The organism is Pseudomonas inefficax, from assembly GCF_900277125.1.
GTDB lineage: Bacteria > Pseudomonadota > Gammaproteobacteria > Pseudomonadales > Pseudomonadaceae > Aquipseudomonas > Aquipseudomonas inefficax.
In genome coordinates, this window is record NZ_OPYN01000232.1 from 1 (window position 1) to 56,709 (window position 56,709).

Here is a 56,709-nt window from a genome sequence, read left to right on the forward strand (position 1 = left end):
TGGTTGTCGCGCAGGCGGAAGCGGCCACTACCGGCTTTGGCGATCAACGCACACAGTGGTGGCAAGAACAGCGCGATCAGGATGCACCACAGGGCAACAGTCATGGACAGGACTCCTTGTTCAGTCTTCGGGTCAAAGCTTCATTACCAGCATGCCGGCCAACACCAGCCCGCAAGCTAGGAGTCTCGGCCCGCCAAAAGGTTCTTTCAGGTAGCGCATGCCCAGCAGCACCACCAGGATCACGCTCAACTCGCGCAACGCCGCCGCTTCGGCCACCGACCCCAGGTGCATGGCCCACAGCACCAGCGCGTAACTGAGCAATACACACAGCCCCACTGCCAGCCCCAGGCGCCACTGCAGGCGCCAGAACAATACGAACGGCGCACGCCGCGCCACGCTGGCCAGCAGCGGGAAGGGCCAGGCACTGAGCAAAGTCAGCCACACCAGGTAGTCCCAAGGCTTGCCCCACAGGCGCACGGCCTGGCCGTCGAACCAGGTGTAGCAGCCAATACACAGGCCGATCAGGGCAACAACCGGCAGCATCGACCAGGGCAGCCGGTCCCCGCCACCGCCCTGCCACAGCAGGCAGGCCATGCCACAGGGGATCAGCAGGATGCCGATGATCTGCTGCTGGCTCAGCGATTCCCCGGCAAACGCCAGGGTCAGGCCCAGCACCACCAGCGGTGATAGCCCGCGCATCAGAGGATAGACCAGGCCCAGGTCACCCACGCGATACGCCTGGATCAACAGAAAGCGGTACAGCTGCTCGGCCAGCGCCGAGGCCAGCAACCACGGCCATATGCTGGCTGGCGGCAGCTCGACGAAGGGCACTGCCAGCACCGCGAAGGCCAGCGCCACCGTGTCCATGCTGGCAATCACCAGCAAGCGTTCGCCGCTGAATTTGATCAGGGTATTCCAGGTCGCATGCAGCAGGGCAGCGACCAGCACCAGGGATGTTGCCAACACGCCTTGTTGTCCTTATGGCTGTTTCTGGCTGGGACTATATAGCGTTCGGGGGCCGCTGTGCGGCCCAATCGCCGGCAAGCCAGCTCCCACCTCGACCGCGTTGCTTTCAAGGCTGATGCAGTACCTGTGGGAGCTGGCTTGCCGGCGATTGGGCTGCGCAGCAGCCCCCTTACATGGGAACGATTGGAACGAATCCGGTCAAACCTTGTGTCCCGAACCCCGCGCCAGGTCATCAAAGAACTGCCCGAGCCATTCGGGTTACGACTTGGAAGCCACTCTTACAGGATTCGGGATGCTTGAACTAGTTGCCGCGTTTATCTGCCTTACCACCCTCCTCACCTATGTAAATTACCGTTTCATCGGCCTGCCCCCCGCCATTGGCGTGATGGTAACGGCGCTGCTGTTTTCCCTGATGCTGCAGGGCCTGAGCCTGATCGGCTTCCCTGGCCTGGAAGCGCGCGTCGAAGGGCTGATGAACCAGATCGACTTCAACGACTTGCTGATGCACTGGATGCTGGCATTCCTGCTGTTCGCCGGCGCCTTGCACGTCAACCTCTCCGACCTGCGCAGCTACCGCTGGCCGATCGGCCTGCTGGCCACCGTCGGTGTGCTGATCGCCACGGTCGTCATCGGCTACCTGTCGCACTGGGTGTTCGCCCTGTTCGGCTGGCAGGTACCGCTGATCTATTGCCTGCTGTTCGGTGCGCTGATCTCGCCCACCGACCCGATTGCCGTACTGGGCGCGCTGCGTACCGCGAATGCCTCCAAACCCTTGAAAACCACCATCGTCGGCGAGTCGCTGTTCAATGACGGCACCGCCGTGGTGGTGTTCACCGTGTTGCTGGGCATCATCCAGCTGGGCGAAACGCCAAGCATGGCCGATACGGCCGTTCTGTTCGCCCGCGAGGCCATCGGCGGCGTAGTGTTCGGCGGGCTGATCGGCTACGCCACCTACCGCATGATCAAGAGTGTCGAGCAATACCAGGTGGAAGTGATGCTGACCCTGGCGCTGGTCATCGGCGGCTCGGCGATGTGCTACGAGCTGCACGTTTCGGCGCCGATCGCCATGGTGGTGGCCGGGCTGATCATCGGCAATCTGGGGCGCAACCTGGCGATGAACGACATGACCCGTCGCTACATGGATGGTTTCTGGGAACTGATCGACGACATGCTCAACGCCCTGCTGTTCGCGTTGATCGGCCTGGAACTGTTGCTGCTGCCATTCAACTGGATGCACCTGGCGGCCGGCAGCGTGCTGGCGCTGGCGGTGCTGCTGTCGCGGCTGCTGACGGTGGCCCCGGCGATCGTGCTGCTGCGACGCTGGCGCCCGGTGCCAAAAGGCACGGTGCGTGTGCTGACCTGGGGCGGCCTGCGCGGTGGGGTGTCGGTGGCCCTGGCGCTGTCGCTGCCATTGGGCGCGGAACGTGACCTGCTGCTGTCGATTACCTACATCGTGGTGCTGTCGTCGATCCTGGTGCAGGGGTTGAGCATCGGGCGGGTGGTGCGCAAGGTCAGCGCCCAGCCTTGAGAATGCAGGGGCCGCTTTGCGACCCATCGCGACACAAGGCCGCTCCTACAGGAGATTGCATTCCCCTGTAGGAGCGGCCTTGTGTCGCGATGGGCTGCAAAGCAGCCCCAGAATGTTCATTCCACTGCCGAATCGGGGAACTGGTCCTGAATGTACTTGATCTCGGTCCGCCCGTGGGGCGCCGGCAGGCCGTCTTCGCCAAGGTTGACGAAGACCATCTTGTCGACCGTGAGGATGGCCTTGCGGGTGATCTTGTTGCGCACTTCGCACTTGAGGGTGATCGAGGTGCGGCCAAACTCGGTGGCGGTGATACCCAGCTCGATGATGTCGCCTTGGCGCGAGGCACTGACGAAGTTGATTTCCGATATGTACTTGGTCACCACGCGCTGGTTGCCCAGCTGGACGATGGCGTAGATCGCTGCCTCTTCGTCGATCCAGCGCAGCAGGCTGCCACCGAACAAAGTGCCGTTTGGGTTGAGGTCTTCGGGTTTAACCCACTTGCGGGTATGAAAGTTCATCTGTACTCCTGACCTGCTTGGCTAACGTACAGCAATGATGGCAGAGCGGCCGCTGTCGCTCCATTGAACATCGACTATCGTCGCGATTAATCGACAGAAAACCTTGGGCAAGCCGCCGGGCGCGGCTATAATCTTCGCCGCTTCACATGGCCGCCCACAGCGGCGCCATGCCCGCCACCCATCCGAGGGGCGCTGCAGCAGGCTAGGCCTGTCAGGCTCGGATGGGGCGTTGCTCGCTCTCGCGGGCGCTTAACGCACAACGGCGCCCATTCGCACACTACGAATGGAGGCTCTCATGAGCGCTGCAAACATGCCTGCTGGTTTTACCGATTACAAAGTCGCCGACATCTCCCTGGCCGCCTGGGGTCGTCGCGAAACCATCATCGCCGAATCGGAAATGCCTGCACTGATGGGCCTGCGTCGCAAGTACCTGGCCGAGCAACCGCTCAAGGGTGCGAAGATCCTGGGCTGCATCCACATGACCATCCAGACCGCCGTGCTGATCGAAACCCTGGTCGCCCTGGGTGCCGAAGTGCGCTGGTCGTCCTGCAACATCTTTTCCACCCAGGACCAGGCCGCCGCGTCCATCGCCGCCGCCGGTATCCCGGTGTTCGCCTGGAAAGGTGAAACCGAGCAGGAGTACGAGTGGTGCCTGGAGCAGACCATCCTCAAGGATGGCCAGCCATGGGACGCCAACATGGTCCTCGACGACGGTGGCGACCTGACCGAGCTGCTGCACAAGAAATACCCGCAAGTGCTGGAGCGCGTGCACGGTGTGACCGAAGAGACCACCACCGGCGTGCACCGCCTGCTGGACATGCTGGCCAAGGGCGAGCTGAAAGTCCCGGCGATCAACGTCAACGACTCGGTTACCAAGAGCAAGAACGACAACAAGTACGGCTGCCGTCACAGCCTTAACGACGCCATCAAGCGTGGTACCGACCACCTGCTGTCGGGCAAGCAGGCCCTGGTGATCGGCTACGGTGATGTGGGCAAGGGCTCGGCCCAGTCGCTGCGTCAGGAAGGCATGATCGTCAAGGTCACCGAAGTCGACCCGATCTGCGCCATGCAGGCCTGCATGGACGGTTTCGAAGTGGTTTCGCCGTTCATCGACGGTATCAACAACGGCACCGAAGCCAGCATCGACAAGGCCCTGCTGGGCAAGATCGACCTGATCGTGACCACCACCGGTAACGTCAACGTCTGCGACGCCAACATGCTCAAGGCGCTGAAGAAGCGTGCCGTAGTGTGCAACATCGGCCACTTCGACAACGAGATCGACACCGCCTTCATGCGCAAGAACTGGGCCTGGGAAGAGGTCAAGCCGCAGGTGCACAAGATCCACCGCACCGGCGCTGGCAGCTTCGACCCGCAGAACGACGACTACCTGATCCTGCTGGCCGAAGGCCGCCTGGTCAACCTGGGTAACGCCACCGGCCACCCAAGCCGCATCATGGACGGTTCGTTCGCCAACCAGGTACTGGCGCAGATCTTCCTGTTCGAGCAGAAGTTCGCCGACCTGTCGGCCGAGAAGAAGGCCGAGCGCCTGACTGTTGAAGTACTGCCGAAGAAGCTCGACGAAGAAGTGGCCCTGGAAATGGTCCGCGGCTTCGGCGGCGTGGTCACCCAGCTGACCAAGCAGCAGGCCGACTACATTGGTGTGACCGTCGAAGGCCCGTTCAAGCCGCACGCCTACCGCTACTAAGCGGCAAGCTTGAAGGCTCAAGCGGCAATCAAAGGCAGACCGTGCCATTGCCGCTTGCAGCTCAAGCATCAAGGATCTTGAACGATGCCCAAGCCAGGCCGGCCATGACCGGTCTGGCTTTTACTTGCAGCCTGCCGCTTGAAGCTTGCTGCTAGAGGAACGCCTGATGTCCCAGGAACGCCGTTACAGTTTCGAGTTCTTCCCGACCAAGACCGATGCCGGTCACGAAAAGCTGATGGGCGTGGCCCGCCAGCTTGCCGCATACAACCCGGACTTCTTCTCCTGCACCTACGGTGCCGGTGGTTCGACCCGCGACCGCACGCTGAACACCGTGCTGCAGCTGGAAAGCGAAGTGAAGGTGCCTGCCGCGCCGCACCTTTCGTGCGTTGGCGACACCAAGGCCGAACTGCGTGCCCTGCTGGCCGAATACAAGGCTGCTGGTATCAAGCGCATCGTTGCCCTGCGTGGTGACCTGCCGTCAGGCATGGGCATGGCCAGTGGCGAACTGCGCTACGCCAGCGACCTGGTCGAATTCATCCGCCAGGAAACCGCCGATCATTTCCACCTGGAAGTGGCCGCCTACCCGGAAATGCACCCCCAGGCCCGCAACTTCGAGGCTGACCTGGCCAACTTCGTGCACAAGGTCAAGGCCGGTGCCGATAGCGCCATTACCCAGTACTTCTTCAACGCCGACAGCTACTTCTACTTCGTCGAGCGCGCGCAGAAGCTGGGCGTGGACATCCCGGTGGTGCCTGGCATCATGCCGATCACCAACTACAGCAAGCTGGCACGCTTCTCCGATGCCTGTGGCGCCGAGATCCCGCGCTGGATCCGCAAGCAGCTGGAAGCCTATGCCGACGACACCGCCAGCATCCAGGCGTTCGGCGAAGAAGTGATCACCCGCATGTGCGAACAGCTGCTGCAAGGCGGCGCACCGGGCCTGCACTTCTATACCTTGAACCAGGCCGAGCCGAGCCTGGCGATCTGGAACAACCTGAAGCTGCCGCGCTGAAATTTTTTGCAAAATCTGTTTAAGATTTGATTAAGGCTTTGGTCATAGACTAAAGCCTTATTCATTTTCCGGTTAAACAGGTCTTGCCTGCCATGCAGCACCCCCAGCCATCGCGTCCACAGCTCGTCTACCTGGCTTTTGGCCCGGCAACCTACCATCAGGAAGCCTGCTTCAGCATCGTCAGCGCCCTCGCCCATCTGGGTACGGCAGCAGGCGAAGCCATGGACATCCAGGTCTACACCGACAACCCGCAACCTTATGCCGGCCTGCCGGTCACCGTACACCAGCTGGACGAAGCCACGCGCCAGGCATGGAACGCCCCTCACGGTTACCACTTCCGCAGCAAGCATGTGCTGTTGCGTCAGGTGCTGCAGCAATACCCGCTGGCAGTGCTGATCGACACCGACACCTTCTTCCGCAAGTCGCCGCTGGAGCTGTTTGCCCGGGTAGCCCCCGGCCGCCTGCTGTGCAATGCCATCGGTGCGCGCTATGGCAGCAACCAGAAGTGCCTGCTGTACAAGAACCTGCTGGCCATTCTCGAGTCCAGGGGCCTGGCCGATTGCCAGATGCCACTGGTCAACTCCGGGGTGATCGGCCTCAACGCCGAAGACGCCGGCACCCTGGACCGCTCCATCGCCATGATGGACGAATTCCACCCCCTGGCTCGCGAGGCCTATACCCTCGAGGAGTTCTGCCTGGCGGTGGCGGCCTACCGCACGCTGGAGCTGGCCGAATGCACAGATGTCATCCATCACTACTGGAGCCGCAAGGCGCAGTTTCGCGCCAAGATCCAGGCCTGGCTGCGCAAGCATGGCCATGACCCGCTGAGCCACGCGGCGCTGGCCGACGTGTCCCTGGTCAATGACCAGCTGCCACGGCCGCCGGCCCTGCAACGCCTGGGTTACAAGGCGCTGAGCATGACCCTGCCCAGCCATGAGCGCCAATTCGCCCGCGAGCTGCTGTATGGCTGCTACCCCTACCCCAATGAGTTCGACCGCGCCTGCGCGCCAGCCTGGTGGGACAAGGCCCTGGAAAACCTCAATGCCCGCCATGGCCACATGGAGCCCGAGCAACTGCGCCAGTGCCTGCGCCACCCTGGGATGCGCCTGTCACTGGGCGAACGGCGCAAGGATATCGAGGCGCATCTGCTGAGGTCCTCCCACACTTGATGGAACAGTGGCGGCCTCTTCGCGGGTGAACCCGCTCCCACAACTACAGCACGAGCCTGCAAGCCAGCAGAGATCCTGTGGGAGCGGGTTCACCCGCGAAGAGGCCGGCACAGGAGACCATCACGCCCGCTGGCCTTGGACAGGCCGAGCGCGTAATCTCCGGCCATGCCACCCGTCGCCCGTCTGTTCTGGATCCTGTTTCTCGCCTGCCTGAGCCCGCTGGCCCTGGGCGAGCGGCTGCGCCTGGTGACCGACGACTGGGCACCCTATGTGTACCAGCACGACGGCCAGCCGCGCGGCATCGACTACGAAGTCACCACCCGCGTGTTCGAACGCCTTGGCGTCGAAGTGCAGTGGGAATTCCTGCCATGGAAGCGCTGCCTGGCAATGATCGAGCAGGGCCAGGCCGACGGCATCATGGACATCTTCCAGACCGAGTCGCGCCGGCCCTACCTGGTATACGCCCCCGAACCCATGTCGGAAGTGGAGTTCGTCCTGTTCCAGGCCAGCGCACGTCGCCATGCCGTCAAGGCTCTGGATGACCTTGCCGGCCTCACTGTCGGCACCTCGCCCGGCTACGCCTATGGTGCTACGTTCAACGAGGCCATACATTTCAGGCGCGAAGCCGCGCCTACCCACGAAGCCAACTTCGGCAAGCTGATGCTGGGCCGCATCGACCTGGCAATTACCGACCGCAGGGTCGGCCATTACCTGCTGCGCCATCTGGGCCTGCAACAGCAGGTCGAGGAGCTGCCACTCGTTATCAGCCGTCAGCCGCAATACCTGGGGCTGGTGCGCAAGCCGGGGCGGGAGGCACTGGCCCAGGCCTTCGCCATGGAACTGCAGCGCTTCAAGCGGGAACCGGCTTATGCAGCTATAAGTAACCGCTACACAGACGACATCGGAAACATTCTCAACGCCGTTGAGCAGCAGGAAAGCAGCACAGCGCGATAGCTCTGTTATACTCGGGCCTTCCCGCCCGGCTCACGCCCGGACGCTCGGCCTCGCAACAGGCATCCCGATCGGCATCGACGCGCCTTCGCGTCCACCCTCCGCTACCCGGATGTGCAGTGAAAGCCCAGCTGGACCGGACGCGATCGCATCCCACCGATGCCCGTCGCGCCAGGCAGAACATCCCAAACGGGCCCAGCCCACACGAGAACAGGATTGCCCATGTCCTTTGCTTCCCTCGGTCTCTCCGAGGCTCTTGTCCGCGCTATCGAGGCTGCGGGCTATACCCAGCCGACCCCCGTGCAACAGCGGGCGATTCCCGCCGTGTTGCAAGGCCGCGACCTGATGGTCGCCGCACAGACAGGTACTGGTAAAACCGGCGGTTTCGCCCTGCCGATCCTCGAGCGCCTGTTCCCGGCCGGCCACCCCGACAAGTCGCAGCGCCACGGCCCGCGCCAACCTCGCGTGCTGGTCCTGACCCCGACCCGCGAACTGGCAGCCCAGGTGCATGACAGCTTCAAGGTCTATGCCCGTGACCTTCCACTGGTCAGCGCCTGCATTTTCGGCGGCGTCGGCATGAACCCGCAGATCCAGGCCATTGCCAAGGGTGTGGACGTGCTGGTCGCCTGCCCCGGCCGCCTGCTAGACCTGGCCGGCCAAGGCAAGGTTGACCTGGCCCACGTGGAAATCCTGGTGCTGGACGAAGCCGACCGCATGCTCGACATGGGCTTCATCCATGACGTCAAGAAGGTCCTCGCCCGCCTGCCGGCCAAGCGCCAGAACCTGTTGTTCTCGGCCACCTTCTCCAAGGACATCACCGACCTCGCCGACAAGCTCCTGCACAACCCGGAGCGTATCGAGGTGACCCCGCCGAACACTACCGTCGAGCGTATCGAACAGCGCGTCTACCGCCTGCCGGCCAGCCACAAGCGCGCACTGCTGGCGCACCTGATCACCCAGGGCGCCTGGGAACAGGTGCTGGTGTTCACCCGCACCAAGCACGGCGCCAACCGCCTGGCCGAATACCTGGAAAAGCACGGCCTGACCGCCGCCGCGATCCACGGCAACAAGAGCCAGAACGCCCGCACCAAGGCGCTGGCCGACTTCAAGGCCAACAGCGTTCGCGTGCTGGTCGCCACCGACATCGCCGCCCGTGGGCTGGACATCGACCAGTTGCCGCACGTGGTCAACTTCGAGCTGCCGAATGTCGAGGAAGACTACGTCCACCGCATTGGCCGTACCGGCCGTGCCGGTCGTTCGGGCGAGGCCATTTCCATGGTTGCGCCGGATGAAGAGAAGCTGCTCAAGAGCATCGAGCGGGTAACCAGGCAGAAGATCCCGGACGGCGACCTGATGGGCTTCGACGCCAGCCAGGTAGAAGCCGAAAAGCCTGAAGTGCGCGAACGCCAGCAGAATAACGGCCGTGGTGGTCGCAACCAGCAGGCCCGTGGCGAAGGCGGCAAAGACGCCAACGGCGGCCGCAAGGACAAGGGCAAGGATAAAGGCAAGGCCAAGCAACAGGCTGCGGACAAGCCGGCCGACAAGGAAAAGAGCGGCGACAAGCAACAGCAGCAACGCAAGCCGCGTGACAAGAAGCCGCGCCAGCAGCAACAGCAAGCCAGCAACAGCAGCGTGCCGAAAGCGCCTGTCGACCGTGATCCGGAAGAATTCCTGGACGACGATATCGACAACTTCGGCAACCGTGCCGACTATGTCAGCCCGTACCAGGGCAAGAACCAGGGCCGCAATCGCCGCCCGGGTGGCAATGCCGGCCAAGGTCAGGGCCAGGGTAATGGCCAGCGCAGCAACGCCGGTGGCCAAGCTCGCAATAGCGGCCAGCCGCGCAGCGGCGGTGGCGGTGGCGGCGAGAAACGTCCACCCCGCGCCAACAACGGTGGCGGTGCCCGCCGTGAAGGTGGCGGCCGTGGCCGCCCGGCCCGTGACGATGCTGCCCGGCAAGAGCCGGCCGTGCGCAACCCGCGCCAGCCGGAAAAACAGCCCGTAATCATCCGCAAGGAGTCCAAGCTCGACCGTTACCCGACGCCCGAGCAGTTGGATGACCTGCCAAGCCGCCCGCGCGGTGAGCGCCCGGCGCTACTGACCCGCAAGGGCTGACAAAAAGTATGAGGGGGCCGCTTTGCGGCCCTTTCGCGACACAAGGCCGCTCCCACAGGTATTGCGCTGCAAGTGAAATCTGCGCAATACCTGTGGGAGCGGCCTTGTGTCGCGAAAGGGCTGCGAAGCAGCCCCCTCGGTATTTCAGCTAAAGCAAATTACTTCTGCTTTACACCTTCAACACTGATATCCAGGTCCAGGGTCTGCGAAGTAGCGCCCGGGCCCTTGATGCCGAAGTCGTTCAGGTTCAGCGTGGTGGTTGCGTTGAAACCAGCGCGCTCACCGCCCCATGGGTCCTTGCCTTCACCGTTGAAGGTAGCCTTGAAGGTAACCGGCTTGGTCACACCGTGCATGGTCAGGTCGCCAGTCACGTCAGCGGTCTTGTCGCCAGTCGACTTGACGCTGGTGGAGACGAACTTGGCTTCCGGGTACTTCTTCACATCGAGGAAGTCGGCGCTGGCAATGTGCTTGTCACGCTCGGCGTGGTTCGACCACAGGCTGGCGGTTTTCAGGTCGACGCTGATCTTGCTGGCCTCAGGCTTGGCACTGTCCCAGGTGAAGTTGCCGTCGAAGTCCTTGAAGGTACCGTGAATGAAGCTGTAGCCCAGGTGGCTGATCTTCCAGTCAACGAACGCGTGCTGGCCTTCCTTGTCGATCTTGTACTCGGCAGCCATGGCCTGGCCAGCGGAGAGCAGAGCGGTACCGAGCGCCAGAGCGGCAAAAGTCTTTTTCAACATCCTTACTTCCTTCCTATGCAATTGAGGTTGAGAGTCAAGCTTTGCGGCCCAGCATGCGGGTCAGGGTCGCGTCACGGTCGATGAAATGGTGCTTGAGCGCTGCCAGGCCATGCAGCACGGCAAAAATCACCAAGCCCCATGCCAGCCAGAGATGAATCACGCCAGCAAGGTCTGCCTGGTCGGGCAGGTCGCTGACCAGTGCTGGCACTTCGAACAGGCCGAACACCGGAATGCCGACACCGTCGGCGGTGGAAATCAGGTAACCGGCGATCATTACCGCGAACAGCCCCACGTACAGGGCCAGGTGGCCCAACTTGGCTGCCAGGCGGGTGAATGCGCCGTGGTTGGCCGGTGCCGGTGGCGGCGGGCTGATGAAGCGCCAGACCACCCGCAGCAGCATCACCGCCAGCAGCACCAGGCCGATGCTCTTGTGCAGGTCCGGGCCGGCCTTGCGCCAAGGGCTGTAATAGTCGAGACCGACCATCCACAGGCCCAGGCCGAACAGGCCGAAGACTGCCAGAGCCACGCCCCAGTGCAGGACGATGCTGACCACGCCGTAGCGAGAAGGTGAATTGCGCAGTTGCATGTTGACGTGTTTCCCCGTGAAAGCTGTGCACAGACTAACGCGTAACGTATCGAAGAAAAGCGGAAAAAATTGCTTTGGATTATCGAGAAATCCGATATGTATTCTGTAACCTTGCCATTAAGGAAACATTAACGATAGACGGAGCGTTCGCGGTTGCCAGTGCCGGCCCTTTCGCGGGTAAACCCGCTCCCACAGGTCCGGCACAGGCATCAGGAACTGCGCCGACCCTGTGGGAGCGGGTTTACCCGCGAAAGGGCCGGCACTGTTAATAAATCAACCGGCCTTGGCTTGGGTATTGGCTACAGCTTTCTTGGCCGGTTCGGACTTGGCAGTCGCTTTCTTGGCCTCGGCAGGCTTGTGGGCCGGTTTGTGCGCCGGTGCATGCTTGCCAGATGCAGCCTTGGTCGCAGCAGGCTTGGCCGCCGCTTCCTTGACCACTGGTGCTGGCGCAACCGGGGCCGGCGCTGCTTGTGGCGCTGGCGCAGGTGCCGGCGCCACTTCTTCAGCCTTGGCGATCGGCTCGGCCTTCACCTCAGGCTTGTCCGCCCCGCCAAACAGGCGCTTGAAGAAGCCCGGCTTGTCCTGCCTGGCCTCCTCGTCCTTTTTCGGCTCGGCCTTGGCAGGGGCCTTGTCAGCCTTGTCGCCCTTGTCGTCAGAGCCGCCAAACATATTGGAGAAGAACCCACCCTTGCTCTCCTTGGCCGCCACGGCACCTGCAGCTGCTGCTGCCGCCACCGGTGCCGCCTTGGCCGGGTCGAACGACTTGCCGGCCAGCAAGTCCTGTACCTGGCTGGCCGCGCGCTGGCCGCTGCGCAGGGCGCCTTCCAGGGTGCCTGGGTAGAGGGCGTCGGTATGCTCACCGGCAAAGCTGATGCGCTGCACCGGGCGCTCCCACAGGCGCCAGTACTTGCTGATCTGGCCCGGGCCATAGGCCAGGTAGGCGCCGCCGGTACCGGCGTCGGTGCTGTAGCGCTTGACCTCGTAGCCGGTGAACGAGCCACGCGCCTGCGGGTAGAACGCATGCAGGCGAATCAGCACCTGGTCGACCATTTGCTTGTCGCCGAACGCCTGCAGCAGACGGGCGTTGTCACCCGACAGGTTGATCACCACGTTGGCGCCACCCTTGAGCGCAGGCTCGATCCACAGCATGCCCAAACCAGCGTTACTGAAGATTTCGCCCGACATGCGCGCACGGCTTTCCCACACCGGCTTCTTGAACTTGAGCATCAGCTGGTCGCGCCAGCCATAGTTGGTGCCTTTCAACGCCGCCAGGTGCTGGCTGTCCAGGCCCGGAGTCATCTGGATCTTGGCCAGGGCACGCAGAGGGACGGCCATGACCAGGTAATCCGCCTGATAGCCGACGCTGCCAACCTTGACCGTGACACCGTCCTTGTCCTGGACGATGGAGGTAACCGGCGAACTGGTCTTGATTGTCTTCAGTTGCTTGACGAATGCCTGGGCCAGTACCGGGCTGCCGCCGGGCAGGCGCGCGGCACGCAGGTCACGGTCGCTGACGCCGCGATATACGCGGTTCTGCTGGGCAAAGTACAACAGCGACAGACGCGATGGCTCATCGTAGCGGGTACGGATCTGCTGGTTGACCAGCTGACGGGCGGTGGACGGCAGTTGCAGCTTGTCCAGCCAGGTGGAGACGTTGATCTGGTCGAGGGCGAACAGCGTGCTGTTGGCTTGCGGGTTCAGCGGGTCGTCGATCGAACGGGCCAGGTCATCGAGGGTTTTCTCGTAACGCTTGAGCGCCTCGGCGGTGGCCGGCTGCTTGGTGGCCAGGTCGGTGGCACTGAAATATTCGCCGTCGATCAGGTAACCGGGGGTACGGACGAACTCCGGTGCCGGCAGTGTTTCAAGTTTGAAACGGTCGAGGTATTGGTTGAGCACCGGCTGCGCCTTCGCGTTGCCGATCCACTCGCTGGTGGCCAGGCCCGAGCGCCCGCCCATGCCTGGCTTGGCTTCCAGCAGCGTCACCTGCCAGCCTTTGCTCTGCAGCTCGTAGGCGGCCGTCAGGCCCGCCAGGCCGCCACCCACGACGATCGCCGAAGGTGTCTTGTCCTTTGCCAGCGCGGCGCCGCTGGACACACCAATCAATACCAACGCGCACAGGCGCACCCAAGCAGCAGCCATGTCGGCGAACTCCGAGTCAGGGGGTTACAGAAACGGGGAGAGGCAGGAATGCCCCGGGAGAGATGCGTTAAGAATACGTCAGGTCCGCCGACCCTGCCAGCGCAGTGACATCAAGTCCTTTTCGCCACTGACATTTTTACCTGCGGCGAATTCGAACGGTGGCAAGCGAAGCTGGCAACCCGATGAACAGCGGCGGTTGTCCTGCCCTGCGGCATTGCTTAGGCTTACGCGGTCGAACCAAGCCGCAAAGCCAGGAGAAGTGCCCATGGGCCTCAATGATCAGTGGATGCAACGCGACCTCAAGGTCCTGTGGCACCCCTGCACCCAGATGAAAGACCACGAGCAGCTGCCGCTGATCCCGATCAGGCGCGGCGAAGGCGTGTGGCTGGAAGACTTCGAAGGCAAGCGCTACCTGGATGCGGTGAGCAGCTGGTGGGTCAACGTGTTTGGCCACGCCAACCCGCGCATCAACCAGCGCATCAAGGACCAGGTCGACCAGCTGGAGCACGTGATCCTGGCCGGTTTCAGCCACCAGCCGGTGATCGAGCTGTCCGAACGTCTTGTAGCCATGACCCCCGCCGGCCTCGACAGGGTGTTCTATGCCGACAACGGTTCGTCGTGCATCGAAGTGGCGCTGAAGATGAGCTTCCACTACTGGCAGAACGTCGGCAAGCCAGGCAAGAAGCGCTTCGTCACCCTGACCAATAGCTACCACGGCGAAACCATCGCCGCCATGTCGGTCGGCGATGTGCCGCTGTTTACCGAAACCTACAAGGCACTGCTGCTCGACACCCTCAAGGTGCCCAGCCCCGACTGCTACCTGCGGCCCGAAGGCATGAGCTGGGAAGAGCACTCGCGCAACATGTTCCAGGCCATGGAGCAGACACTGGCCGAGCACCACGCCTCGATCAGTGCGGTGATCGTCGAGCCGCTGATCCAGGGGGCGGGCGGCATGCGCATGTACCATCCGGTGTACCTCAAGCTGCTGCGCGAGGCCTGCGACCGCTACGACGTGCACCTGATCCACGACGAGATCGCCGTGGGCTTCGGCCGCACCGGCACCATGTTCGCCTGCGAACAGGCCGGCATCCGCCCCGACTTCCTGTGCCTGTCCAAGGCCCTGACCGGCGGTTACCTGCCACTGGCCGCCTGCCTGACCACCGACAAGGTGTACCAGGCGTTCTACGACGACTACCCGACCCTGCGCGCGTTCCTCCACTCGCACAGCTACACCGGCAACCCGCTGGCCTGCGCCGCGGCGCTGGCAACCCTGGATATCTTCGAGCAGGACAACGTGATCGAGGCCAACAAGGCCCTGGCCACCCGCATGGCCACCGCCACCGCGCACCTGGCCGACCACGCGCATGTGGCCGAGATTCGCCAGACCGGCATGGCCCTGGCTATCGAGATGGTCCAGGACAAGGCCGGCAAGGTCGCCTACCCGTGGCAGGAGCGCCGTGGTCTGAAAGTGTTCGAGCATGCCCTGACTCGTGGCGCCCTGTTGCGGCCGCTGGGCAGCGTGGTGTACTTCCTGCCGCCTTATGTGATTACGCCAGAGCAGATCGACTTTTTGGCAGAAGTGGCCAGCGAAGGCATCGACATCGCCACCCGCGATAGCGTCAGCGTGGCCGTACCGGCCAACTTCCACCCCGACTTCCGTGACCCGGGCTAAGCCCGAAAGCCCGCCGCGTACTCTGTGGGAGCGGGTTCACCCGCGAATGCAATAGTGGAGTCACCGCCGCATTCGCGGGTGAACCCGCTCCCACAGGGACCACCTTCTCCCTTTAGCTTGAGCTCAACCATGAGACTGTCCCGCTTCTTCATCGACGCCCCCCTGAGCCTTGGCGAGCACGACCTGCCCGAAGCCCAGGCCCACTACATCGGCCGCGTACTGCGCATGGCCCCTGGCGATGCCGTGCAGCTGTTCGACGGCAGCGGCCAGGAATACCGCGGCCAGTTGCTCGAAGTGGGCAAGAAAACCGTCCGCGTCAACCTCGACCAGGCCCTCGCCGGCCAAGCCGACTCACCACTGCACGTGCACCTCGGCCAAGGCCTGTCCCGTGGTGAGCGCATGGACTGGGCGATCCAGAAAGCCACCGAGCTGGGCGCCAACGAAATCACCCCGATCGTCAGCGAACGCTGCGAAGTGCGGCTCAAGGACGAACGCGCCGACAAACGCCTGGTCCACTGGCGCCAGGTGGCCATCAGTGCCTGCGAACAATGCGGCCGCTCGACCTTGCCGGTCATCCACCCACCAGTGACCCTGGCCGAATGGCTGAAATGCGCCAAGGCCGACCTGAAACTGGTCCTGCACCCAGTGGCCGAACCGCTCACCAGCCATGCCAAGCCTGCCACCCTGGCCTTCCTGATCGGCCCCGAAGGCGGCCTGAGCGAAGCGGAGGTCGACCAGGCCAAGGCTGCCGGTTTTCACGCAGCACGCCTGGGCCCACGCGTGCTGCGCACCGAAACCGCACCGGTGGTGGCATTGTCGGTGGCACAGCAACTGTGGGGCGACTTTTAACTAGCGCACGTAGAACGACACCGCCACGAAGTGCATGAGGCTGCCTGCGATCACGAACAGGTGCCAGATGCCATGCCAGTGGCGGAAGCGGCTGTCGAAGGCGAAGAAGATGATACCGACGGTGTAGAACACCCCGCCGGCAGCCAGCCAGGCAAAGCCGGCGCTGCCGAGCGAGTGCAGCAATGGCTTGACCGCCACCAGCACGATCCAGCCCATCACTGCATAGATGATGATCGACAGGATGCGCGCCTCGGAGCGCGGCTTGATCTCCTGCAGCATGCCGATCACCGCCAGCCCCCAGACCACCCCGAACAGGCTCCAGCCCCAGGGCCCGCGCAGGCTGACCAGGCAGAACGGCGTGTAGCTGCCAGCGATCAGCAGGTAGATCGACAGGTGATCGAGCTTGCGCATGATCACCTTCGCCCGCCCGCGAGTGCTGTGGTACAGGGTAGAAATGCTGTACAGCAACAGCAAGGTGCTGCCGTAGATGGAGAAACTGACGATCTTCCAAGGGTCGCCCTGCAGGCCCGCGACCACGATCAGCCAGATGGCACCGATACAGGCCAGGACGGCACCGACCAGGTGGGTCCAGGCATTGAAGCGTTCACCGTAGTACATGCAAACACAGACCTCCTGAGGTGGGCTGGGTTCCTGATGTGATGCTGATGGCCTCGCTCTTTGTGGGAGCGGCCTTGTGTCGCGAAAGGGCTGCGGAGCAGCCCCAGCAATCAGGGCTGTGACAATGAGATCCTGGGGCCGCTTCGCGCCCCTTTCGCGACACAAGGCCGCTCCCACAACCAAACGATCAAGCCCTATGGCTTACATCCTACCCAAGCTCAGGTTGCAATTGCGCGTCACGCACCAGCCGCTCCAGCCCCACCAGGTCGGGCACCCGTGCCACCTGTTCACCCACCTGCACCGCCGCCAGCTCCAGGCGCCCCAGCGCCACATCCACGTAGTTCAGCTGGCTGTCGAGCTTGCACGAGCGCGGTATGTCCTGCAGCAACAACGCCAGGTAACGCAGCCCGGTATCACCCAAGGCATTGAGCACCACCACGCGAGCCCGCTCGCCGCAGGGTGTTTCTCCGCCACATGCGGCTTCGAAACCGATCAGCGGCAGGCGCTGTTGGCGCCAGTCGATCCAGCCCAGGTGCCAGGCCGGCTCGCCGCGCTGGCACACCAGGTTGCGCTGGCCACTCAGTTCAGCCACCGCCACGTTGGGCAACACCAGGGTACGGTCGCCCAACGGCAGCAAAAGCCCGGTCAGGCTGCTGCGCTGGCCAGCGATCAATTCAAGCATGGGTCTGGCTCCAATGAGCAATGCTCTGCAACAGGATCGACTCCTGGTACGGCTTGCCCAGGTATTCGTTGACGCCGATGGCCATGGCACGGTCGCGGTGCTTCTGCCCGGTGCGCGAGGTGATCATGATGATCGGCAGGTCTTTCAGCCGCTCGTCACGACGGATGCGTGTGGCCACCTCGAAGCCGTCCATGCGTGGCATCTCGATATCCAGCAACAACACGTCGGGGCGATGTTCTTCCAGCAGGGCCATGGCATCGACCCCGTCCTTGGCCGTCAGCACGCTCATGCCATGGCGTTCCAGCAGGCGGCTGGTGACTTTGCGCACGGTCACCGAATCATCCACCACCATTACCAGCAACGACCGCCGTGGCGCCGGGCCGAACACCTGGCGCCGGGCCGCGTCGCCGCCCGGCAGGCGCGCCAGGCGCCGCTGCTGGCCACGCAACTGGCCCAGCAGGTCGAGAATCAGCACCACCCGGCCATCGCCCAGCAACGTCGCCCCCGACAAACCTGCAACCGCGGCAAACTGCGGCCCCAGGCTTTTCACCACGATCTCGCGGCTGGGCGACAGGCTGTCGGCCTGGATGGCGAACGACTGCTCCTGGGAATGCACCAGCAGCACCGGCAGCGGAACGCTCTGCCCGAGCAATGCCGGGCGCGGCATACCCTGCAGCAGCTCACCCAGGTAGCGCAGCTCGTATTCGTGGCCAGCATACACATACCGCGGGGCGTCCAGCTGGTAGCACGCCGCCAGCTCGGCCGGCGGCACGCGGACGATACCCTCGATGGTGTTCAGCGGAATGGCGTACTGCTCTTCGCCCAGGTGCACCATCAGCGCACGGTTGACCGACACGGTGAACGGCAGGCGGATCAGGAAGCGCGCGCCCTTGCCTTGGGCCGACTCGATACTCATCGAGCCGCCCAGCTGCTTGACCTCCTCGTGTACCACATCCATGCCCAGGCCGCGCCCGGAAATCTGGGTGATCTTCTCGGCCGTGGAAAAGCCCGGGCGCAGGATGAACTGGAGGATCTCGTGATCGCTCAATTGCGCCTGCGGGTCCAGCAGGCCGCGCTTTATGGCCTTGCGGCGCACCGCTTCCAGTGGCACGCCGGCACCGTCGTCGGTCATTTCAATAACGATGTCGGCGCCTTCGTGCAACAGATTCAGGTGAATGGTGCCCTGCTCCGGCTTGCCGGCGGCCAGGCGCATTTCGCGGCTTTCCAGGCCATGGTCAACAGCGTTGCGCAGCATGTGCTCCAGCGGCGCCACCATACGTTCGAGCACGCTACGGTCCAGTTCGCCCTCGGCATTGCCGACCACCAGCTCCACCTGCTTGCCCAGCTCGCTGGCCACCTGCCGCACCACCCGCTGCAAGCGCGGTACCAGGCGCTCGAAGGGCACCATCAGGGTAGCGGTCAGGCCTTCCTGCAACTGGCTGTTCACCCGCGCCTGCTGCTGCAGCAGGCTGTAGGCCTCCTGGGCCCGCTGTGCCAGGGTTTCCTTGAGGTCGAGCAAGTCCGAGGCGGACTCGAACAGGGCCCGCGACAGCTGCTGCAGCTGCGAGTGGCGGTCCATTTCCAGCGGGTCGAAGTCGTCATAGGCATCGCCTTCGAACTGCTGTCGGCTGGAGATCCGCCCTTGGGTCTCGATGTCCAGGCGCAGCAACTGGTCGCGCATGCGCTCGAGGGTGGTTTCCATCTCGTTGAGGGTGAACTGCGCATCGTTGACCTGCTGCTCGATGCGCCCACGGATGACCGAGTGCTCACCGGCCAGGTTGCCCAGGTCGTCGAGCAACTCGGCATCGACCTTGACCATGTCGCCTGGCGCCCGCTCGGGAGCTGCCGCAGGCGCCTCACTGGTCGCGGCCTCGACCGGCCCCTGGCCGGCGGCGCTGTCGGCCAGGGCCGAGAAGCTGAAGTTGCGGATGTAGTCGATCAGCGCGGTGGCGGCATGCAGCGGTTGCCGCAGACGCACGGCATCGAGCATGTGCGCCAGGCGGTCATGGCAGTTCTGCAGCAAGGCGAACAGTGGTGCGCTCGGCGGCATACGGCCAGCGGCCAGCAGCTCGTAGAGGAACTCCAGTTCGTGGGCCAGGTCGCCGATCGGCGCAATTTCGACCATGCGCGCCACGCCCTTGAGGGTGTGCAGGTCGCGCATCAGGTTGTCCACCTCGACGCTGCTGCGCGGGTCGGCCTGCCAGCGCGCCAGGGCTGCGGCGGCACTCTCGACGATGTCCGAGCTTTCTTCGAGGAAGACGTCCAGCAGCTCTTCGCCCGGGCTTTCCGGCTCTTCGATCAGCGGTTCGGCCACAGGCGGAAGCAAAGGGTTGTGCGCCTGCCCCAGGCCAAGGGTATCGGCCAGGTCCATGTCCGGGTGCAGCGGCGTGACGGTGTCGATGCCCACCAGGCCAGTGGCCTCCGGTGCCAGGGCCTGACCTAGCAGGTTGCGCAGGCTGTCGACCAGCTCTGCCCTGGGCGGGATGTCCTGCCCAGCCGCCACTTCGTCGAGCATGTCGAGCAGGGCCTCATGGGCCCGCTGCACATGGGCGAAGAACCGTGCATCAGCGGGCAGACTGCCCTCCTCAACGGCGCCGTACAGGTCGAGCAAAGCCTCGCACACATCATCCATTTGCCACAGGTCGGCCAGGTGTGCGGCGTGGCCCAGGGATGTCAGTTCGTCGAGCAGGGTTTCCAGCGCATCGCGCTGGCCGGGCTGCTCCTGCCAGCGTGACAGCAACGACTCGGCTTCCAGCAGGATATCCATGGCCTGGGCCAGGAAACTGGCAGTCAATTGCGGGTCGCGCTTGCTACGCCGCGCATGCTGCGGGTCGCCATGCAAGCTGGCCAGGTGCCCGTCCACCGCCTGGCCGACCTGCTCGATCAGCTCTGCGGCGCCGGGGATGGCCGCCAGCGGTGTGCTGTCGAGTTGCGCCAGGCCCAAATGGAACAGCGAGCGCGCAGCTTCCAGCCATTCGATCTCGGCCATTTGCAGGGGCAGTTGGTGGCCCTTGTATTCACGTGCCAGGCGGTCGAAGGCGGTGGCCAGTTCGGCGACTGGCATCACCCCGGCCATGGCGGCACTGCCCTTGAGCGTGTGAAGGGCGCGCTGCAGGCCATCGCTGACCTGCGTATCGTGGCCGTCGGCGCCCTGCAGAAAAGCATCCAGGCTGGCCAGGTGGCCCTGCGCCTCGCTGCGAAAAATATCCAGCAATTGCGGGTCGAGGCCGTCGATGTCAGCCGCCACCGGGGCATCATTTTCGGCCAGGGCATGCAGGTGCCCGGCCAGTTGCTCGATTTCCGTCAGTTGCGGCAACTGGCCTGCGGCAAAATCGGCCAGCAGGTCGGGCAGGTGAACGAAGACCTGCTGCAGGGCCACTACGCCTTCCGGGCTGAGCACGCTGCGGCCCTCGAGTACCCGGTTCAACAGGTGCTCGGCGCCCCAGGCCAGCTCGGCCACCGCCTCGGCATGTACCATGCGCCCGCTGCCCTTGAGCGTATGCAAGGCGCGGCGCACTTCTGCCAGTGCCTCGCGCTGCTGGTTGTCGGCACGCCAGCGCAACCAATGGCGCTCGATTTCCGGCAGCAGTTCACCAGCCTCGTCGAGAAACACTTCACGCAGCTCGTCGTCGATGCCATCAGCGCTGCCATCGTGGCCTGCGGTGGCCTCGACCAGCGCGCAGTGCACACCCAGCGTCGCCAGGCTGGTACGCGCCATTTCGATGAAGGGCTGGCCATCCGCCAGTGGGTCCGCCACCCGCCATTGCAAGTAGCATTCGGCAGCGCTCAGGGCCTCGGCCAGGTGCGTCAGCTCGTCGGCTGGCGGTTCTACATCCAGATGTTGCAGCCAGCGCTGCACATAGCTGGCGCAACCGGCAAACAGCTCGGCCACCGCCGGTAGCATCAACATCGCCAGCGCACCGCGAATCTGCTGCAACAGCCCGGGCAAAGGCTGCAGGCGTTGCCGCGGCCAGTTGGACTCCAGGCAATCACCAATCAGGTCCTTGGCCTGCTGCAGCACGTTCAGCGATTCGTTCAACACCAGTTGGCGGATCTCGGCCAGGTCCGAGCCCGGCAGGCCGCCCTGGCCGTTTTCCTCCAGCGGGCCGACCATGCCATTGAGCGTGGCCTCCACATACAGCAGGGCCCCTGCTACATCCATCAACACCGCGTCGTCCACCGCCCGCTCGCCCTGGGCCAGAGCCTGCAGCGCCAGCACCTGGTCGATGATCACCCGGCGTGGCTGCTGGAAGCCCAGCACTGCCAGGGTGTCGGCCACGTGGCGCAAGGGTGCCAGCAGGGCATCGAGCTGCTCGCTGTGCTGGCGATCGCCGCGCACGAACTGGTCCAGGCGCTCCTTGATGCGCACCAGGTCGTCGCACAGCGCAGTCACCACCGAGCGCAGGGCATCGCGTCCGGGCCCTGCCTGCAGTTGCTCGCGCCAGTTGCCCAGCGACAGGTCGAGGTTGGCCAGGTCGTCGGCACCGGCAAAGCGTTGGGTGGCGCCGCTGATCAGGCTGGCCTGCGCCAGTGGCTCCTCGCCACGGCAAGCCCGCAGCTGGTTGAGCAGCGGCAGCATCACCAATGGCAGGTCGTGGCGGGCGCCGCGCAGGCGCTCCAGATACGACGGCAGTTGCTCCAGGCCGCGGAACAATGCGCCCAGGCAATCACCGCGGGGGCTGACCTGGCCATCGGCCAGGGCCTTGGCGAATAGCTCCAGTTCTTCGGCCAGGCGCGTGGCCCCGCGCAGTTCGAGCATGCGCAGGCAGCCGTGCACCTGGTGCAGGTTGTCGACCACGAATGCCAGCATCGACAGGTCGCCGGGCTCGCCGGCAAAGCGCTCCAGCGCCTGGCGCGCCTGGCCCAGGCAGTCGAGGATGGCGGCCTTGGTCCAGGCCAGCGCCACCGTGTCGTGGCGCTCGGGGCTTACAGCTGCTACAGCCATGGGCACTCCTAGGCGCGGCTTCTCAGTAGAGCTCATCAGCCGGGCTCTTCACTTGGGCTCTGCTGGTGGCGGCAGGGTGAACCCGGACACCGAACGGCGCATCTCGCTGGCCATGCGCGCCAGGTGGCGGATGCTGTCGGCAGTGGCGCTGGAGCCGGCGGAGGTCTGCGCGGTAATCTGCTGGATGACCGCCATGGTGTGGGAGATCTGCCCGGCAGACGAAGTCTGCAGTTGGGCGGCATCGGAGATGCTGTGGATAAGGTCGGCGAGGTTCTGCGATACGCCTTCGATCTCGGCCAGCGCCACCCCGGCATCCTGGGCCAGGCGGGCACCGCGTACTACCTCGGCGGTGGTCTGCTCCATGGAGATCACCGCCTCGTTGGTGTCGGCCTGGATGGTGCGCACCAGCGCCTCGATCTGCCGGGTGGCCGACGACGAACGTTCGGCCAGGCGCTGCACTTCGTCGGCGACCACGGCGAACCCACGGCCGGCCTCGCCAGCCAGCGAAGCCTGAATCGCCGCGTTGAGGGCCAGGATGTTGGTCTGGTCGGCAATGTCGTCGATCAGGCTGACGATATCGCCGATTTCCTGGGACGATTCACCGAGGCGCTTGATCCGTTTGGCAGTATCCTGGATCTGCTCGCGAATGTTGTCCATGCCGTTGATGGTGTTGTGCACCACCTCGTTGCCCTTGTTGGCGATTGCCACAGAGCGCTCGGCCACCTTGGCAGACTCATAGGCATGCGCTGAAACCCGGTCGATCGATTCGACCATGTCGCCGACCGCCTCGGATGCCTCGCTGATCTGTTCGGCCTGGTGCTCGGAGGCCTTCGCCAGCTGGCGTGCGGTGTTCTGTGTGTCCTGCACGGCAGCAGCGACCTGTACGGCGCTGTGGTTGATGGTGGCGACCAGGTCGCGCAACTGGTCCACGGAATAGTTGATCGAATCGGCAATGGCGCCGGTGAAGTCCTCGGTCACCGATACGGTCACGGTCAGGTCGCCGTCAGCCAGCTCTTCGATTTCGTCGAGCAGGCGCATGATCGCCTGCTGGTTGCGTTCGTTCTTTTCCGCCGTCTCGCGCAGCTGGCGGTTGGTGGTGCGTACCATGACCAGGCCGATGAGGATGATCGAAGCCAGCGCCAGAAGGCCCAGGGCATAACCGCCGACGGTGTCGAGCGTGCGCCCGCCGGCCAGGTTCTCGAAACCGTTGGCCAGGTGCGAGGCCTCATCGAGCAGGGTTTGCGACAGGCTGAAGATGTTGCCTGCTGCCTCCCGCACGCGGAACAGCTCTGGCGATGTTTCGAGGATTTCATCCACCGAGCCTGCAACGAACTGGAACAGCTCGGCAATTTCAGCCAGGCGCGCGCGGGCATCGGCGTCCTCTACGCGGGTCACCTGGATCGCCGCGTTGCCACTGAGCATGCCCTCGAGTACCTGGCCGAAGCGCCCGGCATCGCGGCCAAAGGCGTCGGCTGCCTGGGCCGCGGCATCGTCACCGGCCAGCACTGTGTTGACCGAGCCGAGAATGCGTTCGGCCAGCAGCAGCTGGCGCTGGGCTACCGCCACCTGGTTGGCCGGGGCACCGCTCTGCAGCAGGATCTCGACCACTTTCTCGTATTCCACCTGCAACTGCGGCACGGTCTCGGCCAGGGTCGCCGCCACCTGGTGCAGCGACAGCACGGTCTGCTCGCTGGCCAGGATGGTGTCGGTGTTCTTGCGCAGGTTTTCCCAGTCGCGGCGTACCGCTTCCATCTCGTCACGCACCGTGGGCGGCGCAGGTGGCAGGCCGGTGGACTTGTCACCTTCACGCAAGTAGCCCCAGCGCCGTTCGAAATCGTTGCGCGCGTCCGATAGCAGCTTGAAGGCCAGGGCCTTGCCGGTGGCGGCTTCGGTGGCGTTCTTGGCGATGCGCTGCGACAGCACCCGCAGTTCACCGGCGTGGCCGATGTACTGCTTGTCGTAGTTGGACTGGGTGTTCAGGTAGGCAAAGTTGGCGAACAGCAGGATGATCGACAGGATCAGGATCAGGAACAGCACGGTGATCTGCGCGATGCTGCGGGTACGTGGGGTCACGCTGGTGACGGGGGTGGCAGGCTTGTTCACGTTCGCAGGTCCTATAACGCCACATCGAGAAAGCCCGGCGCCTGGGCCAGGGCGAAGGGGCTAAAGATCGCCCAGTTGCGTTCACGCGGGAAGTGCCCCTGCACGAAGGGGGCAGCGGCGCGGATCAGAGGTTGTGGTGGCGACAGTTGCAGGCTGTCCAGGGCAAAGTGCTGCAGGCCCAGCACCTCGTCCACCAGCAGGCCGACGAACAGGTCCTCGCGGTCCAGCACCAGCACCCGCCGCTGCTTGCCAGGGGCGGCATGGCCCAGGCCGAAGAAGCTGCTCAGGTCCATCACCGGCAACAACCGGCCGCGCAGATTGGCTACCCCGCACACCCATGGCTGCACGCCGGGGACGCGGCTGCTGCGCGGTTCGCGCAGCACCTCGGCCACCTCGCCCATGGGCGCGACGAACCATTGCCCGGCAATGCGAAAGCCGATGCCGCTCCACTGTTGCAGGCGGATATCCTGCGGCGGCTGGTCGGCGACCAGCAGGCGGCAGCGCCGGTCGATGTCCAGCAACAACTCGAAGGCGGTCAGCGACGCGCCCTGCGGGCGGGTGGTCAAGCCCCAAGCACCTCTTTGAGCTTGGCGATCAGCGCGTCCTCTTCCACCGGTTTGGTCAGGAAGTCACGAGCGCCCTGGCGCGTGGCCCAGATACGGTCGGTTTCCTGGTCCTTGGTGGTGACCACGATCACTGGGATGGCGCTGGTTTCCGGGTCCTTGCTGAGCTGGCGGGTGGCCTGGAAGCCGTTCATGCCAGGCATGACGATATCCATCAGCACCGCGTCGGGCTTGTCCTGCCGGGCCAGGGCCACGCCATCGGCACCGTTGCTGGCCTTGAGCACCTGGTAGCCGTGCTTTTCCAGCCATTCGGTCAATCGGTACATCTCTGTCGGCGAGTCGTCGACAATCAGAACTCGGGCCATGCTGGTTCCCCATCAGGAAAGAAAGACCGTGCCATGGCGGGGCGCGGTCAGGGTGCGTGTTGTTGGGCTGCGGCAAAACCGGGCACGTGGGCGCGGATCGCGTCGAGCAGTTCTTCCTTGCTGAACGGTTTGGTCAGGAACTGGTCGGAACCGACCACCCGGCCGCGGGCCTTGTCGAACAGGCCGTCACGGGACGACAGCAGAATGACCGGGGTGTCCTTGAAGGCACTGTTGTGCTTGATCACCGCGCAGGTCTGGTAGCCGTCCAGGCGCGGCATCAGCACATCGACGAAGATGATGCTGGGCTGGTGGTCGACGATCTTGGCCAGGGCATCGAAGCCATCGCTGGCGGTGATCACCTCGCAGCCCGCTTCACCGAGCAACATCTGCGCGGTGCGGCGGATCGTGCGCGAATCGTCGATCACCATCACCTTCAGGGGTTGTTCCATCTCTTGGGCTACCATTTGCCGAAATTCTGGGGGCCGCTGCGCGCCCCTTTCGCGACACAAGGCCGCTCCCACAAAGATCGCGCGCCCCTCAGGGCCTGTCGTGCAGCCTCGTGACTGGCATTTTTAGCACACTCCGGGTGGCCGTTCCATCTGCGGCGCCCCTTGACCGGCGGCGTTCACGGCGCCACCCTGAGCCACTTTTCTTTCGATCCATCGCGGCCACCCGCCGCCAAGAGGAACCACCCCATGAGCGTTCGCCTCGGCATTGTCATGGACCCCATCGCGTCCATCTCCTACAAGAAGGACAGCTCGCTGGCCATGCTGCTGGCCGCCCAGGCACGCGGCTGGAGCCTGTTCTACATGGAGCAGCGCGATATGTACCTGGGCGCCGGCCAGGCCCGTGCGCAGATGCGCCCGCTGAAAGTGTTCGCCGACCCGGTCCGCTGGTTCGAGCTGGGCGAGGAGCAGGACAGCGCGCTGGCCGAGCTGGATGTGGTCCTGATGCGCAAGGACCCGCCCTTCGACATGGAGTTCGTCTACAGCACCTACCTGCTGGAGCAGGCCGAACGCGAAGGCGTGCTGGTGGTCAACCGCCCCCAGAGCCTGCGCGACTGCAACGAAAAACTGTTCGCCACCCAATTCCCGCAGTGCATGGCGCCGACCCTGGTCAGCCGCCGTGTCGACATCCTGCGCGAGTTCGCCAACAGCCGTGGTGACGTAATCCTCAAGCCGCTGGACGGCATGGGCGGCGCCTCGGTGTTCCGCCACCGCAAGGACGACCCGAACCTGTCGGTGATCCTGGAAACCCTGACTCAGCATGGCAACCAGCAGATCATGGCGCAGGAATACCTGCCGCAGATCGTCGACGGCGACAAGCGCATCCTGATGATCGACGGCGAACCGGTGGACTTTTGCCTGGCGCGTATCCCGGCCAGCGGCGAGACCCGTGGCAACCTGGCCGCCGGCGGCCGTGGCGAAGCACGCCCGCTGACCGACCGCGACCGCTGGATCGCCGCCCAGGTCGGCCCGACCCTGCGCGAGAAGGGCCTGATGTTCGTGGGTCTTGACGTGATCGGCGACTACCTCACCGAAATCAACGTCACCAGCCCCACCTGCATCCGCGAGATCGATGCCGCCTACAACACCGACATCGGCGGGCAATTGATGGATGCCATTGATCGCCAGCTGAAGGCGCGCTGACCGCCGACGCACGGCTACAACCCAGAGTGGGGTATGATGCGGGTCCTTTTGGCCTGGCCTGCTACCCCGCCCTGCGGTTGCTGGAAACCCGATGACGCTGCCCGCTGACATCCCCGCCGACCTGCTGCCTCCCCGTGTTCGCCCGGTGGACCGGCTCGGCTTTACCCTGTTCCTGGCTGCCCTGGTGCACCTGGCGCTGATCCTCGGTGTCGGCTTCAGCGTGGTCAAGCCTGCCGAAATCCGCCACACCATGGACATCACCCTGGCCACCTTCAAGAGCGAGAAGGCGCCGGAGAAGGCCGACTTCCAGGCCCAGGACAACCAGCAGGGCAGCGGCACCCTGGACAAGAAAGCGGTGCCCAAGACCACCGAACTGGCACCGTTCCAGGACAGCAAGATCAACAAGATCACCCCGCCACCCGCGGCCAGGCCCGAGGTAACACCGCCGCCTACGCCCGAGAAGTCGGCAGTGGTGACCAAGGCGCCCAAGCCGCAGAAAGTCGAGCCCAAGCCGAAGGAAAGCAAGCCGCAGCCCAAGCCGGCAGCCCCGGCACCAGACTTCGACAGCTCGCAGTTGTCCAGCCAGATCGCCAGCCTGGAGGCGGAGCTGTCCAACGAGCAGCAGATGTACGCCAAACGCCCGCGCATCCACCGGCTCAACGCCGCCTCGACCATGCGCGACAAGGGTGCCTGGTACAAGGAAGAGTGGCGCAAGAAGGTCGAGCGGGTGGGCAACCTGAACTACCCCGACGAAGCGCGTCGGCAGCAGATCTACGGCAACTTGCGCATGATGGTGTCGATCAACCGCGATGGTTCGCTGTATGAGGTGCTGGTACTGGAGTCGTCCGGGCAGCCGGTGCTGGACCAGGCGGCGCAGCGCATCGTCCGGCTGGCGGCGCCGTTTGCGCCGTTTACCGGGGATTTGGCCGAGTTTGACCGGCTGGAGATCATCCGCACCTGGCGCTTTGCCCGTGGGGACCGTTTGTCCAGTAACTGACCTGCGGTAATACGCGGTCCCTGTGGGAGCGGGTTTACCCGCGAAAGCGTCCGACTGAGCGACATCATTGCCTGATCTGGCGCATTCGCGGGTAAACCCGCTCCCACAGGGAACGCGCAAGCCTCGTTACGCACCTTGTCAGCCTCGCCACCTGGCGCCACACTATCCCCATGAAAACCCTCACGCCGAGCTACCTCAAGCATCAGTTCCTGATCGCCATGCCGCACATGGCCGATCCGAACTTCGCCCAGACCCTCACGTACATCGTCGAGCACAACGCCCATGGCGCCATGGGCCTGGTGGTAAACCGGCCGCAGGAGCTGAACCTGGCCGACATCCTTGAGCAGCTGCGCCCGGACGAAATGCCACCGGCCAGCACCTTGCAGGTGCCGATCTACCAAGGTGGCCCGGTACAGACCGACCGTGGCTTCGTGCTGCACAGCAGCGAGTGCAGCTTCCAGGCCACCGTGGCGCTGGAAGGGCTGTCGCTGACCACGTCGCAGGATATTCTGTTGGCCATCGCCGCCGGAGTCGGCCCGAAACAGAGCCTGATCACCCTGGGCTATGCCGGCTGGGAAGCGGGACAACTGGAAGAGGAACTGGCCGACAACGCCTGGCTCAACTGCCCGTTCGACCCGGAAATCATCTTCGGCAAGGCCAGCGACCTGCGCCTGGAAGCCGCTGCCGCCAGCCTGGGCATCAACCTGAACCTGCTGACCAGCCAGGCGGGCCACGCCTGATGGCTGAATTGCACCCTGAACTACGCCTGCTGCTGGGCTTCGACTACGGCAGCAAACAGATTGGTGTGGCCGTCGGCCAGGTGGTCACCGGCCAGGCCCGCGAGCTGTGCACCCTGAAGGCCCAGAACGGCGCGCCGGACTGGGCCCAGGTGGAAAAGCTGATTGCCGAATGGAAGCCCGACGCCATCGTCGTGGGCCTGCCGCTCAACATGGACGGCACCCCCAGCGAAATGAGCGCCCGCGCGGAAAAGTTCGCCCGCCGCCTGAACGGCCGCTTCAACCTGCCTGTGCACACTCACGACGAACGCCTGACCACCTTCGAGGCCAAGGGTGAGCGCATGGCCCGTGGCGGCCAGCGCGGCAGCTACCGCGACAACCCGGTCGATGCCATCGCCGCCGCCCTGTTGCTGCAAGGCTGGCTGGAGGCCAATACCTGATCATCTTTGCCGCCGGGCGCGCCCGGCGCACCCTTCCGAGGAGCCCGCAATGAGCCTACCCAATCCCGCCGAGCTGATCCGGCAGATGGCTGACGACCTACGCGCCCACCTGGCCCGCCGGGCAATTACCGAGCCGCGCTACATCGGTATCCGCACCGGCGGCGTCTGGGTTGCCCAGGCCCTGCAGGAAGCCATGGGCGACACCAGCCCCATGGGCACCCTGGACGTCTCGTTCTACCGCGACGACTTCAGCCAGAACGGCCTGCACCCGCAAGTGCGCCCGTCCGAGCTGCCGTTCGAGGTCGAGGGCCAGCACCTGGTGCTGGTGGATGACGTGCTGATGAGCGGCCGCACGGTGCGTGCCGCGCTCAACGAACTGTTCGATTATGGCCGCCCGGCCAGCGTCACCCTGGTCTGCCTGCTGGACCTGGTTGCCGGCGAACTGCCAATCCGCCCGAATGTACTCGGCGCCACCCTGTCGCTGGCCGCCCATGAACGGGTAAAATTGACCGGACCCGCACCGCTCGCCCTCGAGCGCCAGGACCTCGCCTCCGCTTCCGCCCTTTAAGAGTCCCCCGCGATGACGCCAATCGACGCCAAGCGCCCGCTGCAGCTCAATGATCAGGGCCAGCTGCGCCACTTCCTCTCGCTCGACGGTTTGCCCCGCGAACTGCTCACCGAGATCCTCGACACCGCCGACTCCTTCCTGGAAGTCGGTGCCCGGGCCGTGAAGAAAGTCCCGTTGCTGCGCGGCAAGACCGTGTGCAACGTGTTCTTCGAGAACTCCACCCGCACCCGTACCACCTTCGAACTGGCGGCCCAGCGCCTGTCGGCCGACGTGATCAGCCTGAACGTGTCGACCTCCTCGACCAGCAAGGGCGAAACCCTGTTCGACACCCTGCGCAACCTCGAAGCCATGGCCGCCGACATGTTCGTGGTGCGCCACTCCGACTCCGGTGCCGCGCACTTCATCGCCGAACACGTGTGCCCGGAAGTAGCCGTGATCAACGGCGGTGACGGCCGCCATGCGCACCCGACCCAGGGTATGCTCGACATGCTGACCATCCGCCGCCACAAGGGCAGCTTCGAGAACCTGTCGGTGGCCATCGTCGGCGACATCCTGCACTCGCGCGTGGCGCGTTCCGACATGCTGGCGCTCAAAGCGCTGGGTTGCCCGGACATCCGCGTGATCGGCCCGAAAACCCTGATTCCGATCGGTATCGAGCAGTACGGCGTGAAGGTGTACACCGACCTCGCCGAAGGCCTCAAGGACGTCGATGTGGTGATCATGCTGCGCCTGCAGCGCGAGCGCATGGCCGGTGGCCTGCTGCCCAGCGAAGGCGAGTTCTACCGCCTGTTCGGCCTGACCACCGCGCGTCTGGCCGGTGCCAAGCCCGACGCCATCGTCATGCACCCGGGCCCGATCAACCGTGGCGTGGAAATCGAGTCGGCGGTGGCCGACGGCAAGCACTCGGTGATTCTCAACCAGGTCACCTACGGCATCGCCGTGCGCATGGCCGTGCTGTCCATGGCCATGAGCGGGCAGAACGCGCAACGTCAATTCGACCAGGAGAACGCCCAGTGACCATCAGTATTCTCGGCGCCCGGGTCATCGATCCCAACAGCGGCCTGGACCAGGTCACCGACCTGCACCTGGACGGCGGCCGCATCGCCGCCATCGGCGCCGCCCCGGCCGGGTTCAGCGCCAGCCGCACGATCCAGGCTGATGGCCTGGTCGCCGCGCCCGGCCTGGTAGACCTCGGCGTGTCGCTGCGCGAGCCGGGCTACAGCCGCAAAGGCAACATCGCCAGCGAAACCCGCGCCGCCGTCGCCGGCGGCGTCACCAGCCTGTGCTGCCCGCCGCAGACCAAGCCGGTGCTGGACACCTCGGCCGTGGCCGAATTGATCCTCGACCGCGCCCGCGAGGCTGCCAACAGCAAGGTCTACCCGATCGGCGCCCTGACCAAGGGCCTGGAAGGCGAGCAACTGGCCGAGCTGGTGGCCCTGCGCGACACCGGTTGCGTGGCCTTCGGCAATGGCCTGAAGGAAATCCCCAACAACCGTACCCTGGCCCGCGCCCTGGAGTACGCCGCCACCTTCGACCTGACCGTGGTGTTCCACTCCCAGGACCGCGACCTGGCCCAAGGTGGCCTGGCCCATGAAGGTGCCATGGCCAGCTTCCTCGGCCTGCCGGGCATTCCGGAAACCGCCGAGACCGTGGCCCTGGCGCGCAACCTGCTGCTGGTGGAACAGACCGGCGTGCGTGCGCACTTTACCCAGATTACCAGCGCCCGTGGCGCGCGGCTGATCGCCCAGGCCCAGGCCCTGGGCCTGCCGGTAACCGCCGATGTGGCGCTGTACCAGCTGATTCTCACCGACGAATCGCTGCGCGAGTTCTCCAGCCTGTACCACGTGCAGCCGCCGCTGCGCACCGCCGCTGACCGCGACGGCCTGCGCGAGGCCGTGAAGTCGGGGGTGATCCAGGCGATTTCCAGCCACCACCAGCCGCACGAGCGCGACGCCAAGCTGGCCCCGTTCGGCGCCACCGAGCCGGGCATCAGCAGCGTCGAACTGCTGCTGCCGCTGGCCATGACCCTGGTGCAGGACGGCCTGCTCGACCTGCCAACCTTGCTGGCCCGCCTGAGCAGCGGCCCGGCGGCGGCCCTGCGCCTGCCGGCCGGCGAGCTGAAAGTGGGTAGCGCGGCCGACCTGGTGCTGTTCGACCCGCAAGCCTCGACCGTGGCTGGCGAGCAGTGGTTCTCGCGCGGCGAAAACTGCCCGTTCATCGGCCACTGCCTGCCGGGTGCGGTGCGTTATACCTTGGTCGATGGGCATGTTTGCCACGAGGCCTGAGTAAAGCCATTCGCGGGTAAACCCGCTCCCACAGGGATCCCGCTGTTTTCAAGGACAGCGCAATACCTGTGGGAGCGGGTTTACCCGCGAATGACCCAACACAGATCTACCTGCCCGGCCCGACCATTCATCCCCCGCAGTTGAAATCCTTCCCCTCACCCCCATATGAGTCTGCATCAGGCACTTTCGCCCCGCTGCGTGGAGACTCTCCCCTTGACCACCATCGTTTCTGTCCGCCGTAACGGCAAAGTCGTCATGGGCGGCGACGGCCAGGTATCCCTCGGCAATACCGTGATGAAAGGCAACGCCAAGAAGGTGCGCCGCCTGTACCACGGCCAGGTCATCGCGGGCTTCGCCGGCGCCACCGCCGATGCGTTCACCCTGTTCGAGCGCTTTGAAGGCCAGCTCGAGAAACATCAGGGTCACCTGGTCCGTGCCGCCGTCGAGCTGGCCAAGGAATGGCGTACCGACCGTTCCCTGAGCCGCCTGGAGGCCATGCTGGCCGTGGCCAACAAAGACGCCTCCCTGATCATCACCGGCAACGGCGACGTGGTCGAACCCGAAGACGGCCTGATCGCCATGGGTTCCGGTGGTGCCTACGCCCAAGCCGCAGCCCGCGCCCTGCTGAACAAGACCGACCTCTCGGCCCGTGAAATCGCCGAAACCGCCTTGAACATCGCCGGCGACATCTGCGTGTTCACCAACCACAACCTGACCATCGAGGAGCAGGACCTGGCCGAGTGATTCAGCTGTTCTGGCGCCCCCGCCCGGTGCGGGGGCTTTTCCACGCTGACTCATCTGCCCCAGGACCCAATTGATCATGTCCATGACCCCCCGCGAGATCGTCCACGAACTCAACCGCCACATCATCGGCCAGGACGACGCCAAGCGCGCCGTCGCCATCGCCCTGCGTAACCGCTGGCGGCGCATGCAGCTCCCCGCCGAGCTGCGCGCCGAAGTAACCCCGAAGAACATCCTGATGATCGGCCCCACCGGCGTCGGCAAGACTGAAATCGCCCGCCGCCTGGCCAAGCTGGCCAATGCGCCGTTCCTCAAGGTCGAAGCCACCAAGTTCACCGAAGTGGGCTATGTGGGTCGCGACGTCGAGTCGATCATCCGTGACCTGGCCGATGCCGCGCTGAAAATGCTGCGTGAGCAAGAGATCATCCGCGTGCGCCACCGCGCCGAAGACGCCGCCGAAGACCGCATCCTCGATGCCCTGCTGCCACAGGCACGCGTGACCAGCTTCAGCGAAGAAGCCGCGCAGACCAGCAGCGACTCCAACACCCGTCAGCTGTTCCGCAAGCGCCTGCGCGAAGGCCAGCTGGACGACAAGGAAATCGAGATCGAAGTGGCCGATGCCGTGGGCGTCGAAATTGCCGCGCCGCCCGGCATGGAAGAAATGACCAACCAGCTGCAGAGCCTGTTCGCCAACATGGGCAAAGGCAAGCGCAAGGCGCGCAAGCTGAAGGTCAAAGAAGCGCTGAAGATGGTTCGTGATGAAGAAGCGAGCCGCTTGGTCAACGAGGAAGAGCTCAAGGCCAAGGCCCTGGAAGCGGTCGAGCAGCACGGCATCGTGTTCATCGACGAAATCGACAAGGTTGCCAAGCGTGGCAATGTTGGCGGTGCCGATGTGTCCCGTGAAGGCGTGCAACGCGACCTGCTGCCGCTGATCGAAGGCTGCACTGTCAACACCAAGCTGGGCATGGTCAAGACCGACCACATCCTGTTCATTGCCTCGGGCGCGTTCCACCTGAGCAAGCCGAGCGACCTGGTGCCCGAGCTGCAAGGCCGCCTGCCGATCCGCGTGGAGCTCAAGGCCCTGACTCCTGAAGACTTCGAGCGCATCCTGCAGGAGCCGCACGCGTCGTTGACCGAACAGTACCAGGCTCTGCTCAAGACCGAAGGCCTGAACATCGAGTTCCTCGCCGACGGTATCAAGCGCCTGGCCGAAATTGCCTACCAGGTCAACGAGAAGACCGAGAACATCGGTGCCCGCCGCCTGCACACCCTGCTCGAGCGTTTGCTCGAAGAGGTGTCGTTCAGCGCTGGCGACCTGGCCAGCACCCATGACGAAGCGCCGATCCAGATCGACGCGGCGTATGTGAACAGCCACCTGGGTGAGCTGGCGCAGAACGAAGACCTGTCGCGTTACATCCTGTAAGACTGGTTTCACCTTCTTCGCGGGTAAACCCGCTCCCACAGGGTCACCACAATTCCAAGGTATGTGATGACCCTGTGGGAGCGGGTTTACCCGCGAAAGGGCCCTTGAATCCCTCGCCCATAAGCTGGAAGCTGTGCTTCATCAGCTCCGGAGAGACTCTGCCCATGGCCCGCCTGCCCACCGCCATCAACCTGCACAAAGCCTCGAAAACCCTAAGCCTCACCTACGCCCCCGGCGAGGTCTACCACCTGCCCGCCGAGTTCCTGCGCGTGCATTCCCCCTCCGCCGAGGTCCAGGGCCACGGCAACCCCATCCTGCAGTTCGGCAAGATCAACGTCGGCCTCAGCGGCCTGGAACCTGCCGGCCAATATGCACTGAAACTGACCTTCGACGACGGCCATGACAGCGGCCTGTTCACCTGGGAATATCTCGAGCAGCTGTGCCTGCGCCAGGAACAGCTGTGGGCCGAGTACCTCGACGAACTGCACAAGGCCGGAAAATCCCGCGACCCCGCCGAGTCGGTGGTCAAACTGATGCTCTAGCGCAAGGCCTGAAAGGTTTAGAGCGCATTTTCTAGATTCATCTGTTTGAATGGCCTACAGACAGCCCAGTGAAGGGCTGTCTTGCGCATTACATGAAAGTCGGGTAACCAATGAGGCTGGCAAGCTCCCTGCATCCATTTGCAGGTAGACAGAACCCTCGCAGCACCGCTGTTCCTTATCACTGGTCACCCGAGTAGCAGTACCGGGCTCAGAACTGTGCACCTGTCACAGCAACCGGTACTCGTCTCAGGACAACGGAGCGTCTTAGATGAGTAACAAGAACAACGATGAGTTGCAGCGGCAAGCCTCGGAAAACACCCTGGGGCTGAACCCTGTCATCGGTATCCGGCGCAAGGACCTGTTGAGCTCGGCACGCACCGTGCTGCGCCAGGCCGTACGCCAACCGCTGCACAGCGCCAAGCATGTGGCGCACTTTGGCCTGGAGCTGAAGAACGTGCTGCTGGGCAAGTCCAGCCTTGCCCCGGAAAGCGACGACCGTCGCTTCAATGACCCGGCATGGAGCCACAACCCACTCTACCGCCGCTACCTGCAAACCTACCTGGCCTGGCGCAAGGAGCTGCAGGACTGGATCGGCAGCAGCGACTTGTCGCCCCAGGACATCAGCCGCGGCCAGTTCGTCATCAACCTGATGACCGAAGCCATGGCTCCGACCAACACCCTTTCCAACCCGGCGGCGGTCAAACGCTTCTTCGAAACCGGTGGCAAGAGCCTGCTCGACGGCCTGTCCAACCTTGCCAAGGACATGGTCAACAACGGCGGTATGCCCAGCCAGGTGAACATGGACGCCTTCGAGGTGGGCAAGAACCTGGGTACCAGCGACGGCGCCGTGGTCTACCGCAACGATGTGCTCGAGCTGATCCAGTACAGCCCTATCACCGAACAGGTTCACGCCCGGCCGTTGCTGGTGGTGCCGCCGCAGATCAACAAGTTCTACGTATTCGACCTGAGCCCGGAAAAGAGCCTGGCGCGCTACTGCCTGCGCTCGCAGCAACAGACTTTCATCATCAGCTGGCGCAACCCGACCAAAGCCCAGCGCGAATGGGGCCTGTCCACCTACATCGATGCGCTCAAGGAGGCGGTCGACGCGGTGCTGGCGATTACCGGCAGCAAAGACCTGAACATGCTCGGTGCCTGCTCCGGCGGCATCACCTGCACGGCATTGGTCGGCCACTATGCCGCCCTCGGCGAGAACAAGGTCAATGCCCTGACCCTGCTGGTGAGCGTGCTGGACACCACCCTGGACAACCAGGTCGCGCTGTTCGTCGACGAGCAGACCCTGGAAGCCGCCAAGCGCCATTCCTACCAGGCTGGCGTGCTGGAAGGCAGCGAGATGGCCAAGGTGTTCGCCTGGATGCGCCCCAACGACCTGATCTGGAACTACTGGGTCAACAACTACCTGCTCGGCAACGAGCCGCCGGTGTTCGACATCCTGTTCTGGAACAACGACACCACGCGCTTGCCGGCGGCTTTCCACGGCGACCTGATCGAGATGTTCAAGAGCAACCCACTGACACGCCCGGACGCCATGGAAGTGTGCGGTACCCCGATCGACCTGAAACAGGTCAAATGCGATATCTACAGCCTCGCCGGCACCAACGACCACATCACCCCCTGGCAGTCGTGCTACCGCTCGGCGCACCTGTTCGGCGGCAAGATCGAGTTCGTGCTGTCCAACAGCGGCCACATCCAGAGCATCCTCAACCCACCAGGCAACCCCAAGGCGCGCTTCATGACCGGTGCCGATCGCCCGGGTGATCCGGTGGCCTGGCAGGAAAACGCCACCAAGCATGCCGACTCCTGGTGGCTGCACTGGCAGAGCTGGCTGGCCGAGCGTGCCGGCGAGCTGAAGAAGGCGCCGACCCGCCTGGGCAACCGTGCCTACGCCGCTGGCGAAGCCGCCCCGGGCACCTACGTTCACGAACGTTGAGCAGCAGCGCCGTGGCCCCAGCGGGGAGCCACGGTGTTCATTTCACCCCATGAGTCACGTGCATGCCGCAACCCTATATCTTCAGGACCGTCGAGCTGGACAACCAGTCCATCCGCACCGCCGTCCGCCCGGGCAAACCGCACCTGACGCCCTTGCTGATCTTCAACGGCATCGGCGCCAACCTGGAGCTGGTGTTCCCGTTCATCGAAGCACTGGACCCGGACCTGGAAGTCATTGCCTTCGATGTGCCTGGGGTCGGCGGCTCGTCCACGCCGCGCCACCCGTACCGCTTCCCCGGCCTGGCCAAGCTGACGGCGCGCATGCTCGACTACCTCGATTACGGCCAGGTCAATGTCATCGGCGTGTCCTGGGGGGGCGCCCTGGCTCAGCAGTTCGCCCATGACTACCCCGAGCGCTGCAAGAAGCTGGTGCTGGCCGCCACTGCCGCCGGTGCAGTGATGGTACCGGGCAAGCCCAAGGTGCTGTGGATGATGGCCAGCCCACGGCGCTACGTGCAGCCCTCGCATGTCATCCGCATCGCGCCGCTGATCTACGGCGGCGGCTTCCGGCGGGACCCGGAGCTGGCCATGCAGCACGCCGCCAAGGTGCGCTCCGGCGGCAAGATGGGCTACTACTGGCAGCTGTTCGCCGGGCTTGGCTGGACCAGCATCCACTGGCTGCACAAGATCCAGCAGCCGACCCTGGTGCTTGCAGGCGACGACGACCCGCTGATCCCACTGATCAACATGCGTCTGCTGGCCTGGCGAATTCCCAATGCCCAGCTACACATTATCGACGACGGTCATCTGTTCCTGATCACCCGGGCCGAGGCCGTCGCCCCGATCATCATGAAGTTCCTTCAGCAAGAACGACAGCGCGCTGTCATGCATCCCCGCCCGGCTTCGGGTGTGTGAGGGCGATTTGGGGCCCTGTGGGAGCGGGTTCACCCGCGAAGAATCCAACTCGGTGCATGGCACCGGCTTCGCCGGTGTTCGCGGGTGAACCCGCTCCCACAGAGACCCTGCTAAATCAGCGAATATGTTTAGTCATGAAGCACCAGGTCAGGACGAGGGAGTGTTGCCATGAAAGACAAACCGGCCAAAGGAACGCCAACGCTTCCCGCCACCAGCATGAACGTGCAGAACGCCATCCTCGGCCTGCGTGGCCGTGACCTGATTTCCACGCTGCGCAATGTCAGCCGCCAAAGCTTGCGCCACCCGCTGCATACCGCGCATCACCTGTTGGCTCTGGGTGGCCAGTTGGGTCGGGTGATGCTGGGGGACACGCCGTTTCAGCCGAACCCGCGCGATGCGCGCTTCAACGATCCGACATGGAGCCAGAACCCGTTCTACCGGCGCGGCCTGCAGGCCTACCTGGCCTGGCAGAAGCAGACCCGCCTGTGGATCGAGGAAAGCCACCTGGACGACGATGACCGGGCCCGTGCGCACTTCCTGTTCAACCTGATCAACGATGCACTGGCACCAAGCAACTCGCTGCTCAACCCGCTGGCGGTCAAGGAACTGTTCAACAGCGGTGGCCTGAGCCTTGTACGCGGCGTGGCCCACCTGCTCGATGACCTGCGCAACAACGACGGCCTGCCACGCCAGGTCGACGAGCGCGCATTCGAAGTGGGCGGCAACCTGGCCGCGACCGCCGGCGCCGTGGTGTTTCGCAACGAACTGCTGGAGCTGATCCAGTACAAGCCGATGAGCGAAAAGCAGCACTCCCGGCCACTGCTGGTGGTGCCCCCGCAGATCAACAAGTTCTACATCTTCGACCTGAGCTCGACCAACAGCTTCGTCCAGTACATGCTCAAGAATGGCCTGCAGGTGTTCATGGTCAGCTGGCGCAACCCCGACCCGCGCCACCGCGAATGGGGCCTGTCCAGCTACGTGCAGGCCCTGGAAGAAGCGCTCAACGCTTGCCGCAGCATCAGCGGCAACCGCGACCCCAACCTGATGGGCGCCTGCGCAGGGGGCCTGACCATGGCCGCGCTGCAGGGCCACCTGCAGGCCAAGCACCAGCTACGCCGGGTACGCAGTGCCACCTACCTGGTCAGCCTGCTGGACAGCAAGTTCGAAAGCCCTGCAAGCCTGTTCGCCGACGAGCAGACCATCGAGGCCGCCAAGCGCCGCTCCTACCAGCGCGGGGTGCTGGATGGCGCCGAGGTGGCGCGGATCTTCGCCTGGATGCGGCCCAACGACCTGATATGGAACTACTGGGTCAACAACTACCTGCTCGGCAAGACACCACCAGCCTTCGACATCCTGTACTGGAACGCCGACAGCACGCGCCTGCCCGCCGCACTGCACGGCGACCTGCTGGACTTCTTCAAGCTCAACCCGCTTACCCACCCCGCCGGGCTGGAGGTATGCGGTACACCCATCGACCTGAAGAAAGTCGAGCTGGACAGCTTCACCGTTGCTGGCAGCAACGACCACATCACCCCGTGGGATGCAGTGTACCGCTCGACCTTGCTGCTGGGTGGCGACCGGCGCTTCGTACTGGCCAACAGCGGGCACATCCAGAGCATCATCAACCCGCCCGGCAACCCCAAGGCCTATTACCTGGCCAACCCCAAGCTGTCCAGCGACCCGCGTGCCTGGTTCCACGATGCCAAGCGCAGCGAAGGCAGCTGGTGGCCGTTGTGGCTGGAGTGGATCACCCCGCGCTCCGGCCCGCTCAAGGCACCGCGCAACGAGCTGGGCAATGCCACCTACCCACCGCTGGGCCCGGCGCCGGGCACCTATGTGCTGACCCGATGAGCATGCCGACTGGATGAAGACTCGCGACCGTATCCTCGAATGTGCCCTGCAACTGTTCAACCAGCAGGGCGAACCGAACGTGTCCACCCTGGAAATTGCCAACGAACTGGGCATCAGCCCCGGCAACCTCTACTACCACTTCCACGGCAAGGAGCCGTTGGTGCTGGGGCTGTTCGAGCGCTTTGAAGAAGCGCTGATGCCCCTGCTCGACCCGCCGTTGGAGGTACGCCTGGATGCCGAGGATTACTGGCTGTTCCTGCACCTGATCGTCGAACGCATGGCGCAGTACCGTTTCCTGTTCCAGGACCTGTCGAACCTGACCGGGCGCCTGCCCAAACTGGCGCGCGGCATGCGCAGCCTGATCAACGCGCTCAAGCGCACGCTGGCGGCGTTGCTGGCCAGCCTCAAGGGCCAGGGGCTGATAGAGAGCGAGACCCAGGCGCTGGGGCAACTGGTGGAGCAGATCACTTTGACACTGATGTTCTCGCTGGATTATCAGCGGGTACTGGGGCGCGAGGGGGATGTGGGGATAGTGGTGTACCAGGTGATGATGCTGGTGGCGCCGCATCTGCAGGCCCAGGCGCGGGGGGCGACGGAGCAGTTGGCGGTGCGGTATCTGGAGGGGTAAGCCTGACAGGAATGTATTGCAGCAACCGACGCATTCGCGGGTGAACCCGCTCCCACAAGGTCTGTAGTGTCCCTGTGGGAGCGGGTTCACCCGCGAATAAGGCAACGCGGAATCAGATCAGGGTCCCGGTACCGGTCGGTGCCGACGGCGTGCTGCTGGCCGGGGCGGCAGTTGGTGCCGGGGCTGCAGTCGCAGCTGGCGCAGCGTTAGCAGCCGGGGCCGCCGCCTTGGCCGGGGCTTTCTTCACTGCAGGCTTTTTCGCCACGGCCGGCTTGGCCGCTGCCGGTTTCGCCGCGGGTTTGGCCGCCGCAGTCTTGGCTGCAGGTTTAGCCGCTGCGGTCTTGGCTGCTGCTGGCTTGGCTGCTGGCTTGGCTGCCGCGGTTTTCGCCGCAGGCTTGGCCGCTGCCGTCTTGGCCAGTGGCTTGGCCGCCGCCTTGCTCGCAGCCGGTTTGGCCGCAGCGCGCGACGAAATTGGCGTAACCGAAGCGCCGGTGAGCTTTTCGATCTGCTTGGTCAGGCTGTCCACCTGCTGGTGCAGGGCCTTGATCTCATTGCGGCTAGGCACACCAAGGCGCGAAATGGCGCTGTTCAGGCGCTTGTCGAAAGCCTCCTCGAGTTCGCTCCACTTGCCCAGTGCACGGTCCTTCACGCCCGACACACGCGAAGTGGTCGACGACTTGGCCGTTTCAGCAACATCTTCGGCGGTCTTCTTCGCCTGCTTCTCGGCCTTCTCGCCATCCTTCACCAGCGAGTCGAACAGCTTCGGGCCGTCCTGGTCGATCTTCGAATAGATACCAAGCCCTGCCAGCCAGATCTTGCGGGAGTACTTCTCGATCCCCCCGACCCAGGAGCTGCCTTCTTTCTCGGAATTCTTCTTGCCAGCCATCCTGCTCTCCTTATGGTTTGTGCGCGACGCGCTCGAGCAGCTCATGCAGCTGTTCAAGCTTGATGGACAACGCCTCAACGTCATGTTTAGACGGAATGCCGAGGCGATTCAAGGCGCGCCCTACCCGCGCGTCGAAAGCTTTTTCAATCTTGTCGAGTTGAATTTCTACCCGGCCTGGCACACGGCTGACAGCCTGGGTGGCTTCATCGATCTGGTTATTGGCTGCTTCCAGCTCCTGATCGATGCGCTTCTTGCCACGTTTCTCGACGCCTTCGCCAGCCTTGACCAGCTCATTGAAGTAGTCCGAGCCCTCCTGCCCCACGCGTGCGTACGCGCCAATCCCGGCCAGCCAGATCTTGCGTGCGTAGCCGCGCACCTCGCCCAGGGTGCCCGGGGCGTCGTCCTTTTTCTTCACGTTCACTTTGGCCATGCTGTGTACCTCATGCTCATGAGTGGGAACAACCGCCCATGAAGGTTGGGCTTGAGCATACGGTAGGCAGGAAAATTAGAATCCTCACCCTAAGGTGCCACCGGCTTTAACCATCTACCGCATGTGCAGGGCAACCCCACGCTAGCGTCACGTCACTCACCTGTTCGGAGCTGACGCCATGACTGACACCCCTGACGCAACCTGGGAAACCTTCAAACAAAAAGTCGCAGACTGTTTCGCTGGACGACCCACGGTACGGGACGTGCTGTCCCATGAAGGGTTCCAGGTTCTCGTCGATCATTACCCGTGGGTGCGCAACAACCATCCACAGCTCACCTCGCTCGATGATTTCGTCATCCTGCCCACTGCGGGTGGTGCCGACCCGCACCGCTCGCTGCTGGATAAATTGCTTGAGCATTTTCTGACGGGTAAACATCTGCAGCTGAGCCCTGGCGATCGGCCAAGCATCGCACCGCCGCAGCCGTTTCAGGTACAGGTTGAGGGGATGGGCGGCAGCAAAAAGCCTGCGATCGCCCTGGACCTGAGCAGACTCAACGAGGACCTGGACCACGTGCTGGGGGCCCTGCTGGAGAAGTTTCAGCAGGCGCAGGTCGGTTTCTGGAATGGCATCGATCAAACCAGCCAGGTCTGCCGCATGCGCTGGCTCGAGCACACGATCAAGGCCGCGCTGATCAGCAACATGCACGATCAGGGCCTGGACAACGATGAAAAGGCTGCCCTGTACGCTCTGCTCGCCGAGGCCCATGAAGACCTGGTCATCAGCGCAGTGAGCGTAAGCCTGAAAACAGCAGGCGGGACGCTGCCGGTAACACTGGCTGGCCTGCTGCTGAGCATGACGCACGGCTCGCGGCGCCTGCTTCTGCATTGCAAGCCTGATGGCAGGGTGCGCAGCTTCACCGACCTTGCAGCCTTCGCCAGCGCACTGCAGGACGAGTTGGCCCGGGGCTATCGCTTCGAGCGGCTGTCATGGGCGCACACCCCCGTGATTGGCAGTCCATTCGCCTTTCAGGCCAGGCAAATGCTCAATGCCATGCTTGAAGACATCGAGCGCTTGCGCCTCGGCTCGTTGACCTCGGTGAGTGACCTGCAGAACCAGTTGCACCGGCTGACCGACCCAAGTGCGCACTTTCTGAACCAGGCCTGTCGGGTGCACGACTCGCCTGCTGTCAGCCTGCCGGCCTGGCTGACCGACGCCGAGGGCAGCGACCGTTACGCCTATCATGCGGCGCTGCTCGACCTGGCCGCTCAGCAAGGGCAGTCCAAAGGTTCCACCTCACTCAGCGATGTCGACGACCTTCAGCGCTACGCCAGACGCCGCCTGCGCGAGCAACTGCAAAGCAGCTACCCGCAGGTGGCACAGCACGACCCTGACGAGGTCATGATCGAGGTTTCACAAAGCATCGTCGGCAACACGATACAAGGCGGGCAATCGCTGCCCCTGCGCAGGGTAAGCTTGACTGAGCTGGCGATCGCTCGCCTGCGCCTGGGCGCTGGCGAGGTAATGACTGGCGTGACGCTTCCCACTGGCGGCAAGCCCGGCGGCTGGCTGAGCATCGAGCAGATCAACGCGCTGATTCATAAAGTGGACATTGGTGGCCAGTACCCTCGCTATCTGGACACTACAGTGGCCGAACAACCACGCAGGGCCGAGCGGATCCGGCAATACGCTCGGGAATGGCGTAGCCACTTGCTGTTCAGCACCCTCAAGGCCAGCATCCAGCAACAGCTGAGCGAACCCGCGCGCGTTGCGCTGCTGGCTTGTTGCCAAGGTAACGGCGATGGCCAGCCACTGCGCATCGGCCCCTTGGCGTTTCTTTGCGCGCCAGGCGCTGCGACCACAGACATCGCCCATGGCATGTTCCTGATCAAGCTACCCGCCACGCACGGCTGGGTCCTGTACCGACCGTTCTATGCCAGCCAGGCCCTGCTGGAGTTCGCTGAGCTGGATCAGCTGATGACCGCAATCCGCACTGAAGGTGAATTGCAACAAAGTATCCTCGACTGGCTGCACGAAGACGTACGCGCGGTATATGCAAACGACGGCTTCACGCGCCCTCACCTCCATCCCAGGCTGGAGCAACTGGCACATTTGCTGGGTGGGGACAGCCTGGTGGCGGACGAACTCGTGCAGCTGCTTCGACAACCGGTCGATTGCGTTTTCACCCCTTGGCTCGCCGACCTGGACACGCACCTGTTCGACGCCAGGATCAAAGCCATGCGTCTGGCCGCATCCACCAGCAGCATGTCCAACGCGCAGGAAAAATGGCAGCTGGTGCAACAAGCGGCCTGGTCGTTGTTCAACACCCTGACCGTGTTCTGGCGCGGCCCCTTGGCCGTCCTGACCTGGCTGGTGCAAGCGCTGTCGGCCACCCGGGATGATATATCGGTGCTGGCCAACGGTAGCGATGACGCGCGGATCGTGGCGACAGTCGACCTGCTGACCAACCTGGCCATGCTTCTGGCTCACCGTGATGCGCCCCTCCCCGCCAGCGGCTTGCCGCCTGCGAAGTTGCGATTCGCCGAGCCCGTCGAGCCGGACGGGCCCATGACTGAGGTCGCAGACAAACCGCATGAGCGCACTTGGGAAACACTGACCACCGAGCAGAAGGCCGTGCCAATGCGGCTCTCCAGCTGGCACGACAACCAGCGTGTGGGCAACCTGACGCAGCCCGAGCGCCAGGCGCTGGTCAAGCTTCGGGCAACCTTGTCGCTGGAGGGTCATGCACCGTTGGTAGAGGGCCGCCTGCGCGGGTTGTATAAAATCGCCGACCGCCACTATGTGGCACTGCAAGGGGCGGCGTACGAAGTACAGGAGACATGGGGCGGCATACAGATCGTCGGCCCGGACCCGAGCAGCAGTGAATGGCAATCACGATGGCAGGGCGCACCCGACGGTTACCACATCGTAGGCCGTGAACGCAGCAGAGGCCCTTGGCTGACACGCTGGAACGGAGAATGGGCACTCAACCTGAAATTGGCAGGTGGCATGCCCAGGACCAGCAGGTCCATCAACGCCGACAACCAGCAGCGCTACACACAACTGCGCGACGCTGCAAAGCGCAATGGCGACGCGCTGAACAAGCTGCGCCCTCTCATGGAGCGCAACAGCCAGCGCCTTGCCGATTATGACGAGCTCGCCGCAGCCTACAGCCGCGCGTCGCAAGCGTTGCCCGCGCATGAGCGCGCCAATCCACCAGAAGCACTGAATGCGCAGAAACAACAGCTGCTGGCCCTGCGTCGGCTGCATGCCGCCGAGCTCAAGGCCTCTGCGCTGTTCCTGGAGAAAAAGGGCGAGATACTGGAAGCGAACGTCAACACCTTCAGGGAGCTGAATGAACCGCGCTTTCTCAGGCTCGACGCCACCGGGACCAACGCCAGCAGATTCAGCAACTGGTTCGGGGCGGCCATCGAAAGCGACATGCTGTTATGCCGACGTCTGCTGGAACAAGTCGATCATGAACTGCTGGTGGAGCAGGGCAAGCGCATGGTGCGGCTGCCGCAGACCGACGAGCAGATTCAGAGTTATCTCAGCTACCGTGACAGCGTTCGCGACTCGCTGCAGGCCAGCCGCCGTCTGCTGGTGGTCAGCCAACGCCTGGATCGGGCCATACCTGAAGCGCTGGAAAACAGCAAAATCGACTTCGCCGACAAGGCCACCAGGATTGAAAACGCTATCAAACGGCGCACCTATTCAACGCTGGTGGTGCGCGCGCAATTAATCGGCGACCTGGCCTACCTGACACTGGACAAGACCAAGCTAACCGCCGAAGCAGCCGACAATCTGCTGCCGTTACGGGAGGTGCTCAGCAACAATGAACTGAGCCGTACGATCTGGAGCCATGACGGCCTCGCCACGGCCGACGGCTCTGCCGAAGACAAGGCCGACGTGCTGGAGGATGTGCTACGCCGGTATCGCGCGATACTCGACAAGGCCCACTACATGAGGTCGCTCAGCGACCCGGCCCTGGACGAGGCCATCCTCGATGAATATATCCAGGAAATGCAAGCGCTGGTACACACGACCGAAGCCCAGCTGGCCACGGCGTTGGCCAGCCTCGACAAAGGCATCGCCACGCCGCCGCAGCGCACAATCCAGCACCCGATGCCGGCCAGGCGCACGGTGATCCGCGTTGCACGCGGGCGCCCGGCGCTGGTGGAAGCGCAAGGCGACCGCGCGTTTCAACGCAACCCGCTGAACCAGCAACCCGCTGGCAACTACGAGCGACACGGCAATGAGTGGCATGAGCAAGTCGCCCAGCCGCGCGCCGCAGAGCCCGACCTGGGCCAGCTGCGCACGGAGGCCAGGCACCTGCTGGCAAAAATTGACGAAAAACTCGACTTTGCAGCCCGCTACGCAGACCAGCCCAATAGCCTGGCTGATTTCCTGGACTGGCCTATCGATGACATGAGCGCGCTGGCGCGACAACTGGAGCGGACCGACGACAATCTGGTCGACCAGCTGCGCCAGGCCATCGCCAGAGTCAGCGAGCGCAAGCAGCAGCTGCTCACCAATGCCTACCTGAACACCCGCCACCCAGACGCCACCGCCTTGCGCTACCTGGCAGGGCAGCAGCGCGTCTCGATCAGGCCAGGCATAGTGCGCAAGGCGCTGCGCCACGCCAACGACTACCTCGACACCTACCTGATCAGCGACGTCCAAGCGCCGCAAACGGTACTGTGGGAGGCCCACTTTCATTACCGTTCTGCGGATGCCCAGCCCCATGATTTCGTCAAAGGCCACCTGAAATTCCGCGAGCCCCGCGCTGTCGGCCGGGACGCCGAACTGGAGCTGGCCAGCAACCCGCGGGAGCGCATAGCGATTTACCGTGGCGACCTGCGCCTGGCACAGATTGCCGATCTCATCCCGTTTCCGCCCGCGTTACCGTAGCAGACCGCGCGCGCTGGGCCTCAGGCCAGGGCCTTGTCCAGTGCGCGCTCGATTTCGCCCTTGATGGTACCGCTCATCATCGACAGCATCATGCCCAGCTTCAGCTCCACGCGGATGCTGTCCTCACCGATGTGAACGCTGCCGTTGGCGCCGCTGCGCGCCACGTCGACCCGGTCACCGTTCCAGGTGGCCTTGAGGTCGTATTCGCGGGTCAGCCTGTCGACCAGCGCTTCGGCCTTGGCACGGGCGGCATCGCGGCCGAGGGAATGTTTGCGTTCGACGCTGATCTGAGTCATGCAGGTGTTCCTGAAGATGAAGACATAATGGGCATTATGCCCGCCCCTGCCCACTGGCACACCCCGCCAAGACAAATCCGCCCGTTCGCCCTAGAATGGCGGTAATTTTTTCCGGTGAAGCGATATGAACGACCAGCGCAAAGGCGACCACGCCGAACCCACCACCCATTTCGGTTACCAGGATGTCCCTGAAAGCCAGAAGGCGAAGAAAGTCGCCGAGGTGTTCCACTCGGTAGCGGCCAAGTACGACCTGATGAACGACGTGCTTTCCGGCGGCATGCACCGCCTGTGGAAGCGCTTCACCATCGAGCTGTCGGGCGTACGCGCCGGCAACCGTGTACTGGACATCGCCGGCGGTACCGGCGACCTGGCCGCCAAGTTCTCGCGGCTGGTCGGCCCGACCGGCCAGGTAGTGCTAGCCGACATCAACGAATCGATGCTCAAGGTCGGCCGTGACCGCCTGCTCGACCGTGGCGTGGCCGGCAACATCGAGTTCGTCCAGGCCGACGCCGAAAAGCTGCCATTCCCCGACAACCACTTCGACTGCGTGACCATTGCCTTCGGCCTGCGCAACGTTACCCACAAGGACGAAGCCATCCGCTCGATGCTGCGCGTGCTCAAGCCGGGCGGTCGCCTACTGGTGCTGGAGTTCTCCAAGCCGACCAACAAGCTCATGTCCAAGGCCTACGACGCCTACTCGTTCGCCTTCATGCCGCTGGCCGGCAAGCTGATCACCAACGACTCGGAGAGCTACCGTTACCTCGCTGAGTCGATCCGCATGCACCCGGATCAGGAAACGTTGAAGGCCATGATGGTCGAGGCCGGTTTCGACCGCGTCACCTACCACAACATGACCAGCGGCATCGTCGCCGTGCACCGGGGAATCAAACCCTGATGCTGCTGGCCGGGCTGCTCGCCAGCGTCGAACATGGCCTGAACCGCGTCCTGCGCATGGACAGCACGGCCCTGCCGCGGCTGGCCGCGCTGGAAGGCAAGGTCATCGAGATCGACTGCCGCCAACCGGCCCTGCAGGTGTTCATCCTGCCCGATGAAGAGGGCCTGATGCTCGCCGCCCACTGGCAAGGCGAGGTCGACTGCAGCCTGCGCGCCCCGGCCGGCAGCCTGGCACAACTGGCCGTGGCCAGGGACAAGACTGCCGTGCTGCACAGCCCGCAAGTCGAACTGCATGGCGACAGTGCCGTGCTGCTCGACCTGTTCGGTGTGCTGCAGGACCTGGAGCTGGACTGGGAGCACGAGCTGCAACGCTGGCTCGGCCCGGTCGCCACCGCGCTGCTGGCCGGCCACATTCGCCTGCGCGCACGCTGGACCCGCCAGGGCTTGGCGCGCTTCAGCCAGAACCTTTCCGAGTACCTGGCCGAAGAGTCCCGCACCCTGGTCGGCAAGCGCGAAGCCGAAGCCGCCTTCAGCGAGCTCGATGCCCTGAAGCTCGATACAGAACGCCTCGAGGCGCGCCTCAAGCGCCTCTCCCGATCCCTTGATATCAGCGATAACGCATGAAGCTGCTCGCCGTCCGCCGTCTCTTTCGCATCCAGCGTGTAGTCATTCGTTACCGGCTGGATGACCTGCTGTTCGACTACCCGCTGCCCTGGTGGCTGATGAGCCTGCGCCTGCTGATGCCGTGGCGTTGGCTCCCGCGCAAGCCGTCCGAGCTCAGCCGTGGCGCGCGCCTGCGCCTGGCACTGCAGGACCTTGGGCCGATTTTCATCAAGTTCGGTCAGCTGCTGTCTACCCGCCGCGACCTGCTGCCAACCGACATCGCCGATGAGCTGATGTTGCTGCAGGACCGCGTGCCGCCGTTCGACCCGCAAAAGGCCGTGGCGCTGATCGAAGAGCAGCTCGGCGCCCCGGTCAGCCAGGTGTTCAGCCGCTTCGACGTCGAGCCACTGGCCTCCGCCTCGGTGGCTCAGGTTCACGCTGCCCGCCTGAAAAGCGGCGAAGAGGTGGTGGTCAAGGTAGTCCGGCCAGGCCTCAAGCCGGTGATCGCCGCTGATATTGCCTGGCTGTTCCTGATCGCCAAAGGCGCCGAGCGTGTCTCTGCCGATGCTCGCCGCCTGCACCCGGTGGAAATCGTCGGCGATTACGAAAAAACCATCTACGACGAACTCGACCTGTTGCGCGAAGCGGCGAACGCCAGCCAGCTACGGCGCAATTTCGAAGATTCCGAGCTGATGTATGTGCCACAGGTGTACTGGGACTGGTGCCGGCCGAAAGTACTGGTGATGGAGCGCATCTATGGTGTGCCGGTGACCGACATGGCCACGCTCGCCGATCAGCGCACCGACATGAAGATGCTGGCCGAACGCGGCGTGGAAGTATTCTTCACCCAGGTGTTCCGCGACAGCTTCTTCCACGCCGACATGCACCCCGGCAACATCTTCGTCAGCACGGTACGCCCCTGGAGCCCGCAGTACATCGCCATCGACTGCGGCATCGTCGGCAGCCTGACGGACGAGGACCAGGATTACCTGGCGCGTAACCTGATCGCCTTCTTCAAGCGAGACTACCGCCGCGTCGCGCAACTGCACATCGACTCGGGCTGGGTACCGGTGCACACCAAGGTCAATGAATTCGAAGCAGCGATCCGTACCGTCTGTGAGCCGATCTTCGAAAAACCGTTAAAAGATATTTCCTTCGGCCAGGTGCTGATGCGTCTGTTCCAGACGGCACGGCGTTTCAACATGGAAGTCCAGCCGCAGCTGGTCCTGCTGCAGAAAACCCTGCTCAACATCGAAGGCCTGGGCCGTCAGTTGTACCCCGACCTGGATCTGTGGAGCACCGCCAAACCGTTCCTCGAACGCTGGATGCGTGACCGCATGAGCCCGAAAGCCGTGCTTGGCAACATCCACAGCCAGGTCGAGCAGCTGCCGCACCTGGCCGACATGGCCCGCGACGTCCTCGAGCGCCTGTCACAACCGCATCTGCACGACCCGCAACTGCCTGAACGCCGTCGCCAGGGCGACCGCTGGGCGCTGCGCCTGCTGGGTGCCGGCCTGTTGGGCGGTGGTGCGGTACTGGCTGCTGGTGCCGCCGAGGCCGCGAGCCTGGCCGCCCCTGCCGCCTGGCCGGCCTGGCTGATGCTGGCCGCCGGCCTTTACCTGATCGTGCGCCAATAGCCAGCCGCGCCCATGGCTGGCACACTAGCGCAAAGGGCCCGGCACAGGAGCGGGCCCGCTTTGGAGTCGACGATGAAAGACTGGCTGGACGAGATCAAGTGGAACAGCGAAGGCCTGGTACCGGCGATCGCCCAGGACCACAAGACCGGACGCGTGCTGATGATGGCCTGGATGAACCGCGAATCGCTGGCCCTGACCGCCGCCGAGCAACGCGCCATCTACTGGTCACGTTCGCGTGGCAAGCTGTGGCGCAAGGGCGAGGAATCCGGGCATGTGCAGAAGCTGCATGAAATGCGCCTGGACTGCGATGCCGACGTGATCATCCTGATGGTCGAGCAACTGGGCCATATCGCCTGCCATACCGGCCGTGAAAGCTGCTTCTACCGCGTCTTCGAAGACGGCCAGTGGAAAACCGTCGACCCGGTCCTGAAAGACCCGGATGCCATCTACAGCGCAGGACACTGACATGAGCGACACCCTCAACCGCCTGGCCGAAGTGCTTGAAGAACGCAAGCAAGCGGCCCCCGACAGCTCCTACGTTGCCAGCCTGTACCACAAGGGCCTGAACAAGATCCTCGAAAAGCTTGGCGAAGAGTCGGTCGAGACGATCATTGCCGCCAAGGACGCTGCGGTCAGCAAGGATTACAGCGATGTCATCTACGAAACCGCCGACCTGTGGTTTCATAGCCTGGTAATGCTCAGTGCGCTGGGCCAGCATCCGCAAGCCGTGCTCGATGAGCTGGAACGTCGCTTCGGTTTGTCCGGGCATGATGAGAAGGCCGCACGCCAGCCGTCGGCCTGATGTATTTTCCCCCTGTGGGAGCGGGTTCACCCGCGAAGAATGCAACGCGGTGGCACCGGCTTCGCCGGTGTTCGCGGGTAAACCCGCTCCCACAGGGACCGCGCTGCCGAAAAAATTCGCTGTACCTGTAAATTTCAGGAGTACGAAATGGGTATCTTTGACTGGAAACACTGGATCGTCCTGCTGGTCGTCGTGGTCCTGGTGTTCGGCACCAAGAAGCTGAAGAACTTCGGCAGCGACCTGGGCGAGTCGATCAAAGGCTTCCGCAAGGCCATGAGCGACGAAGAGAACAAGCCGGCCGAGCAGACTCCGCCGCCTGCCCAACCCGTTCCACCGGTGCAGAACACTGCCCAGCAGAACCAGGGCCACACCATCGAGGGGCAGGCCCAGCCGGTCCAAGAGCCGCAGCGGAAAGACTGACCCATGTTCGGCATCAGTTTCAGCGAGCTGCTGCTCGTCGGCCTGGTCGCCCTGCTGGTGCTCGGCCCCGAGCGCCTGCCCGGTGCCGCGCGCACGGCAGGCCTGTGGATCGGCCGGCTCAAGCGCAGTTTCAACAGCATCAAGATGGAAGTGGAGCGCGAGATCGGCGCCGACGAAATCCGCCGCCAGCTGCACAACGAGCACATCCTGCAGATGGAAGAGGAAGCCAAGCGCATCCTCAACCCGATGACGCCACCGGCGCAGCCGCCTGTCACCACCGCCACCGTGCAGCCGCCCGCCGGGCTCGAAGCCAGGCCGGTCGAGACCGCTGCCACCCCGGCCACGCCTTCTGAACCGCCTCAACCGCCGCGAGCCCCATGAGCGAAAATCCGGAACATGACCAGCCTATGCCGCTGGTTTCGCACCTGACTGAACTGCGCACCCGCCTGCTGCGCTGCGTTGCCGTCATTTTCCTGATCTTTGCCGGGCTGTTCTCCTTCGCCCAGCAGATCTACACCCTGGTCTCCGCACCGCTGCGCGAGCACTTGCCGGCCAACGCCACGATGATCGCCACCGATGTGGCATCACCGTTCCTCACGCCGTTCAAGCTGACCATGATCGTCTCGCTGTTCCTGGCGATCCCGTTCATCCTGCAGCAGATCTGGGGTTTCATCGCACCCGGGCTGTACCGTCACGAAAAGCGCATCGCCATTCCGCTACTGGTGTCGAGCATCTTCCTGTTCTACGCCGGCATGGCCTTTGCCTACTTCCTGGTGTTCCCGCTGATCTTCGGCTTCTTCGCCAGCGCCACGCCGGAAGGCGTGTCGATGATGACCGACATCGCCAGCTACCTCGACTTCGTGATGACGCTGTTCTTCGCCTTTGGCGTGGCCTTCGAAATCCCGGTGGCGGTGGTGCTGCTGGTATGGATCGGCGTGGTCGATGTGAAGTACCTCAAGAAGATTCGCCCCTACGTGATCATCGGCTGCTTCGTGGTCGGCATGGTCCTTACCCCACCGGACATCTTCTCCCAGACCCTGCTGGCCGTACCCATGTGGCTGCTGTTCGAGATCGGCGTGCTGTGCGGCAGCCTGATCCGCAAACGCAGCGAAGCCGACGATAACGCCGCCAACGACCACAACGACCAGCCACCAGCGACCCAACCGTGAACTTGTTGCTCCTTGAAGAGGCCGACTTCGTCTCGGCCGACCGCGTCGTTCTCGCAGACCGGCGTTTCACCCACATGCAGGACATCCACCGTGTGGCGGTGGGCGACAATTTGCGCGTGGGCCGTATCAACGGCCTGATGGGCAAGGCCACGGTGCTGCGCCTGGAAAAGCACGAAGCCGAACTGGAAGTCACCTTTGACCAGCAGCCACCGGCCAAACTGCCGCTGACCCTGGTGCTCGCCGTACCTCGGCCGAAAATGCTGCGCCGGCTGTTCCAGACCGTGGCCACCCTCGGCGTGCCGCGGCTGATCTTGCTGAACAGCTACAAGGTCGAGAAAAGCTTCTGGCAAACACCCTTCCTGCAACCGGAAAGCATTCGCGAAAACCTCATCCTTGGCTTGGAACAAGCGCGCGACACCGTGCTGCCCGAAGTAATCATCGAGAAGCGCTTCAAGCCGTTCGTCGAAGACCGCCTGCCGGCCATCGCCGCAGGCACCCTGGGCCTGGTCGGCCACCCCGGCCCCTACCCCGCCTGCCCGCGCGCCGTGGAGCAGCCCGTGACCCTGGCCATCGGCCCGGAGGGCGGCTGGATCCCCTACGAGGTGGACTTGCTGGGCAAGGCAGGCCTGGCTCCGGTCCAGCTGGGCGACCGCATCCTGCGGGTCGAGACCGCGGTGACAGCGCTGCTCTCGCGGATTTTCTGACACGCAAGTCAGCTTTTACCCATAAAGTTTCCCTTCCCCAGGCCGATTGTCTTGGCAACACAACAATTAATGGTGCTGCCAAGCCGCCGGGGAGTCGTACATGTATCAATGGTTCGCCCAATCATTGGGCAATGTGAGCGTAAATCGCAAACTGGGGCTGGGCTTCGGCCTGGTGCTGCTGCTGACCCTGGCCATCACCCTGGCCGGCTGGCACGGCATGGACAGCATCATCGACCGTGGCGACAAGCTGGGAAACATCTCTGTCATCCAGCAGTACACCCAGGAACTGCGCATCGCCCGCCAGCATTACCAGCGCCAGCCTGACGATGCTTCGGTGGCAGAGCTGGAAAAGGCCCTGGGCAACCTCGACAGCCAAGTGCAGCTTATGCTCGGGCAGATTGAGCAACCCGCTGACCGCCAGCGCCTGGAGCAGCAGCGTGAGGCCTTGCGTGGCTACCAGCAGGCATTCAACGAGCTGAAACAGGCCGGCCAGCGCCGCGAGGCCAGCCGCGCTGTGCTTGGCGACACTGCCGACAAGGCTGCGGAGCTGATTGGCCGGGTGCAACGCGGCCTGCTGCAGGGTGGCGATATAAGCCAATACCAGCACGCGGTGGAAGTCAGCGCCCTGTTGCAGCAGGCACGCTTCCAGGTACGCGGGTACACCTACAGCGGCAACGCCGACTACCAGCAAACGGCCCTCAAGGCGATCGACCAGGCCTTGGCCGAACTGCGCGCGCTACCGGCCAAAGTGCCAGCGGAGCACGCTGCCAGCCTGGAAGACGCCACCACTGCCATGGGGGGCTACCGCGACGCGGTCACCCAATACGGCAATGCACAGGTCGCCAGTGAGCAGGCCCTGCAGAGCATGGTCGAGCACGGCACGGTACTGCTGCAGACCAGCCAGGCCATGACCACCTCGCAAACCACCGTGCGCGATGCCGGTGCGGCCCAGGCCAAGACCGTGCTCGCCGTGGCCACCGTGCTGGCCCTGGCCCTCGGCCTGCTGGCGGCCTGGGTCATCACCCGGCAGATCATCATCCCGTTGCGCCAGACCTTGCGCGCCGCCGAACGCGTCGCCAGTGGCGACCTGTCCCTGGATCTGCAGGCACAACGCCGCGACGAACTGGGCCAGTTGCAAGCCAGCATGCACCGCATGACTCAGGGCCTGCGCGAACTGATCAGCGGCATCGGTGATGGTGTCACGCAGATCGCCAGCGCTGCCGAGGAGCTATCGGCGGTGACCGAGCAGACCAGTGCCGGGGTCAACAACCAGAAGGTCGAGACTGATCAGGTGGCGACCGCCATGAACCAGATGACCGCCACCGTGCATGAGGTGGCGCGCAATGCCGAGCAGGCCTCGGAAGCTGCATTGATGGCCGATCAGCAAGCCCGCGAAGGCGATCGTGTGGTCGGCGAGGCGGTGGCGCAGATCGAGCGCCTGGCCGGCGAAGTGGTCAACTCCAGCGAAGCGATGAACCAGCTCAAGGCCGAAAGCGACAAGATCGGCAGCGTGCTCGACGTGATCAAGTCGGTGGCTCAGCAAACCAACCTGTTGGCCCTCAACGCGGCGATCGAGGCGGCCCGTGCCGGCGAGGCCGGGCGTGGCTTTGCCGTGGTGGCTGATGAGGTGCGCAGCCTGGCGCAACGTACCCAGCAATCGACCGAAGAGATCGAAGAGCTGATTGCCGGCCTGCAGAGCGGCACCCAGCGCGTGGCCAGCGTTATGGATAGCAGCCGCCAGTTGACCGATAGCAGCGTCGAACTGACCCGCCGCGCCGGCAGCTCCCTGGAGACCATCACCCGGACCGTGTCGTCGATCCAGGCCATGAACCAGCAGATTGCCACCGCTGCGGAAGAGCAGACCGCAGTAGCTGAAGAGATCAACCGCAGCGTGATGAACGTGCGGGATATTTCTGACCAGACCTCGGCGGCCAGTGAAGAAACGGCCAGCTCCAGTGTGGAGCTGGCGCGGTTGGGTACCCACCTGCAAGGGTTGGTGGGGCGGTTCAGGCTCTGATCTGAAGAGTGGGCCGCCTTTGCCGGCCTCTTCGCGGGCTTGCCCGCTCCCACAGGTACCGCACAGTTCTCAATGTCTGTGCAGTACCTGTGGGAGCGGGTTTACCCGCGAAGAGGTCGGCGCAGGCGGAACATTCCTACCTATTGAAGTGAAATTTCCTACTTGATTATCAGGTCAAGTCCTACAACTCCGCTGCCGATTGGCAAAGGTGTGATGCCAGCAATGCGCCTGCATCCTCGCCCCCAATCGCACGGAGATTCCTCATGCTCGGCTACCTCAACCGCAAGCTCGGCAACATCAGTGTCGGCGCCAAGCTCGCCCTCGGCTTTGCCGTGGTCCTGCTGCTTACCCTGGCCACCACCGTCAGTGGTTGGCGTGCACTGGATGACGCCATTGTCCGTTCGCAGCAACTCAGCGAAATCGGCCTGATCAACGACCTGACCAAGGACTTGCGCGCAGAGCGCATCACCTACCGCGTCCTCAACGACAACGCCAGCAGAACGCGGATAGCCAACATTCTCGACCAGCTCAACAGCATGCTGACCACCTTGCAACAACGTAGCAGTGTGGATGAATCCCGGCAGATGCTGACCGAAAAGCTGACGTTGCTGCAGCGCTTGCGCGACGATTTCAGCGAGCTGGAGAATACTGTCGCCAAGCGTATCGCCCTGCGCCAGGCCATGCAGGCCCAGGAGCAGAAGCTCAGCGAAGTAATCGATGATCTCCAGACCCAGGCCTTGCTGCGGATGCCTGCCGACAGCCAGCAAAGCGGTGTGCTGGGGCTGATGGACACGCTGAGCCGACATGTCGACGGTGCCAACCAGCAGATTCTGGTTCCGGCCTATACCTTCTCCCCTGTGGAAAGCTTCGCCAAGGTCGGCGACAGCTCCCTGGATGCTGCCGACAGCAGCCTTGCGCAACTGCTCAAAGGCCTTGCGCCACTTGGCTTGCCCCGTTCACTCACCCAGCAGCCCGGGGAGCAGCTGGCCAAGTACCGCGCCAGCCTGGATGACTATCGCCGGGCTGCGGTGCGTGTCGAACAGCTGCAAGACAACATGGAGAACATGGGCAACGAGCTGCGCGCGGTAAGCCTGGAACTGGGCAAACGCAAGATCGAGCAGCGCGACAGGGAAGCCCTTGAGGCCCGCTCGGTGCTGACCACTGTAGCCCTGCTGGCCTTGGTCGTAGGCGTCGTGGCCGGTTGGCTGATCACCCTGCAGATTACCCAGCCTTTGCGCCAGACCCTGGCCGTGGCCGCACGCATTGCCAACGGCGACCTGAGCCAGGTCGAACCGGTGCTTCGCCGCGACGAGATGGGCCAGTTGCAAACCAGCATGCGCGAAATGACCTTGAGCCTGCGCGAGCTGATCGGTGGCATCGACCAGGGCGTCGGCAGCCTGTCACAGGCCGCCACGCAACTGGCGGCCAGCAGCGAAGACACCAAGCTGCGCATCAACCAGCAGCGCGAGGAAACCGACCAGGTGGCCACGGCCATGAACCAGATGAGCGCCACCGTGCAGGAAGTGGCGCAGAACGCTGAACAGGCCTCGCTGGCAGCGACCAACGCCGACCAGCAGGCCCAGGTCGGCGACCAGGTGGTGGCCGAAGCTATCGGCCGTATCGAACAGCTTGCCGGGCAGATGGACCATTGTCTGGCCGCCATGCAGCACCTGGCGGGCGAGAGCCAGCGCATTGGCAGCATCCTCGATGTGATCAAGTCAGTGTCCGAGCAGACCAACCTGCTGGCCCTGAACGCGGCGATCGAAGCGGCACGGGCGGGTGAAGCCGGGCGTGGCTTTGCCGTGGTGGCCGATGAGGTACGCGGTCTGGCCCAGCGCACCTCGACGGCGACCGAAGAAATTGGCCAGCTGATCGACAGCCTGCACAACGGCACCGACGAAGTGACCCGCCTGCTGGACAACAGCAAGAACCTGACCGAGCAAAGCGTGGAGCTTAGCCGCAAGGCCGGGCATGCGTTGAGCCAGATCGCCGACAC

49 protein-coding genes, 3 pseudogenes and 1 riboswitch (1 of these 53 only partly in view) are annotated in these 56,709 nt (G+C 64.0%); of the genes and pseudogenes, 36 read left to right on the plus strand and 16 right to left on the minus strand.

Going from position 1 to position 56,709, the window contains the following annotated elements; all coding sequences use genetic code 11:
• Positions 1-104 (minus strand): annotated as a pseudogene (locus tag JV551A3_RS31545) (MAPEG family protein); the annotation flags it as partial.
• Between the two features lie 28 nt (positions 105-132).
• Entirely contained in the window at positions 133-966 is an 834-nt protein-coding gene (locus JV551A3_RS28850; protein WP_133979339.1) for an EamA family transporter, read from the minus strand.
• Between the two features lie 292 nt (positions 967-1,258).
• Between JV551A3_RS28850 and JV551A3_RS28855 the strand changes: the two genes are divergently transcribed.
• The gene (locus JV551A3_RS28855) at positions 1,259-2,494 is read left to right on the plus strand and encodes a cation:proton antiporter (RefSeq protein ID WP_133979341.1); all 1,236 of its coding nucleotides are present in this window, start codon (positions 1,259-1,261) and stop codon (positions 2,492-2,494) included.
• A gap of 116 nt (positions 2,495-2,610) precedes the next feature.
• Here the strand turns inward: JV551A3_RS28855 and JV551A3_RS28860 are convergent, their stop codons facing one another.
• A complete protein-coding gene (locus JV551A3_RS28860; protein WP_009399312.1) occupies positions 2,611-3,012 on the minus strand; it encodes an acyl-CoA thioesterase in 402 nt (133 codons plus the stop codon).
• Between the two features lie 178 nt (positions 3,013-3,190).
• A riboswitch (S-adenosyl-L-homocysteine riboswitch) is annotated at positions 3,191-3,287 on the plus strand.
• 20 nt (positions 3,288-3,307) lie between these two features.
• Here JV551A3_RS28860 and ahcY point away from each other — a divergent pair.
• The 5 genes from ahcY to JV551A3_RS28885 all read left to right on the plus strand — a co-directional run bounded on the left by ahcY (position 3,308) and on the right by JV551A3_RS28885 (position 9,964).
• Complete coding sequence (gene ahcY, locus JV551A3_RS28865; RefSeq protein ID WP_025340892.1) at positions 3,308-4,717, plus strand: adenosylhomocysteinase; 1,410 nt, start codon at positions 3,308-3,310, stop codon at positions 4,715-4,717.
• A gap of 166 nt (positions 4,718-4,883) precedes the next feature.
• On the plus strand, positions 4,884-5,729 hold the full coding sequence (gene metF, locus JV551A3_RS28870) for a methylenetetrahydrofolate reductase [NAD(P)H] (protein ID WP_025340893.1): 846 nt from the start codon (positions 4,884-4,886) through the stop codon (positions 5,727-5,729).
• Between the two features lie 92 nt (positions 5,730-5,821).
• Positions 5,822-6,898 (plus strand): hypothetical protein, encoded by a 1,077-nt coding sequence (locus JV551A3_RS28875; RefSeq protein ID WP_133975891.1) that lies wholly within the window; start codon positions 5,822-5,824, stop codon positions 6,896-6,898.
• Between the two features lie 165 nt (positions 6,899-7,063).
• Positions 7,064-7,852 (plus strand): substrate-binding periplasmic protein, encoded by a 789-nt coding sequence (locus tag JV551A3_RS28880; RefSeq protein ID WP_133975893.1) that lies wholly within the window; start codon positions 7,064-7,066, stop codon positions 7,850-7,852.
• Positions 7,853-8,071: 219 nt separating this feature from the next.
• Complete coding sequence (locus JV551A3_RS28885) at positions 8,072-9,964, plus strand: DEAD/DEAH box helicase (protein ID WP_177421386.1); 1,893 nt, start codon at positions 8,072-8,074, stop codon at positions 9,962-9,964.
• Between the two features lie 158 nt (positions 9,965-10,122).
• Here JV551A3_RS28885 and JV551A3_RS28890 read toward each other — a convergent pair whose 3' ends face one another.
• The 3 genes from JV551A3_RS28890 to JV551A3_RS28900 form a co-directional block, all read right to left on the minus strand.
• Positions 10,123-10,701: a YceI family protein gene (locus JV551A3_RS28890; protein ID WP_133975895.1), complete on the minus strand. Its 579-nt coding sequence runs from the start codon at positions 10,699-10,701 to the stop codon at positions 10,123-10,125.
• A gap of 34 nt (positions 10,702-10,735) precedes the next feature.
• Positions 10,736-11,287, minus strand: coding sequence for a cytochrome b (locus JV551A3_RS28895; RefSeq protein ID WP_133975897.1), 552 nt, complete (start codon positions 11,285-11,287; stop codon positions 10,736-10,738).
• A 273-nt stretch (positions 11,288-11,560) separates the two neighbouring features.
• Positions 11,561-13,426, minus strand: coding sequence for a flavin monoamine oxidase family protein (locus tag JV551A3_RS28900; RefSeq protein WP_133975899.1), 1,866 nt, complete (start codon positions 13,424-13,426; stop codon positions 11,561-11,563).
• 265 nt (positions 13,427-13,691) lie between these two features.
• Between JV551A3_RS28900 and JV551A3_RS28905 the strand changes: the two genes are divergently transcribed.
• The gene (locus JV551A3_RS28905) at positions 13,692-15,098 is read left to right on the plus strand and encodes an adenosylmethionine--8-amino-7-oxononanoate transaminase (RefSeq protein WP_133975902.1); all 1,407 of its coding nucleotides are present in this window, start codon (positions 13,692-13,694) and stop codon (positions 15,096-15,098) included.
• Positions 15,099-15,227: 129 nt separating this feature from the next.
• Entirely contained in the window at positions 15,228-15,947 is a 720-nt protein-coding gene (locus JV551A3_RS28910) for a 16S rRNA (uracil(1498)-N(3))-methyltransferase (RefSeq protein WP_133975904.1), read from the plus strand.
• Here the strand turns inward: JV551A3_RS28910 and trhA are convergent, their stop codons facing one another.
• From trhA to JV551A3_RS28945, 7 genes are all read right to left on the minus strand, one after another.
• Positions 15,948-16,565 carry a PAQR family membrane homeostasis protein TrhA gene (gene trhA, locus JV551A3_RS28915; protein ID WP_013974522.1) on the minus strand — a complete coding sequence of 206 codons (618 nt, stop codon included), beginning with the start codon at positions 16,563-16,565 and terminating at the stop codon, positions 15,948-15,950. It lies immediately after the preceding gene.
• Positions 16,566-16,773: 208 nt separating this feature from the next.
• The gene (locus tag JV551A3_RS28920; protein ID WP_133975906.1) at positions 16,774-17,247 is read right to left on the minus strand and encodes a chemotaxis protein CheW; all 474 of its coding nucleotides are present in this window, start codon (positions 17,245-17,247) and stop codon (positions 16,774-16,776) included.
• Entirely contained in the window at positions 17,240-22,192 is a 4,953-nt protein-coding gene (locus JV551A3_RS28925) for a hybrid sensor histidine kinase/response regulator (RefSeq protein WP_133975908.1), read from the minus strand. The genes JV551A3_RS28920 and JV551A3_RS28925 overlap by 8 nt, the downstream gene beginning before the upstream one ends.
• Before the next feature lie 48 nt (positions 22,193-22,240).
• A complete protein-coding gene (locus tag JV551A3_RS28930) occupies positions 22,241-24,295 on the minus strand; it encodes a methyl-accepting chemotaxis protein (protein WP_133975910.1) in 2,055 nt (684 codons plus the stop codon).
• Positions 24,296-24,306: 11 nt separating this feature from the next.
• On the minus strand, positions 24,307-24,861 hold the full coding sequence (locus tag JV551A3_RS28935) for a chemotaxis protein CheW (protein ID WP_112249515.1): 555 nt from the start codon (positions 24,859-24,861) through the stop codon (positions 24,307-24,309).
• Entirely contained in the window at positions 24,858-25,223 is a 366-nt protein-coding gene (gene pilH / locus JV551A3_RS28940) for a twitching motility response regulator PilH (RefSeq protein ID WP_012274551.1), read from the minus strand. The genes JV551A3_RS28935 and pilH overlap by 4 nt, the downstream gene beginning before the upstream one ends.
• Positions 25,224-25,270: 47 nt before the next feature.
• Positions 25,271-25,672, minus strand: coding sequence for a response regulator (locus JV551A3_RS28945; protein WP_003257770.1), 402 nt, complete (start codon positions 25,670-25,672; stop codon positions 25,271-25,273).
• A gap of 246 nt (positions 25,673-25,918) precedes the next feature.
• On the opposite strand from JV551A3_RS28945, the gene gshB reads away from it, so the two are divergent.
• The 14 genes from gshB (at position 25,919) to JV551A3_RS29020 (ending at position 39,946) form a co-directional block, all read left to right on the plus strand.
• The gene (gene gshB, locus JV551A3_RS28950; RefSeq protein WP_133975912.1) at positions 25,919-26,872 is read left to right on the plus strand and encodes a glutathione synthase; all 954 of its coding nucleotides are present in this window, start codon (positions 25,919-25,921) and stop codon (positions 26,870-26,872) included.
• 91 nt (positions 26,873-26,963) lie between these two features.
• Positions 26,964-27,869 carry an energy transducer TonB gene (locus tag JV551A3_RS28955; protein WP_133975914.1) on the plus strand — a complete coding sequence of 302 codons (906 nt, stop codon included), beginning with the start codon at positions 26,964-26,966 and terminating at the stop codon, positions 27,867-27,869.
• A 170-nt stretch (positions 27,870-28,039) separates the two neighbouring features.
• Entirely contained in the window at positions 28,040-28,609 is a 570-nt protein-coding gene (locus JV551A3_RS28960; protein ID WP_112249525.1) for a YqgE/AlgH family protein, read from the plus strand.
• Positions 28,609-29,046, plus strand: a complete 438-nt coding sequence (gene ruvX, locus JV551A3_RS28965) for a Holliday junction resolvase RuvX (RefSeq protein ID WP_133975916.1) — start codon at positions 28,609-28,611, stop codon at positions 29,044-29,046. Before JV551A3_RS28960 ends, ruvX begins: the two co-directional genes overlap by 1 nt.
• A gap of 49 nt (positions 29,047-29,095) precedes the next feature.
• Entirely contained in the window at positions 29,096-29,614 is a 519-nt protein-coding gene (gene pyrR, locus JV551A3_RS28970) for a bifunctional pyr operon transcriptional regulator/uracil phosphoribosyltransferase PyrR (RefSeq protein ID WP_133975918.1), read from the plus strand.
• Positions 29,615-29,626: 12 nt separating this feature from the next.
• On the plus strand, positions 29,627-30,631 hold the full coding sequence (locus JV551A3_RS28975; RefSeq protein WP_003257774.1) for an aspartate carbamoyltransferase catalytic subunit: 1,005 nt from the start codon (positions 29,627-29,629) through the stop codon (positions 30,629-30,631).
• Complete coding sequence (locus JV551A3_RS28980) at positions 30,628-31,899, plus strand: dihydroorotase (RefSeq protein ID WP_133975920.1); 1,272 nt, start codon at positions 30,628-30,630, stop codon at positions 31,897-31,899. Before JV551A3_RS28975 ends, JV551A3_RS28980 begins: the two co-directional genes overlap by 4 nt.
• A gap of 213 nt (positions 31,900-32,112) precedes the next feature.
• Complete coding sequence (gene hslV, locus JV551A3_RS28985; protein WP_025340909.1) at positions 32,113-32,643, plus strand: ATP-dependent protease subunit HslV; 531 nt, start codon at positions 32,113-32,115, stop codon at positions 32,641-32,643.
• Between the two features lie 76 nt (positions 32,644-32,719).
• Positions 32,720-34,063, plus strand: coding sequence for an ATP-dependent protease ATPase subunit HslU (gene hslU, locus JV551A3_RS28990; protein ID WP_003249308.1), 1,344 nt, complete (start codon positions 32,720-32,722; stop codon positions 34,061-34,063).
• Positions 34,064-34,227: 164 nt separating this feature from the next.
• On the plus strand, positions 34,228-34,605 hold the full coding sequence (locus JV551A3_RS28995) for a gamma-butyrobetaine hydroxylase family protein (protein ID WP_003249306.1): 378 nt from the start codon (positions 34,228-34,230) through the stop codon (positions 34,603-34,605).
• A 268-nt stretch (positions 34,606-34,873) separates the two neighbouring features.
• The gene (phaC, locus tag JV551A3_RS29000; RefSeq protein WP_133975922.1) at positions 34,874-36,553 is read left to right on the plus strand and encodes a class II poly(R)-hydroxyalkanoic acid synthase; all 1,680 of its coding nucleotides are present in this window, start codon (positions 34,874-34,876) and stop codon (positions 36,551-36,553) included.
• A gap of 62 nt (positions 36,554-36,615) precedes the next feature.
• Positions 36,616-37,467, plus strand: coding sequence for a poly(3-hydroxyalkanoate) depolymerase (gene phaZ, locus JV551A3_RS29005; protein WP_133975924.1), 852 nt, complete (start codon positions 36,616-36,618; stop codon positions 37,465-37,467).
• Positions 37,468-37,635: 168 nt separating this feature from the next.
• Positions 37,636-39,318 carry a class II poly(R)-hydroxyalkanoic acid synthase gene (gene phaC, locus JV551A3_RS29015; protein ID WP_133975926.1) on the plus strand — a complete coding sequence of 561 codons (1,683 nt, stop codon included), beginning with the start codon at positions 37,636-37,638 and terminating at the stop codon, positions 39,316-39,318.
• 13 nt (positions 39,319-39,331) lie between these two features.
• Positions 39,332-39,946 (plus strand): TetR/AcrR family transcriptional regulator, encoded by a 615-nt coding sequence (locus JV551A3_RS29020; RefSeq protein WP_112249540.1) that lies wholly within the window; start codon positions 39,332-39,334, stop codon positions 39,944-39,946.
• A gap of 112 nt (positions 39,947-40,058) precedes the next feature.
• Here the strand turns inward: JV551A3_RS29020 and JV551A3_RS29025 are convergent, their stop codons facing one another.
• Together JV551A3_RS29025 and JV551A3_RS29030 are read right to left on the minus strand one after the other, a co-directional pair.
• Positions 40,059-40,832, minus strand: a complete 774-nt coding sequence (locus JV551A3_RS29025) for a phasin family protein (RefSeq protein WP_133975928.1) — start codon at positions 40,830-40,832, stop codon at positions 40,059-40,061.
• Positions 40,833-40,842: 10 nt separating this feature from the next.
• Complete coding sequence (locus JV551A3_RS29030; RefSeq protein ID WP_112249544.1) at positions 40,843-41,262, minus strand: phasin family protein; 420 nt, start codon at positions 41,260-41,262, stop codon at positions 40,843-40,845.
• Positions 41,263-41,440: 178 nt separating this feature from the next.
• On the opposite strand from JV551A3_RS29030, the gene JV551A3_RS29035 reads away from it, so the two are divergent.
• Entirely contained in the window at positions 41,441-46,171 is a 4,731-nt protein-coding gene (locus JV551A3_RS29035) for a DUF6543 domain-containing protein (protein ID WP_235874651.1), read from the plus strand.
• A 20-nt stretch (positions 46,172-46,191) separates the two neighbouring features.
• Here the strand turns inward: JV551A3_RS29035 and JV551A3_RS29040 are convergent, their stop codons facing one another.
• Complete coding sequence (locus JV551A3_RS29040; protein WP_112249546.1) at positions 46,192-46,467, minus strand: polyhydroxyalkanoic acid system family protein; 276 nt, start codon at positions 46,465-46,467, stop codon at positions 46,192-46,194.
• Positions 46,468-46,591: 124 nt separating this feature from the next.
• On the opposite strand from JV551A3_RS29040, the gene ubiE reads away from it, so the two are divergent.
• The 13 genes and pseudogenes from ubiE to JV551A3_RS31515 form a co-directional block, all read left to right on the plus strand.
• Positions 46,592-47,362, plus strand: coding sequence for a bifunctional demethylmenaquinone methyltransferase/2-methoxy-6-polyprenyl-1,4-benzoquinol methylase UbiE (gene ubiE, locus JV551A3_RS29045; RefSeq protein WP_013974541.1), 771 nt, complete (start codon positions 46,592-46,594; stop codon positions 47,360-47,362).
• A complete protein-coding gene (locus tag JV551A3_RS29050) occupies positions 47,362-47,985 on the plus strand; it encodes a ubiquinone biosynthesis accessory factor UbiJ (RefSeq protein WP_112249548.1) in 624 nt (207 codons plus the stop codon). Before ubiE ends, JV551A3_RS29050 begins: the two co-directional genes overlap by 1 nt.
• Complete coding sequence (gene ubiB / locus JV551A3_RS29055) at positions 47,982-49,601, plus strand: ubiquinone biosynthesis regulatory protein kinase UbiB (protein ID WP_133975930.1); 1,620 nt, start codon at positions 47,982-47,984, stop codon at positions 49,599-49,601. Before JV551A3_RS29050 ends, ubiB begins: the two co-directional genes overlap by 4 nt.
• Before the next feature lie 72 nt (positions 49,602-49,673).
• Complete coding sequence (gene hisI, locus JV551A3_RS29060; protein ID WP_013974544.1) at positions 49,674-50,066, plus strand: phosphoribosyl-AMP cyclohydrolase; 393 nt, start codon at positions 49,674-49,676, stop codon at positions 50,064-50,066.
• Position 50,067: 1 nt separating this feature from the next.
• Entirely contained in the window at positions 50,068-50,403 is a 336-nt protein-coding gene (locus JV551A3_RS29065) for a phosphoribosyl-ATP diphosphatase (RefSeq protein ID WP_013974545.1), read from the plus strand.
• A gap of 147 nt (positions 50,404-50,550) precedes the next feature.
• Positions 50,551-50,823 (plus strand): twin-arginine translocase TatA/TatE family subunit, encoded by a 273-nt coding sequence (locus JV551A3_RS29070; RefSeq protein ID WP_003259853.1) that lies wholly within the window; start codon positions 50,551-50,553, stop codon positions 50,821-50,823.
• A gap of 3 nt (positions 50,824-50,826) precedes the next feature.
• Complete coding sequence (tatB, locus tag JV551A3_RS29075) at positions 50,827-51,204, plus strand: Sec-independent protein translocase protein TatB (RefSeq protein ID WP_025340918.1); 378 nt, start codon at positions 50,827-50,829, stop codon at positions 51,202-51,204.
• A complete protein-coding gene (gene tatC / locus JV551A3_RS29080) occupies positions 51,201-51,992 on the plus strand; it encodes a twin-arginine translocase subunit TatC (RefSeq protein WP_133975932.1) in 792 nt (263 codons plus the stop codon). The genes tatB and tatC overlap by 4 nt, the downstream gene beginning before the upstream one ends.
• Positions 51,989-52,696 carry a 16S rRNA (uracil(1498)-N(3))-methyltransferase gene (locus tag JV551A3_RS29085; RefSeq protein ID WP_133975934.1) on the plus strand — a complete coding sequence of 236 codons (708 nt, stop codon included), beginning with the start codon at positions 51,989-51,991 and terminating at the stop codon, positions 52,694-52,696. Before tatC ends, JV551A3_RS29085 begins: the two co-directional genes overlap by 4 nt.
• A gap of 217 nt (positions 52,697-52,913) precedes the next feature.
• Positions 52,914-53,858 (plus strand): annotated as a pseudogene (locus tag JV551A3_RS31500) (methyl-accepting chemotaxis protein); the annotation flags it as partial.
• A gap of 141 nt (positions 53,859-53,999) precedes the next feature.
• Positions 54,000-54,713, plus strand: coding sequence for a methyl-accepting chemotaxis protein (locus JV551A3_RS31505; protein ID WP_404940928.1), 714 nt, complete (start codon positions 54,000-54,002; stop codon positions 54,711-54,713).
• Positions 54,714-54,976: 263 nt separating this feature from the next.
• Positions 54,977-56,017 (plus strand): annotated as a pseudogene (locus tag JV551A3_RS31510) (methyl-accepting chemotaxis protein); the annotation flags it as partial.
• A 198-nt stretch (positions 56,018-56,215) separates the two neighbouring features.
• Positions 56,216-56,709, plus strand: partial view of a methyl-accepting chemotaxis protein gene (locus JV551A3_RS31515; protein WP_372239061.1) — the 5' portion only. It continues 211 nt past the right edge of the window; 494 of the gene's 705 nt are visible here — the first part of the coding sequence; the start codon lies at positions 56,216-56,218; its stop codon lies off the right edge, out of view.

What these genes read in the sequence shown, in the direction of transcription:
- JV551A3_RS28855 (WP_133979341.1), top strand. Translation starts at nt 1,259, where the DNA reads ATGCTTGAACTAGTTGCCGCGTTTATCTGCCTTACCACCCTCCTCACC.
- JV551A3_RS28860 (WP_009399312.1), bottom strand. Translation starts at nt 3,012, where the DNA reads ATGAACTTTCATACCCGCAAGTGGGTTAAACCCGAAGACCTCAACCCA.
- ahcY (WP_025340892.1), top strand. Translation starts at nt 3,308, where the DNA reads ATGAGCGCTGCAAACATGCCTGCTGGTTTTACCGATTACAAAGTCGCC.
- metF (WP_025340893.1), top strand. Translation starts at nt 4,884, where the DNA reads ATGTCCCAGGAACGCCGTTACAGTTTCGAGTTCTTCCCGACCAAGACC.
- JV551A3_RS28875 (WP_133975891.1), top strand. Translation starts at nt 5,822, where the DNA reads ATGCAGCACCCCCAGCCATCGCGTCCACAGCTCGTCTACCTGGCTTTT.
- JV551A3_RS28880 (WP_133975893.1), top strand. Translation starts at nt 7,064, where the DNA reads ATGCCACCCGTCGCCCGTCTGTTCTGGATCCTGTTTCTCGCCTGCCTG.
- JV551A3_RS28885 (WP_177421386.1), top strand. Translation starts at nt 8,072, where the DNA reads ATGTCCTTTGCTTCCCTCGGTCTCTCCGAGGCTCTTGTCCGCGCTATC.
- JV551A3_RS28890 (WP_133975895.1), bottom strand. Translation starts at nt 10,701, where the DNA reads ATGTTGAAAAAGACTTTTGCCGCTCTGGCGCTCGGTACCGCTCTGCTC.
- JV551A3_RS28895 (WP_133975897.1), bottom strand. Translation starts at nt 11,287, where the DNA reads ATGCAACTGCGCAATTCACCTTCTCGCTACGGCGTGGTCAGCATCGTC.
- JV551A3_RS28900 (WP_133975899.1), bottom strand. Translation starts at nt 13,426, where the DNA reads ATGGCTGCTGCTTGGGTGCGCCTGTGCGCGTTGGTATTGATTGGTGTG.
- JV551A3_RS28905 (WP_133975902.1), top strand. Translation starts at nt 13,692, where the DNA reads ATGGGCCTCAATGATCAGTGGATGCAACGCGACCTCAAGGTCCTGTGG.
- JV551A3_RS28910 (WP_133975904.1), top strand. Translation starts at nt 15,228, where the DNA reads ATGAGACTGTCCCGCTTCTTCATCGACGCCCCCCTGAGCCTTGGCGAG.
- trhA (WP_013974522.1), bottom strand. Translation starts at nt 16,565, where the DNA reads ATGTACTACGGTGAACGCTTCAATGCCTGGACCCACCTGGTCGGTGCC.
- JV551A3_RS28920 (WP_133975906.1), bottom strand. Translation starts at nt 17,247, where the DNA reads ATGCTTGAATTGATCGCTGGCCAGCGCAGCAGCCTGACCGGGCTTTTG.
- JV551A3_RS28925 (WP_133975908.1), bottom strand. Translation starts at nt 22,192, where the DNA reads ATGGCTGTAGCAGCTGTAAGCCCCGAGCGCCACGACACGGTGGCGCTG.
- pilH (WP_012274551.1), bottom strand. Translation starts at nt 25,223, where the DNA reads ATGGCCCGAGTTCTGATTGTCGACGACTCGCCGACAGAGATGTACCGA.
- JV551A3_RS28945 (WP_003257770.1), bottom strand. Translation starts at nt 25,672, where the DNA reads ATGGAACAACCCCTGAAGGTGATGGTGATCGACGATTCGCGCACGATC.
- gshB (WP_133975912.1), top strand. Translation starts at nt 25,919, where the DNA reads ATGAGCGTTCGCCTCGGCATTGTCATGGACCCCATCGCGTCCATCTCC.
- JV551A3_RS28955 (WP_133975914.1), top strand. Translation starts at nt 26,964, where the DNA reads ATGACGCTGCCCGCTGACATCCCCGCCGACCTGCTGCCTCCCCGTGTT.
- JV551A3_RS28960 (WP_112249525.1), top strand. Translation starts at nt 28,040, where the DNA reads ATGAAAACCCTCACGCCGAGCTACCTCAAGCATCAGTTCCTGATCGCC.
- ruvX (WP_133975916.1), top strand. Translation starts at nt 28,609, where the DNA reads ATGGCTGAATTGCACCCTGAACTACGCCTGCTGCTGGGCTTCGACTAC.
- pyrR (WP_133975918.1), top strand. Translation starts at nt 29,096, where the DNA reads ATGAGCCTACCCAATCCCGCCGAGCTGATCCGGCAGATGGCTGACGAC.
- JV551A3_RS28975 (WP_003257774.1), top strand. Translation starts at nt 29,627, where the DNA reads ATGACGCCAATCGACGCCAAGCGCCCGCTGCAGCTCAATGATCAGGGC.
- hslU (WP_003249308.1), top strand. Translation starts at nt 32,720, where the DNA reads ATGTCCATGACCCCCCGCGAGATCGTCCACGAACTCAACCGCCACATC.
- JV551A3_RS28995 (WP_003249306.1), top strand. Translation starts at nt 34,228, where the DNA reads ATGGCCCGCCTGCCCACCGCCATCAACCTGCACAAAGCCTCGAAAACC.
- phaC (WP_133975922.1), top strand. Translation starts at nt 34,874, where the DNA reads ATGAGTAACAAGAACAACGATGAGTTGCAGCGGCAAGCCTCGGAAAAC.
- phaZ (WP_133975924.1), top strand. Translation starts at nt 36,616, where the DNA reads ATGCCGCAACCCTATATCTTCAGGACCGTCGAGCTGGACAACCAGTCC.
- phaC (WP_133975926.1), top strand. Translation starts at nt 37,636, where the DNA reads ATGAAAGACAAACCGGCCAAAGGAACGCCAACGCTTCCCGCCACCAGC.
- JV551A3_RS29020 (WP_112249540.1), top strand. Translation starts at nt 39,332, where the DNA reads ATGAAGACTCGCGACCGTATCCTCGAATGTGCCCTGCAACTGTTCAAC.
- JV551A3_RS29025 (WP_133975928.1), bottom strand. Translation starts at nt 40,832, where the DNA reads ATGGCTGGCAAGAAGAATTCCGAGAAAGAAGGCAGCTCCTGGGTCGGG.
- JV551A3_RS29030 (WP_112249544.1), bottom strand. Translation starts at nt 41,262, where the DNA reads ATGGCCAAAGTGAACGTGAAGAAAAAGGACGACGCCCCGGGCACCCTG.
- JV551A3_RS29035 (WP_235874651.1), top strand. Translation starts at nt 41,441, where the DNA reads ATGACTGACACCCCTGACGCAACCTGGGAAACCTTCAAACAAAAAGTC.
- JV551A3_RS29040 (WP_112249546.1), bottom strand. Translation starts at nt 46,467, where the DNA reads ATGACTCAGATCAGCGTCGAACGCAAACATTCCCTCGGCCGCGATGCC.
- ubiE (WP_013974541.1), top strand. Translation starts at nt 46,592, where the DNA reads ATGAACGACCAGCGCAAAGGCGACCACGCCGAACCCACCACCCATTTC.
- JV551A3_RS29050 (WP_112249548.1), top strand. Translation starts at nt 47,362, where the DNA reads ATGCTGCTGGCCGGGCTGCTCGCCAGCGTCGAACATGGCCTGAACCGC.
- ubiB (WP_133975930.1), top strand. Translation starts at nt 47,982, where the DNA reads ATGAAGCTGCTCGCCGTCCGCCGTCTCTTTCGCATCCAGCGTGTAGTC.
- hisI (WP_013974544.1), top strand. Translation starts at nt 49,674, where the DNA reads ATGAAAGACTGGCTGGACGAGATCAAGTGGAACAGCGAAGGCCTGGTA.
- JV551A3_RS29065 (WP_013974545.1), top strand. Translation starts at nt 50,068, where the DNA reads ATGAGCGACACCCTCAACCGCCTGGCCGAAGTGCTTGAAGAACGCAAG.
- JV551A3_RS29070 (WP_003259853.1), top strand. Translation starts at nt 50,551, where the DNA reads ATGGGTATCTTTGACTGGAAACACTGGATCGTCCTGCTGGTCGTCGTG.
- tatB (WP_025340918.1), top strand. Translation starts at nt 50,827, where the DNA reads ATGTTCGGCATCAGTTTCAGCGAGCTGCTGCTCGTCGGCCTGGTCGCC.
- tatC (WP_133975932.1), top strand. Translation starts at nt 51,201, where the DNA reads ATGAGCGAAAATCCGGAACATGACCAGCCTATGCCGCTGGTTTCGCAC.
- JV551A3_RS31505 (WP_404940928.1), top strand. Translation starts at nt 54,000, where the DNA reads ATGAACCAGATGACCGCCACCGTGCATGAGGTGGCGCGCAATGCCGAG.